At 45.9% G+C, this 57671-nt stretch carries 45 protein-coding genes and 4 pseudogenes (1 of these 49 running past the window's edge); 20 read left to right on the forward strand and 29 right to left on the reverse strand.

The features are described from left to right. Window positions 1-42: 42 nt before the first annotated feature. From QUA50_RS08610 to QUA50_RS08620, 3 genes and pseudogenes are all read right to left on the reverse strand, one after another. Window positions 43-939: an IS4 family transposase gene (locus QUA50_RS08610; RefSeq protein ID WP_333298633.1), complete on the reverse strand. Its 897-nt coding sequence runs from the start codon at window positions 937-939 to the stop codon at window positions 43-45. A gap of 281 nt (window positions 940-1220) precedes the next feature. Then, window positions 1221-2639 carry an IS5 family transposase gene (locus tag QUA50_RS08615; protein ID WP_333262701.1) on the reverse strand — a complete coding sequence of 473 codons (1419 nt, stop codon included), beginning with the start codon at window positions 2637-2639 and terminating at the stop codon, window positions 1221-1223. Window positions 2640-2891: 252 nt separating this feature from the next. Next, a pseudogene (locus QUA50_RS08620) lies at window positions 2892-3086 on the reverse strand (DUF4277 domain-containing protein); the annotation flags it as partial. A gap of 324 nt (window positions 3087-3410) precedes the next feature. On the opposite strand from QUA50_RS08620, the pseudogene tnpA reads away from it, so the two are divergent. Next, window positions 3411-3629, forward strand: a pseudogene (tnpA, locus tag QUA50_RS08625) (IS200/IS605 family transposase). Between the two features lie 40 nt (window positions 3630-3669). Here the strand turns inward: tnpA and QUA50_RS08630 are convergent. From QUA50_RS08630 to QUA50_RS08680, 11 genes and pseudogenes are all read right to left on the reverse strand, one after another. After that, window positions 3670-4881 (reverse strand): glycosyltransferase, encoded by a 1212-nt coding sequence (locus QUA50_RS08630; RefSeq protein ID WP_333262703.1) that lies wholly within the window; start codon window positions 4879-4881, stop codon window positions 3670-3672. A 423-nt stretch (window positions 4882-5304) separates the two neighbouring features. Continuing rightward, window positions 5305-5529, reverse strand: coding sequence for a hypothetical protein (locus QUA50_RS08635; RefSeq protein ID WP_333057837.1), 225 nt, complete (start codon window positions 5527-5529; stop codon window positions 5305-5307). 256 nt (window positions 5530-5785) lie between these two features. Continuing rightward, window positions 5786-6511 carry a low-complexity tail membrane protein gene (locus QUA50_RS08640; protein WP_333262706.1) on the reverse strand — a complete coding sequence of 242 codons (726 nt, stop codon included), beginning with the start codon at window positions 6509-6511 and terminating at the stop codon, window positions 5786-5788. Window positions 6512-6930: 419 nt separating this feature from the next. After that, complete coding sequence (gene infB / locus QUA50_RS08645; protein ID WP_333262709.1) at window positions 6931-10092, reverse strand: translation initiation factor IF-2; 3162 nt, start codon at window positions 10090-10092, stop codon at window positions 6931-6933. 401 nt (window positions 10093-10493) lie between these two features. Next, window positions 10494-10790 (reverse strand): YlxR family protein, encoded by a 297-nt coding sequence (locus QUA50_RS08650; RefSeq protein WP_333262712.1) that lies wholly within the window; start codon window positions 10788-10790, stop codon window positions 10494-10496. A gap of 259 nt (window positions 10791-11049) precedes the next feature. After that, window positions 11050-12339, reverse strand: coding sequence for a transcription termination factor NusA (nusA, locus tag QUA50_RS08655; RefSeq protein WP_333262714.1), 1290 nt, complete (start codon window positions 12337-12339; stop codon window positions 11050-11052). A gap of 293 nt (window positions 12340-12632) precedes the next feature. Next, on the reverse strand, window positions 12633-13100 hold the full coding sequence (gene rimP / locus QUA50_RS08660; protein WP_333262717.1) for a ribosome maturation factor RimP: 468 nt from the start codon (window positions 13098-13100) through the stop codon (window positions 12633-12635). A gap of 324 nt (window positions 13101-13424) precedes the next feature. Then, complete coding sequence (locus QUA50_RS08665; RefSeq protein ID WP_333262720.1) at window positions 13425-13739, reverse strand: MoaD/ThiS family protein; 315 nt, start codon at window positions 13737-13739, stop codon at window positions 13425-13427. Window positions 13740-13810: 71 nt separating this feature from the next. Beyond that, window positions 13811-15202, reverse strand: a complete 1392-nt coding sequence (locus QUA50_RS08670) for a response regulator (protein ID WP_333262722.1) — start codon at window positions 15200-15202, stop codon at window positions 13811-13813. Window positions 15203-15207: 5 nt separating this feature from the next. Further along, window positions 15208-15840, reverse strand: a complete 633-nt coding sequence (locus tag QUA50_RS08675) for a response regulator (protein ID WP_333262725.1) — start codon at window positions 15838-15840, stop codon at window positions 15208-15210. A gap of 101 nt (window positions 15841-15941) precedes the next feature. Then, window positions 15942-17023 (reverse strand): annotated as a pseudogene (locus QUA50_RS08680) (ISKra4 family transposase). Window positions 17024-17118: 95 nt separating this feature from the next. On the opposite strand from QUA50_RS08680, the pseudogene QUA50_RS08685 reads away from it, so the two are divergent. Next, window positions 17119-17859, forward strand: a pseudogene (locus tag QUA50_RS08685) (RNA-guided endonuclease InsQ/TnpB family protein); the annotation flags it as partial. 106 nt (window positions 17860-17965) lie between these two features. On the opposite strand, the gene QUA50_RS08690 reads toward QUA50_RS08685, so the two are convergent. Continuing rightward, window positions 17966-19417 (reverse strand): hypothetical protein, encoded by a 1452-nt coding sequence (locus tag QUA50_RS08690; protein WP_333262729.1) that lies wholly within the window; start codon window positions 19415-19417, stop codon window positions 17966-17968. Between the two features lie 610 nt (window positions 19418-20027). Here QUA50_RS08690 and QUA50_RS08695 point away from each other — a divergent pair. After that, window positions 20028-21527 (forward strand): GUN4 domain-containing protein, encoded by a 1500-nt coding sequence (locus tag QUA50_RS08695; protein ID WP_333262732.1) that lies wholly within the window; start codon window positions 20028-20030, stop codon window positions 21525-21527. Between the two features lie 431 nt (window positions 21528-21958). Then, the gene (locus tag QUA50_RS08700) at window positions 21959-22138 is read left to right on the forward strand and encodes a hypothetical protein (protein WP_333262735.1); all 180 of its coding nucleotides are present in this window, start codon (window positions 21959-21961) and stop codon (window positions 22136-22138) included. Between the two features lie 282 nt (window positions 22139-22420). Here QUA50_RS08700 and QUA50_RS08705 read toward each other — a convergent pair whose 3' ends face one another. Continuing rightward, a complete protein-coding gene (locus QUA50_RS08705) occupies window positions 22421-22948 on the reverse strand; it encodes a P-loop NTPase family protein (RefSeq protein ID WP_333050228.1) in 528 nt (175 codons plus the stop codon). Window positions 22949-23304: 356 nt separating this feature from the next. Between QUA50_RS08705 and QUA50_RS08710 the strand changes: the two genes are divergently transcribed. Both QUA50_RS08710 and rph read left to right on the forward strand, forming a co-directional pair. Then, the gene (locus QUA50_RS08710; protein WP_333262737.1) at window positions 23305-23871 is read left to right on the forward strand and encodes a nucleoside monophosphate kinase; all 567 of its coding nucleotides are present in this window, start codon (window positions 23305-23307) and stop codon (window positions 23869-23871) included. A 131-nt stretch (window positions 23872-24002) separates the two neighbouring features. Continuing rightward, complete coding sequence (gene rph, locus QUA50_RS08715; RefSeq protein WP_333262739.1) at window positions 24003-24722, forward strand: ribonuclease PH; 720 nt, start codon at window positions 24003-24005, stop codon at window positions 24720-24722. 22 nt (window positions 24723-24744) lie between these two features. On the opposite strand, the gene QUA50_RS08720 is transcribed toward rph, so the two are convergent. The 3 genes from QUA50_RS08720 to QUA50_RS08730 form a co-directional block, all read right to left on the reverse strand. Continuing rightward, window positions 24745-27354 carry a tetratricopeptide repeat protein gene (locus tag QUA50_RS08720; protein ID WP_333262742.1) on the reverse strand — a complete coding sequence of 870 codons (2610 nt, stop codon included), beginning with the start codon at window positions 27352-27354 and terminating at the stop codon, window positions 24745-24747. A 158-nt stretch (window positions 27355-27512) separates the two neighbouring features. Continuing rightward, window positions 27513-27698, reverse strand: a complete 186-nt coding sequence (locus tag QUA50_RS08725; RefSeq protein ID WP_333262745.1) for a hypothetical protein — start codon at window positions 27696-27698, stop codon at window positions 27513-27515. 171 nt (window positions 27699-27869) lie between these two features. Beyond that, window positions 27870-28820: a tetratricopeptide repeat protein gene (locus QUA50_RS08730; RefSeq protein ID WP_333262748.1), complete on the reverse strand. Its 951-nt coding sequence runs from the start codon at window positions 28818-28820 to the stop codon at window positions 27870-27872. Between the two features lie 168 nt (window positions 28821-28988). On the opposite strand from QUA50_RS08730, the gene QUA50_RS08735 reads away from it, so the two are divergent. The 5 genes from QUA50_RS08735 (at window position 28989) to QUA50_RS08755 (ending at window position 31609) form a co-directional block, all read left to right on the forward strand. Next, window positions 28989-29255 (forward strand): hypothetical protein, encoded by a 267-nt coding sequence (locus tag QUA50_RS08735; protein WP_333262752.1) that lies wholly within the window; start codon window positions 28989-28991, stop codon window positions 29253-29255. A gap of 203 nt (window positions 29256-29458) precedes the next feature. Beyond that, window positions 29459-30535: a peptidoglycan DD-metalloendopeptidase family protein gene (locus tag QUA50_RS08740; RefSeq protein ID WP_333262755.1), complete on the forward strand. Its 1077-nt coding sequence runs from the start codon at window positions 29459-29461 to the stop codon at window positions 30533-30535. A 166-nt stretch (window positions 30536-30701) separates the two neighbouring features. Beyond that, complete coding sequence (locus QUA50_RS08745; protein WP_333262758.1) at window positions 30702-30926, forward strand: CopG family transcriptional regulator; 225 nt, start codon at window positions 30702-30704, stop codon at window positions 30924-30926. Then, the gene (locus QUA50_RS08750) at window positions 30913-31251 is read left to right on the forward strand and encodes a type II toxin-antitoxin system PemK/MazF family toxin (protein WP_333262760.1); all 339 of its coding nucleotides are present in this window, start codon (window positions 30913-30915) and stop codon (window positions 31249-31251) included. The genes QUA50_RS08745 and QUA50_RS08750 overlap by 14 nt, the downstream gene beginning before the upstream one ends. Window positions 31252-31357: 106 nt before the next feature. Then, on the forward strand, window positions 31358-31609 hold the full coding sequence (locus QUA50_RS08755) for a hypothetical protein (protein ID WP_333262763.1): 252 nt from the start codon (window positions 31358-31360) through the stop codon (window positions 31607-31609). Here the strand turns inward: QUA50_RS08755 and QUA50_RS08760 are convergent. Together QUA50_RS08760 and QUA50_RS08765 are read right to left on the reverse strand one after the other, a co-directional pair. Further along, the gene (locus QUA50_RS08760; protein WP_333262766.1) at window positions 31578-32213 is read right to left on the reverse strand and encodes a Uma2 family endonuclease; all 636 of its coding nucleotides are present in this window, start codon (window positions 32211-32213) and stop codon (window positions 31578-31580) included. The genes QUA50_RS08755 and QUA50_RS08760 overlap by 32 nt on opposite strands. 263 nt (window positions 32214-32476) lie before the next feature. After that, complete coding sequence (locus tag QUA50_RS08765; RefSeq protein ID WP_333298628.1) at window positions 32477-37357, reverse strand: CHAT domain-containing protein; 4881 nt, start codon at window positions 37355-37357, stop codon at window positions 32477-32479. Window positions 37358-37438: 81 nt separating this feature from the next. On the opposite strand from QUA50_RS08765, the gene rnhA reads away from it, so the two are divergent. From rnhA to blaOXA, 5 genes are all read left to right on the forward strand, one after another. Next, entirely contained in the window at window positions 37439-38344 is a 906-nt protein-coding gene (gene rnhA / locus QUA50_RS08770; protein ID WP_333262771.1) for a ribonuclease HI, read from the forward strand. Between the two features lie 299 nt (window positions 38345-38643). Continuing rightward, window positions 38644-39429 (forward strand): HipA family kinase, encoded by a 786-nt coding sequence (locus QUA50_RS08775; RefSeq protein ID WP_333262774.1) that lies wholly within the window; start codon window positions 38644-38646, stop codon window positions 39427-39429. Between the two features lie 60 nt (window positions 39430-39489). After that, a complete protein-coding gene (locus QUA50_RS08780; protein ID WP_333262894.1) occupies window positions 39490-39804 on the forward strand; it encodes a DUF3037 domain-containing protein in 315 nt (104 codons plus the stop codon). A 245-nt stretch (window positions 39805-40049) separates the two neighbouring features. Then, window positions 40050-40463, forward strand: coding sequence for an MAPEG family protein (locus tag QUA50_RS08785; protein ID WP_333262776.1), 414 nt, complete (start codon window positions 40050-40052; stop codon window positions 40461-40463). Window positions 40464-40614: 151 nt separating this feature from the next. Then, complete coding sequence (gene blaOXA / locus QUA50_RS08790; protein WP_333262778.1) at window positions 40615-41487, forward strand: class D beta-lactamase; 873 nt, start codon at window positions 40615-40617, stop codon at window positions 41485-41487. 395 nt (window positions 41488-41882) lie between these two features. Here blaOXA and QUA50_RS08795 read toward each other — a convergent pair whose 3' ends face one another. After that, window positions 41883-42428 carry a phosphatase domain-containing putative toxin gene (locus QUA50_RS08795; protein WP_333262780.1) on the reverse strand — a complete coding sequence of 182 codons (546 nt, stop codon included), beginning with the start codon at window positions 42426-42428 and terminating at the stop codon, window positions 41883-41885. Between the two features lie 57 nt (window positions 42429-42485). On the opposite strand from QUA50_RS08795, the gene QUA50_RS08800 reads away from it, so the two are divergent. Continuing rightward, a complete protein-coding gene (locus tag QUA50_RS08800) occupies window positions 42486-43124 on the forward strand; it encodes a pentapeptide repeat-containing protein (RefSeq protein ID WP_333262782.1) in 639 nt (212 codons plus the stop codon). A gap of 97 nt (window positions 43125-43221) precedes the next feature. Here QUA50_RS08800 and QUA50_RS08805 read toward each other — a convergent pair whose 3' ends face one another. From QUA50_RS08805 to QUA50_RS08835, 7 genes are all read right to left on the reverse strand, one after another. Further along, window positions 43222-44124: a TIGR03032 family protein gene (locus tag QUA50_RS08805; RefSeq protein WP_333262897.1), complete on the reverse strand. Its 903-nt coding sequence runs from the start codon at window positions 44122-44124 to the stop codon at window positions 43222-43224. A 596-nt stretch (window positions 44125-44720) separates the two neighbouring features. Beyond that, the gene (gene cruG, locus QUA50_RS08810) at window positions 44721-45923 is read right to left on the reverse strand and encodes a 2'-O-glycosyltransferase CruG (protein WP_333262785.1); all 1203 of its coding nucleotides are present in this window, start codon (window positions 45921-45923) and stop codon (window positions 44721-44723) included. Window positions 45924-46155: 232 nt separating this feature from the next. After that, complete coding sequence (gene cruF, locus QUA50_RS08815) at window positions 46156-47097, reverse strand: gamma-carotene 1'-hydroxylase CruF (RefSeq protein ID WP_333262788.1); 942 nt, start codon at window positions 47095-47097, stop codon at window positions 46156-46158. A gap of 349 nt (window positions 47098-47446) precedes the next feature. Beyond that, the gene (locus tag QUA50_RS08820) at window positions 47447-50062 is read right to left on the reverse strand and encodes a CHAT domain-containing protein (protein WP_333262791.1); all 2616 of its coding nucleotides are present in this window, start codon (window positions 50060-50062) and stop codon (window positions 47447-47449) included. A 120-nt stretch (window positions 50063-50182) separates the two neighbouring features. Then, a complete protein-coding gene (locus QUA50_RS08825) occupies window positions 50183-53092 on the reverse strand; it encodes a two-partner secretion domain-containing protein (RefSeq protein WP_333262793.1) in 2910 nt (969 codons plus the stop codon). A gap of 65 nt (window positions 53093-53157) precedes the next feature. Further along, window positions 53158-56106 carry an S-layer family protein gene (locus tag QUA50_RS08830; protein WP_333262796.1) on the reverse strand — a complete coding sequence of 983 codons (2949 nt, stop codon included), beginning with the start codon at window positions 56104-56106 and terminating at the stop codon, window positions 53158-53160. A 106-nt stretch (window positions 56107-56212) separates the two neighbouring features. After that, window positions 56213-56830, reverse strand: a complete 618-nt coding sequence (locus tag QUA50_RS08835; protein ID WP_333262798.1) for a Uma2 family endonuclease — start codon at window positions 56828-56830, stop codon at window positions 56213-56215. Window positions 56831-57068: 238 nt separating this feature from the next. Between QUA50_RS08835 and QUA50_RS08840 the strand changes: the two genes are divergently transcribed. The 3 genes from QUA50_RS08840 to QUA50_RS08850 all read left to right on the forward strand — a co-directional run. After that, the gene (locus tag QUA50_RS08840; protein ID WP_006634608.1) at window positions 57069-57299 is read left to right on the forward strand and encodes a DUF433 domain-containing protein; all 231 of its coding nucleotides are present in this window, start codon (window positions 57069-57071) and stop codon (window positions 57297-57299) included. 135 nt (window positions 57300-57434) lie between these two features. After that, window positions 57435-57575: a hypothetical protein gene (locus QUA50_RS08845; RefSeq protein ID WP_333232804.1), complete on the forward strand. Its 141-nt coding sequence runs from the start codon at window positions 57435-57437 to the stop codon at window positions 57573-57575. Continuing rightward, on the forward strand, window positions 57572-57671 hold the beginning of the coding sequence (locus QUA50_RS08850) for a hypothetical protein (RefSeq protein WP_333232807.1). 179 nt of this gene lie beyond the right edge of the window; only the first 100 of its 279 coding nucleotides appear in the window; the start codon lies at window positions 57572-57574; the stop codon falls past the right edge of the window. Before QUA50_RS08845 ends, QUA50_RS08850 begins: the two co-directional genes overlap by 4 nt.

The raw sequence follows: 57671 nt of genomic DNA on the forward strand, positions 1-57671 counted from the left end.
AACGCATTAAATTGAGAGCCGACCGTCCTACTTAATGTTTTGTTACATACTTATAAATTTTCCCGCCGACCTACTTACATATTTTCTTACCTGCTTTTTCTGAATTTCAGTACCTTCAAATATTGCCAAACTATAGGCGAGTGTCATCAGCAGAATTATGTTAATCAGTCGGTTGCCTTTTAAGCTAGTTCCTTCCAGATCGTAGCCTCCTGTTTTACAATCTCGAAACATTTCTTCAATACCCATCCGCTGCTTATAAGCATTGATAGCTGCCGGCAATGACCCTAAATCTGTGAGTATAAACCACGCTTCATCAACCTTCCATCCCCCGTAGTTCTTTTTCCACTTACAAGCAAGATCAAATTCGGTCGCAGGTCGAGTTTTCCTCACTCTTTTACCTTGAAAATATAAAGAGGTTCCCGGCACTATTCCTAATTCATCTAATCGCTGCCAAACTAAATGCTCTGTTTCGATACAATGATTCTTCTTCAGTCTTAAGCAAAAAGATACACCCTTTTCCCTCAGCCAGTTTCCCAAATCGACCGAACAAAATTCACGGTCTCCTAAAAGGATGACTTTATATTCGGAAAATAATGGTAAAACTTGCTCTATATTTGTCGTTTGTTCCTCGAAGTTGCTGCTGCCCAATTTGGGTAACAATGACCAGTATAATGGAATTCCTCTGCGCTCCCAGATTAAGCTAACCATGAACAAATTAATACAGCCCCATTGGCTGCGAGCGATTGCAATTGATAATCTTTGACCGACAGAGCAATAAGTGGTTAACCAATAAGTAATTAATGGGAACCAAATTAATTCAATCGTTAAGTTAGGTAAATCTAAAAACCTTTGTAATTTACGTCGCCGACTTTCGGCTGTAATTAGACAGGGAAATACTCGGGACAGCCGCTCTAATCTCACTTGTTTTTCTGACTGCATCAATGATAGCAAAACTGTCATCACCAAAAACTGAGATGGCGTCAGGTATTTTTGTAAATGACTCTGGTAGAATCTTAGTATCATTATTTTTTGGATAGGCAAGCGTGTAATAATTCTGCTGCCTATCTTTTTTTACCACAAGTTGGCTCAATCCTTACTAACTATGGGTTTGGGGCGGGTCGTCACCCCCCCAGTTTAGAAAGATGAGTGAATTTGAGCTGGCCTCTGCAATATAAGTTTTGTCAATCTTGTGATGGCGAAACATAGCTTTTACAAATGATTTAAGCCAAAAAACATGACAAAAGGTTTTTGTTGTGAAATAGACAGAAAAAAAGCCAAAAAGCCTGCCGTAGCAGGGCAGAAAGATTCATCACCAGAAAAGTTATTGCGATGCTTGTTTCAGAAGTATTATCAAGTTTAGCCATCACTCTACCGAGGCTGAATCTTCTTTTGGCTTCTCCAAATTTCCCCTCGATTGAGTTACGAATTCTTTCGTCTAATTGAGCTTGTTTTTTTATTGATTTGCTCAGATTTTGGGAAGGTCTTCCTAGACGGACACCGCTCATTCTGATGCCGAGTTTTTTGCACCAAGCTCTATTTTCTTGTGTTCGATATATCCGATCTACATGAATTGATTCAGGGTAAAATCCGGTGAATCGTTTAAATGCTTCTACTTGTGTTTTTAAGTCTCCTGATTCGTTGAAATTATCCCAACTAATTCGGTCTAAAAATACGTACCCATTTCGACAACTCGCTGACAGTTTTGCCCCAAATTCAACGGATTTCCCAGCTTTCCCTCTCACTATAGGGCGGATATGTGGTTGCTTTAAACTTACGATTCTGTCGGGAATACTATGTTCTTTCTTTTCATACATTGATAACTGTTGACGGTAGACTTCGGTAACTACTAACAGCCTTCTATAATGAGATTTCTTTAGTAACTGTAGCTCACCCATTCGCTCTCTATTCGCCAAATTTCTTTGAATGTATTGCAGTTGTTTTTTAATTGCTTTTCTTCTTGCTTTTCTTCGTGGCTTTTTTTGTTTTGCTATGGTTAGGTATTCTTTTCTAGCTTTGTTTCGATAGGTTCTCGGCTTTTTTTTTACGGGTGATTTAGTTTGATTGTGTAGCGCATCTATGATTTTTTCAGTATGTTCTCGGGCTTGATTTAATAGTCCTAAGTCGGTCGGATATTTAATGTCTGCTGGCGCACAGGTTGCATCTAATATTAATTTTCCTTGATTTTTGGGTTCACTCCAGTCTGATGACTTTTTTTCTACTTCTTCTCCTTGTACTTGGGTTTGGTTCTTGACCATTTTTTCAGTGATTTTATTGACTAGGTTGATACCTATTCTTTGCCTAAAATAAACGAACATGGATGAGTCAAATGGTGCTTCATTACTATAACTACTCAGACCTAGGAAGTATTGTAGGTATGGGTTCTCTCTTATTTGTTCTACTGTTTCGGCATCGCTAGTTCCCAATCTTTCTTTGATTATTAATGCCCCTAATGCCATACGAAACGATTTGGCAGGTGCTCCTGTTGAACAGGTAAAATTTTTGGCATATTCTACTTCAAATTCTGACCAAGGAATTATTTTTGCCATGATTACCCAACGATTATTCTCTGATAATTGTCCCTGTCCGTTCAGGTCAAAGTTGGATGGTGCTTTTGGGCTTGGGTCAAGTTTTCGGTACATGAACGAAAGTGATACTGTGCATGGCTTTTGACTAATTTTAGCTCATAGTCTTACACTTGATCGGCGCCGAGGGCGAGTCAAAGTCTTTTCAGGTAAGGGTTTTAGGCTTATTCAGCAAGCCCTAATTAAGTCAAAAGCGGCGTTGCTTAATACAGGTATGAATTCAAGATTTACCAATTGCTATAAGCCCAGTATGGTGAGTTTTGTAACTTCAAGCGAAAAGTTGATTCATACGCCAGAATCAGCAACGCCGGGTAGTATTCCTTTTCCGATTAGATTTGATGTTGCTTGGACTACAAAAAAAACCTCGAATATGTATAATGAGGCGCTGATAAATCTTAGTCCATTCACAATCATTGCTTTCATGACTTGTCCTGGGCTGAGCATTTCTTGGGTTGTTATTCCTACTATTTTATTGACTTATTCTACTAATTCCATCTCGTCTAAGTAGGTAGGCGCAAATAAACCCGGCTGTGTAAAGGAATGTAAAGCTGTCAGAAGCTTTGGGATTGCTTCGTTTCACTGAGTGACCCTCGCTTTTGACTACTTGTGTATTTTCCGACTCATCTACTTATTATGCCTGCTACTATTCCGTTTAGGATCGAAATTTAGGACTTTTAGGGCTTCTTGATGCTCATTCATAGTTTTTTTCCTCTTGGAGCCTAATTCGTTCATTGTAACTCAAAAAAATCTGAAGTGATTACGGAGCAGTCACTTCATGCTTGAATTATAAAAATTTATAACCATCAATTCTATTTAAAGACCTGCGGAATGTGGGATGTACATTTATTGGTTAACGTTAAGCCGACTGATGCCGCTAGCTTTGTCCTGCAAAGAGTTAAAGGCAGGGCTTCCAGTTACTTAAGAAAAGAGTTTCCTGAATAGTGAAAATTGCCTACCTTGTGGACTCCTAGTTATTTTGTCGGTAGTGTTGGCAATGTCTCAACTGAAACCGTCAGAAAATATATTGAAGAACAGAGAAATAAATAATCCGCAACACTGGTAGCCTAAAAACTACAACTGCGTTTCATCAAGAGCTTGAAATACCGGGGTTCTCACGCGACGCGCTATAGGCTCCAGAAGCTAGTCGTTGTTCAAATAACCACTGTTTGCTTTCAGGAGAATCATCCAGCCAGCGATCGATCAAGTCCGCCCATTTGACAGGCAGGCGCAACTCCTGCCAGGTTGAGTGAGAAGCGACAGAAAGATTGTGGTAAAGCGCTGAATCCGAAATAACTTTTTCGATACATTCTGCTAAAGCCAGAGAGTTCCCCGCTTCAAAAATCATCGAATTAATACCGTGCTTTAAGTGGGTTTTAAACATTGGGTGATCCGAAGCTACTATCGGTGTTCTAGTCCGTAAAGCGTGCTGAATAGTCAGGGGAAAGCCTTCGGGATACTCGTGCCTGCTAGTAACTAACACGAGATCGGATTCTCTCATTAAAGGTTCTAAACTCTGAGTTGGCACGATTCCCAGAAAATCTACACAATCTTTAATTTGCAACTCTTCGACTCGCTGGGCAAAAAACTCCTCTTCACCTTTACCTGCCATTTTCAAGTGAACTGATATATTATTCCGTTCTCTTAACGTTGCTACGGCTCTCAATATATCACCCACTCCCTTACTTTGTACTAAGGAACCAGCGTAAAAAAGTTGAAGTTTTTTGATATCCGCAGGGATTTTTTTCGGGGACAAAGAGCCGGGATTGGTCTCTAAGAGAAAGTCCCAGGGAATTATTTTATCAGCTTTTACTCCTATTTGTTGGAACAATAAAGATGACGTAATGCCGTAAGTTCCCACCCATTCTATTTGCTCGTTATTCAACAATTGGGATAGGAAATAGTTGCGGTATTTATTGCGCCAAGTTTTTGTCGCAATAGATTCTGCAAATACAGCGATGGTTTTAATTTTATTTTTTATTATCCACCTAAAAATCTCTGGAAAAGTCGTCCGCATGACTAAATGAGTCGGCTTTTGCTGGGCAATTAACTCGATCAATTTTTGGGTATCAATTTTGTAATTAAATCCGCAACCGATCGCCCGCACGCCGTTTTCTAGAACCCGATCGTTAAATTCTGGTGTCATGCAGCAAATAACCGTTACTGACTCAGCTCGTTTTGCCATCTCGGTGACGGCATCAACAGAATATTTTTGAGCGTAGTATGTTTCGCTTCCACCTTTGGCTAAACGATCAAAGGCTTCTGCGTAATCGCCGGCATACTGAACTATGACTAAGCGCATTTTCCTCAACTCTGGTTGTAAAGTATTTAATAGGACTTACGATGCAAAAGATGTGTAAGTAGGTTGATGAGGACGGTTTGAGGTACCGCCACAACCGCACTATTAATTTTATTTTGCTTCAGTCTTATTATAAAGAGTTTCGGCAACAGCCATGTCAATAGATAGCGGCCGGAGTCGCTTTGTATTGGGGGTTTCAGGCTAATTTTCTCTTGATTTATCTGAGAGTGTGTTGCAAGTATAATGCGGGAATTAATCCCGACTAAGTAAGGAGAAATACTGTCCCCTGCAATTTGACCTCCGAAGTTGCGATCGACACTCACTCTCGACACTCACTATCGGCACTCAGTTAGCATATTGGAGGGGATGCCAGCAGAATTGGGCTATAAAGTTCACAAATCGTGACAATATTTGGTTTTACGGCGCTCAATAAGCCAAAGTTTCTAAAGTTTCTCGCAGATAGGAACGAACCTGCTGATCGAGGGTGGCATTTTGGTGCTGACGCTCAAAATTGAGTTCTAGCTGCCAGCGTTGAAATCCTGAACTTGCGCCGATCGCGGATTTGAGACTGCCCCAGATTTCAGAATCTTCGCACAGCTCGATCGGCTCGGCGGCTTGAGGTTCTTGTGCGATCGGTAGATAATTCGCCATATTGTTATACCTCTGTTTTAATCCCCTGTAAGGATTGAAAGCTGACCTTGACACTCTCTATTATAGATTCTTCTCTCCAAATAGCCAACCTAAAATATTCACAACCTGCGATTTAAAATTAAATATTAAGACTATTAATAATCTCTATCAGAAGAGGGGTGTTACCTATTTTGTTCAAAGCATACATCTGTACAAATTAAAGTAGCTTAAACTACAATTGTCCCCTTCTTAATTTTTTATTTCACTTTTTTTCGCTCTACTCTTCGGGTAGAGATGTAACGCCGTTGGAGTCTGCAGGTTTTGGGTTGACAATACTGCCGACTGACGAATTCTCTATGCCGGATGCTGGCCCAATTGACTCTGCGGGTGCAGCAGCAGCGGCAGTTGTCTCGACGGCTAAAGCCGGCAAAAGTCGATCGACTTGCCAAGGCGCGATCGTAAAATCCTGCCGAATTTTTTCTAAAACATGAGGCTTTGTCGCTGCAAATTCTGATTCCGGCGTCAGCAAAACCGCCATGACACTAGCAGACACCTGCAAAAACAAATTGCTAGCTAAAAAAGCAGCAACTGCCAACAACAATCCAGTCCACCGCCAGGAAGGAGGAAAGGGAGCAACCGTTGCCGCGAGGGGAGCCAATCGGTAGAGTTGCCACAAAATTATTGCCAGCAAAACAGCGACAAAAAAAGCGATTCCTTGATTTAACTTTGTTTTAAACCGAGTCAGAATCCGCTGTTGCAAAGAACTTAAATTCTGGGGTTTCACCGCCACAACTAAAATACTAAAAATGTAAAAAGGGCGGAACCACTGCATCCACAGCACAGGAACAATACCTGCTACAGCCACTAAAAATATTTCTAACCAGACAGGGAGTAGGGGAGAACCCACTGCGAGTCCCAGCAAGCACAGTCCCAGGAAAATCGGCAGTGTAGCCACCCCAGAAAGGTGAATCCACAAAAAAGGATCTGACCAAAAAGAACGCACTTTCAATAATTATGAGTTATGAGTTTTTAATTTTGAGTTTTGATAGTCGGGGACGCATTCTTAAGCAATAAACCTGGTGCAAAGAGTACATCTCTAGAGGTAACACCAAGCATTTTGGGAGGAAACTCGATTGCTGTGCGTAAGTCTTATTGGAGTTTTAAATTTTGAATTTTTAGCAACAGCCAAGACGATGAGGACGTTGTTAATTGTGGATATATTTGCTTTTCTTACTTCTTCCTTCTCTCCTCGATAACTAAAACCTTCTGCCTTCTGGATTCTTGCTTCTGCTATAAGTTAAAAACAAAAGTTGCGAGTGATGACTTTAGGAGTATTGAGTGAAGAGAAGAGTTGCGAGCGATCGGCAATTTAGTTGCGATCGCTCAAAAATTCTCTTCCCTCTCAACACTCACCACTCAAAACTATTGAGAGAGAGTCCGGCGCTTAGTAACCATCCGGTAGGCTTCAATAATATCGCCATCAGCCCAGTCGCTAAACCCGCTCAAGGAAATGCCGCATTCAAAGCCAGCATTGACTTCCTTGGCATCTTCCTTCATCCGTTTGAGGGAGTCGAGGACACCTTCGTAAACGACATTGTTGCCCCGGCGCACCCGCACCTTACAGTTACGGATGACTTTGCCAGAGAGTACCATACATCCAGCCACAGCCCCGCGACCGATCGCAAAGACAGCGCGCACTTCGACGCTTCCCAAAGGTTCTTCCACCAATTCGGGTTCCAGCAGGCCTTCCATCGCCCCTTGAATGTCATCCAAGAGGTTGTAGATGATGCTGTATTCCCGCACGTCTACCCCCGCTTGGTCAGCGGCGAGGCGAGCGTCGGTGGCGAGAGTAGTATTGAACCCGATAATTACAGCATTACTGGCTGCAGCGAGGTCAATATCCGTTTCTGTAATTTCCCCAGGAGCAGATAGCAGCAGTCGGAGTTGAACTTCTTTTTGAGGAAGTTGAGTCAGAGCGCCGACAATTGCTTCGAGGGAGCCTTGGACATCTGCCTTCAAGATCAAGTTTAGTTCCTTGAGAACGCCTTCCTTAGCTTGTTGAGAGAAGCCGCTGAGACTGATCCGGCCGCCTTGGAGCAGGCGTGAATCTCGTCGGGAGGTAGCTCTTCCGCTTGCGATCGCCGCAGCTTCTTTTTCGTTTGCGAAGACATCAAACTCGTCTCCGGCGCGAGGAACTTCCCGCAGCCCCAGCACTTCCACCGCGAAGGATGGAGTTGCTTGGTCTACGCGATCGCCCCGGTCGTCGATCATGGCGCGCACCTTGCCCAAAGCCGAGCCTGCGACCACAATATCGCCCACTCGCAGAGTGCCGTTCTGCACCAGCAGAGTTGCCACCGGCCCCCTTGCCTTGTCGAGGTGAGCTTCAATCACAGTACCCTTAGCCGGTCGGTGCGGGTTGGCGTTGAGGTCTTCCATTTCCGCCACTGTCAGAATCATTTCCAACAGAGTATCGAGGTTTTCGCCTCGGATCGCGCTGACTGGAACCATCGTGATATCGCCGCCCCAGTCATCTGCCACCAAGCCGTACTCAGTCAGCTCTTGCTTCACCCGTTCCGGCTGAGCACCCTCCTTGTCAACTTTATTGATAGCCACGACAATTGGCACTTTCGCCGCTTTCGCGTGGCTGATCGCTTCAATTGTCTGGGGTCGCACGCCGTCGTCCGCCGCCACCACCAAGATGGCGATGTCCGTAACCCGTGTTCCCCGAGCCCGCATCGCTGTAAAGGCTTCGTGGCCGGGCGTATCCAAAAATACCACCTGCTGGCTCTTGCCTTCGTGTTCCACATCTACGTGGTAAGCACCGATGTGCTGGGTAATGCCCCCAGCTTCTCCCTGAGCCACCTTGGTTTTGCGGATCGAGTCGAGCAAGGTAGTTTTACCGTGATCCACGTGACCCATAATCGTTACGACTGGGGGACGGCGTTCCAGGGATTCCAAATCCGCTTCGTCCAGCATCTCGATCACTTTGATAGCTGGGGCTACTTTTTCTGGGGTTTCCACCTCTACGCCCATTTCTTCGGCTACCATCCTCACCGCTGGAATGTCCAGGGTTTCGGTAATATTTACCGCAATTCCTTTAGAGAAAAGCCGCTTAATAATTTCGGTTTCGGGAACAGCCAGACTAACTGCTAGTTCTTGAACGGTCATCGGCCTGCTCAGCAGCAGCTTTTCTGGACGTTCTACCTTAGCTTCGGCTGTTTTGCCCCGGTTGCCGCGTCCCCCGCTCGAACCTGAAGAACTTTTATCGTGAGAAGGGCCTGGTCTCTTATTTTTTCCGCTGCTTCCGGGTGCGCCCGGAGTTGGTGTTGACTTGGGTGCTGCTTGTCCCTTCGCTTTCGCTGGGCGGGCTAGGGACAGGCTGACGGTGACTGGTGCTGGCAGATCCAAGCCGTTTTCTAAGTCATCGTCATCCTCGTCTATGGGTTTGAGGCGAGAACGTTTTGCCTTAACAGCTTTGGCAGCTTTGGCAGCATCTGAGTTTTCGTCATCATCTTCTTCCCAAATGACCGATGTCTTTTTGGCAGGACGAGGGAGGGAGGGCCTTTCGAGGAGAGGAATCTCCAGCAACGGCGTATTATCTTCTTCATTGTCATCAGTGTCATCCCCTAGCGCTCCGGTGCCACCGCCCCGGCTACGCAGCCCGGTAGCTGACGCTGCGGGGGCAAGGCTCCGGCGCGGCCCACCGGGCTGGGGTCGATCTGCCAGTGGAGTTTTGACTGGCCCACCAGGGCCTTCCCGGCGCGGTATGCGCGCGTCGCGAGATTCGGTACCTCCCGGTGCAGGTCTGCTGGGGCGGCTCGGTTTAGGCGGCGCTTCCAGAGTTTCTGACTGTCCTGATTGCTCTTGCTCGGTTTTTGCAAGTTTGAGTACCGGCTTGTTCCCCAGATTTTGTGGGGTACGGCTAGCCGACTCGGACGCCCCTCTGACGGGCGGCGACGTGAGTTTGGCCGAGGGCGCGACCGGCGCGACCGGCGGTTGCTGGGTGCGTTCTGGAGCCTTGGACGACGGCGGTTGAGGTGCCGCCGGTGCCTGAGCCTTGGCGGTGGTTTCCGGGGCGATCGCACCTACATTTTCCGAGACTTCGGACGGAGCCGCCGACACAGCGACATTTGGCTTCGACAGTACAGGTCGATTGATATTCGGTTTAGCTGGAGGCTGGAGTTGTTGAGCAGCAGGCGACTTGGGAGGAGTTGCCACGGTTGCCGCCGGCTGGTTTTTGTTCTCCTCGTTGCCTGCTGGCTGGGAGGAGGCACCAGCCGGCCGTACTTTTGGACTGCGTATTTCTAAAATTTGCTGCTTTTTTTGTTGGTCGTTAGGGTGAGGGCCAGATTCTCTCGATGGCGCGGCTGCTCTTTCGGGTGGAGCTGGCTTGCCGGGGGAAGAGTGGCTACTGGCTACGTATTTTTCCGCCGTTTTGCGAATGCGCTCTGCTTCGGATTCTGTAATTGTGCTGCTGTGGCTCTTGACTGAAATATTGAGCCGCTCGCAAACTGCCAAGATGTCTTTATTATCCAAATTTAGTTCCCGTGATAATTCGTAAATTCTTACTTTGCCGTTGTTCATCCACTCTGCCCTCTTTTGTGCCAACCAGTTTTTACATTGTGATTTTTTGTGCTAATGACGACATCATTCGGTGTGATTGATTCAGTGTCAGGAATCGGGGTTTTGGTACTCGCTCAGCAATTTTATCTAAAAGATGCAACTCGCTGAAGTCTGCGGTTGAAGAATTCTCAAGTCTGTTTGGGAACTTGGAACTCCGAAGTCTGAGTTTTGGCAAAACCCACTCTCTCAAGCTTCAAAGTTTGCCTTTCCACCTTGAGGATACCTCTGCTAGTACCCTACCCTTATCTAATCTGACACAAATCTTTCCAGACTGGTGGGCAGATCGGATTGGGGTTTTATAGCTGGCGCTACCGGTAATTACTGGTAGGGCTGCCAAGAGGGTTTATACAGTCGATGCCGAACTACTGTCGGTTTTTCGTCCGGCCGGCGCCAGAGCAAGATGTACAGTCAGATGTGGCTAAACGCTGCCAAAGTGTTTGGTAGAGTTCGTCAGACACAGGCGCTTTGAGCGCTCGCCCAAGTCGATTTTTTTTCTGAGCTGCTTTGAGGCATTCGGCTTCCCGACAAAGGTAAGCAGAACGGCCCATGCCACGATCTAATTGTACCTGATGAGAAGGATAGAGCCTGACTACTCGCCAAAAAGCTTCCTTATGAGCTATTTTTCGACAACTTGCACAGCACCGGTAGTTCGGTTTCATTTCTTGTGAGAGTGGGAGTTGGGGACAAGTCCTCCTTGTCTGGCGAAGAGAGAAAATTTGATGACAAGGAGTCAGAAGACAGAATTCAGAATTCAAAATACGCCATGCCCCAAGTCAGGGGTAAGGGTCACGGAAAGAATTTTTTCGGCTCCACGATTAAAATCGGAAGCTTTCAACCTCGATTCTCCATCCTGTCGCACATTACCCATTCTGGATTCTGGCTCCTGAATTCTGAATTCTTCGGTAAATGTCACAGTTTTCAGACTGCGGCTTCGGTTTCCTCCGTGGCGGCTGCCTCCTCTTGCTCAAATTCTGCGGTTTCCTCGTCGCCGTCGTAGTCGCCTGCTTCGTCTGCGTCGTAGTCGCCTGCTAGTTCTTCGAGCCTACTTGCTTCTGCTGCCAATTTGCTGTCTTCGGCGGCGCGATCGTACTTAGCAATATCTTTGATATCGATTTTCCAACCTGTCAGGCGGGCCGCGAGGCGGACATTCTGACCTTCTTTGCCAATGGCAAGACTCAGTTGGTCTTCAGCGACCAAAATGTGAGCTCTCCTGCCTTCTGGAGCAACTAAACGCACTTCATCTACTCTAGCGGGACTCAGAGCGTTAGCAATATAAGTTGCTGGGTCTGGAGACCAGCGGATCACGTCGATTTTTTCGCCCCGCAATTCGTTGACTACTACCTGAATCCGCGATCCCCGCGCTCCGATGCAGGCTCCTACAGGGTCTACGTCGCGATCGAGAGTATCAACTGCTATTTTAGTCCGGGGGCCGACGTGCCGGGAGGGCGGATTTGCCTCCCTGGCTACGGCGACAATCCTCACCACCCCGTCTTCTATTTCTGGTACTTCGTTAGCAAACAGGTAAACCACCAAACCTGCGTCGGCTCTAGAAACAAGTAACTGCGGCCCGCGAGTTGAGCCTTCGCCTACTTTTTTGAGATAAACCTTGAATGTAGCGTTTGCCCGGTAATTGTCGTTGGGCAACTGTTCGCGCTTAGGGAGTTCGGCATCTACTTCTGGCTGACCGAAGCTGCTGGTAACTGCTAAAATTACCGACTGCCTCTCAAACCTGAGCACTCTTGCTTGAAGAACTGTTTCTTCTAAATCCTTAAACTCTTCTTGAATCATTTTGCGCTGTTGGTCGCGCAGTTTTTGAGCGAGAACTTGTTTGGTCTGGATCGCCGCCATGCGACCAAATTCTTTTTGATTTGGGGTTACGTCTACGAGCACGATGCTCCCCGGCTGAGCTTCCGTGGCTACTTCTTGCACTTCTAAAAGTGAGATTTCGTGATCGGGATTGGCGACTTCTTCGACAATAGTTTTGTTGGCTAAAACGCGGAAACCTTCTTGTTCTGCGTCGAGTTCTACATCAAAGTTGTCGAAGTATTCTTCGCTGAAGTGGTCGAGTTTTTGGGTGCGGCGGTAGCGTTCGTATCCTTTGAGCAGGGCTTCTCGCAAGGCTGCTTGGACGGCGTGTTTGGGTAAATTGCGTTCTTTGCTAATACCTTCGACCATTTCTTTTAGTCCTGGAAGGGGAACCATTGACATATAAAACTCTCCTTTTTTGCGTTGGTAATAAGTAACCAGTGATCGGTAATTGGTACTTGGAATATTTCGAGAAATAGTGATGACAGAGGAGTGATGAGTTACTGGATAGGATTAGGGGAGCTGGGTGCTGTAACAATTTATTGGTTGTTCCCATTCAACCCGCTGCTACAGATGTGATTGTTAAAAATTAACTCGCAGCCAAGCGTTTTCAGCTTGCTGCGAGGCAATCTCAAAACTCAAATCGGGCGGGCACAGGGGCACCGCCCCTACAACTCAAAACTCAAAGTTTCCCTTTACATCTCCTTTCCTTCGTCTAGTTCAACTTTGACAATCTGAGGACGGGGAATTTTAACCTGTCGCCCTTTTTGATTGAGATAAACCGCTGTTTCATCCCGGCCCAGGAGTAGTCCTTTCCACTCTTTGATTCGCGAGTCGGGTTCGGTGGTTGTGGCTGTCACGGGGAAACCTTTAAAGGTAATAAATTCTCGATCGCTGCTGAGCAATCGGGATATTCCGGGACTGGAAATTTCTAGCACGTAGGCCTCGGGTATGATGTCGGCTGCATCTAACTCGGCATCGAGGGCTGTGCTCATGCGCTCGCAGTCGGCTAAACCAGTGTCTTGTTGGAGGTTGCGGATGTCTACCCGCAAGACGGGAGGATTTTGGTTGGTGTGAAACACTGCTCCCACTACTTCCAATCCCAGTGCTTCCGCAACGGGGGTAGCTAAGTCAATGATTTGTGGGATTAGGGGATGAGTCATATCGAATACTTAAGTTAAAACTCCTAAACTCGGACACGGGCAAGGAAACATTTGTTGTTGAGATTGCTTGGTTTTGAGGTGGTTTGATTAGGTGGCTGCGACTTTCGTCTTCAACTTTGGGACTTACCCAACATCCCAGCAGGGATCTCAAGCGGGGGGGTACCCCTACTAAATCCGTCCTCAACTTGCAAGTCAGACGCCCTGAGCTCTTTTCCTGCGACTAATGCAACAAAAAAAGTGGGCTTGACCCACTCCTAGGTAAAACAATTTCTTCCAAGAAGTTTGAGGACTTCTTCCGATCGAAGCGAGGCCTCAGTTCTCAGTTTAGCTCGATCGCCCGCCCGGTGACAAACTGATCGCCATCGGCGGACTGTCCGAGGGCAGAAGGGGAGAGCTGACAGGGGGAATAAGGACGACTTCATCACCGTTTTGGAGTGGGGTGGGGCGAGGGCAAATTCGTGGTTGATACCGAAGCAGGTGGGTCGCCCCTAGAACAGGGGGAGGAGTGGCACTCAGGCGTTCTAGGACTTGCGATACGGGAGTTTCTTTGGGAAATTCTAATTTCAGTTCGGACAAGCCCTCTGCTTCTTGATAGGGGGTGAAGAGCTTGACAGTGATGGTGATTGGTAGATTAGACATGGGCGATCGCAACATTAACGGTATATTGACAAAACAGCAAAACTAAAATTAACCCTAAAAAATCGCCCTTACTAATGCTGAATTGGAAGCTCAATAACAAACTCTACCCCCCATTCTGGCAAGGCAATGCAAATCAGCTTACCACCATGTTTTGCTTCTACAATCTCACGGCTAATAGACAAACCTAAACCTGTCCCTTTACCTACTGATTTAGTAGTAAACATCGGCGTGAATAAATGCTGCATTACTTCCTGAGTTATTCCAACTCCATTATCAGCAATCCGAATCACCACTCTGTCGCCCTGAAGCATTTCAGTGGAGATCCGAATCTGTGGAGTGTCATTGCTCTGTTGCTTTTCCCTGCAGAGCGGACAACTGATCGTAGACTCTTCTAAAGCATCAATTGCATGCGCTAATACATTCATAAACACCTGATTGATTGGCCCAGGATAGCACTCTACCAGCGGTAATTCGCCGTACTCTTTAATAACCTTAATAGCTGGGCGAGTGCCTTTACCTTTCAATCGATGACCTAAAATCAACAGGGTACTATCTAGCCCATCGTGAATATTCACTGGCGTTAGTGCCGATATATCCAACCGAGAGAAATTACGCAGTGACATAGAAAGATTGTAAAGTCGCTCTGTTCCCACCGCCATTGAATCAATAATTTTTGGCAAATCTTCAACAATAAAATCTAACTCAATCTCCTGGCACTTATCCTCAAATTCTGATGTCGAACTAACGTGGTGCTTGCAAAGCCGAGTTATCTCGATCAAATCGGCAATATATTCCTTGGCAATAGGGATATTATTGGAGATAAAACTAACTGGATTGTTAATTTCGTGAGCTACCCCAGCTACAAGTTGACCCAGACAAGCCATCTTTTCACTTTGAACGATTTGCACCTGAGCTTTTTTAAGATTATCCAAAGCTTGAGAAAGTTCAGCGGTTCGTTCTTCCACCCGTTTTTCTAACTCCTGCGCGAGCTGATGTAACGCTGCTTCGGCTGCGAGCCTGTCTTCAATTTCCCGTTTGAGAAGCAGATTTTGATCTGCGAGAGTTTTAGTCAAAGAACGCAGTTTTAAATGGAGATTGACGCGAGCTAATACCTCATTTTGTTCAAAAGGCTTAGTAATGTAATCCACAGCCCCTAGATTAAAGCCTTTGATCTTATCTCCTATGTCAGAAAGAGCCGTCATAAAAATTACCGAAATTTCGTTCGTCAACGGACTTTCCTTCAGGCGATGACAGGTTTCAAACCCGTCAATTCCTGGCATCATTACATCTAACAGAATCAAATCAGGCTGAGTATATTCAGCCTGTTCGATGGCAGTTTCGCCATCAGTTGCTACCAATATCTCCCATCCAAAACCCGCTAAAGCTTCAGAAAGCACGTCTAGATTGCTAGGATTATCATCGACGATTAAGATGCTACTTGTTTCAATATTTGCTGCCTTCATTGTTTTTATATTATGTGAGATGTAATAAACTCTTTGATTTTTTTGACTTGATACCCTTGGGCTAACTGGCGCAGCTCAACAGCAAAGGAAACAAATTTCCGATCTAATTTCTCTAGGTGTTCACTGCGCTTCACAATTCCTTTCACGTTGCCTCTCATCGCCAGTTCAAGTAGGAGTTCCATTTCTCCGGGCGGGGGAGCAACTACGGAGTTCGATTCAGAAAGTGATTGAGGATCAGAGGAAAAAGGCATAGTGCTAATTTTTTCATTCTTTTGTTCCTCATATATCCATTCAAGTTTTAAATACTTTTGCAATATCTCAAATAGCTCTTCTGCCTGCACAGGCTTACCGAGAAAATCGTTTGCTCCCCCCTCCAAACTTTTATGTTGGTCGGTAGCAAATACACTGGCAGATGAAGCAATGATTGCCACGTCTTTATAGTGTGACAAATTTCGGATGCGGCGCATCATCTCAAAGCCATCTAACACTGGCATCACTAAGTCAGTGATAATCAAATCGAACTTAAACTCTTCTACTTTTTCTAAACCTTCTTGACCGTTTTTAGCTTCGGTTACTTCAAAGCCGAGGGGTTCCAGGAGATTGACAATCACCGAGAGGTTTTCCCATTTGTCATCCACAACCAAAACTTTCTGTTTTCTACCTTGATACCCAACCAGCTTTCTTTGCTGGGCAATGGGAGCATAACAGTTATGCGCTCAGTATAAATACTGATGATAATTTAAGCTGCTGCTTTGAGATTGACACCAATCATTCCATTTAAGTAAGCTACTCGATGAGCCAAGACTTGCGGGACATTTTGCTCATTCCATTGTGCGCCAGAAATTTTGATACGACGACCAATTTGTTTGATTGCTGATTCCACAGCACCCGAGCCAATCGAACAAATCTTATTTGACTGATAATAGTGGTAATTAACGATGCGTGCAGGCGTGTTTGTTGAGATATACGCAGAAATTATGTGCGGCTTTTTTTTTCACATTTGCAAAAAGTTGTTTCGCTTTTTCTACCTGTCCCATCCATAAATAAGCTTGGGCTTCATTGATTCTTCGTTGTGAACCGCCAACCTTATTCAGATTTTCAATCAGATGATACCAGTCAAGGATTTCTCGGCGTTGTCGATTTGGCGCAACTAAAGCGATAATATTCCAAATTCCATCATGTCCATCTCAAGCGACAGGTTACAATCTTAGCGATGGGTTGACTGTTGACCCAATTAATCAGCCCAATGTTATCTTGATAAACCGCGATTAATCCGCTGTTTGTGTGCACTGCTTTATAGTCTTTGTAGATACATTCTAGTCCCTGTGCAGTTCTTAATCTAACTTTTCCTCCATCTACACATAATTCTTCAATTAGTTCTGTGACTATCGGCAACTGAAACTCTTGCCGATGGACTAATCGGGCGTTGTGACATGGCATTGGTTTGGACACCGGTGATGTATTCTAAATCTACTGCCGTTTGCTCGTATGACATATTGGCACTTAATCTCAGACAACATTGTTCCAAATGTGGACTAATTCTTGTGCAGGGCTTAACTCCGAGTATTTTAGCTTGTTTTTCGGTGATTTTTAGTATCCCTAATGTACTGGTAAGTTTTCTGGTTCTGCCGGAAGTTGTTCCCGTTGATTGCTTAAAAAAAAGCTGCAATTTCGGGACTGACATACGGCTGTTGCTGTGTCTGAATAGTTTTTTCTATACGACGCGAGCGTCAACTGTTGTTCAGATTCAGCTTCTGTATATAAAATCTCAGCAATTGCTCTGGTATATTCTTGCAGCTTTCTTTGTTTCTCTGGATTCATAATTTTGCGAGAGTGGTAAACATATTTAATTATGGACTAATGAGGGGTAGGGTATTCCTGAGTATTTGTACTCATCGCATAAGTGTTATGCTCCCCGCGTAGTTCGCCGAGCTGATGGATACTACGTGCAATTCTGTATTGATGCTGAACGAAATGAGAAGCGCGAACCTACTGGACGAACCATTGGTTTAGACTTCGGGCTAACGCACTTCTATACAGACTCTGACGGAAATACCGTAGAGAATCCACGCCATCTGAGAAAGTCCCAAAGGTCACTTAAAAAGCTTAATCGGAGACTCTCTAAAACTCAGAAAGGCTCTAAAAATAGAGTTAAGGCTCGGAATCGTTTAAGCAGAAAACACCTCAAGGTAAGTAGGCGACGTAAAGACTTTGTTGTGAAATTAGCAAGGTGCGTAATCGGGTCTAACGACTTGGTAGCCTACGAAGACTTGTCGGTGCGTAACATGGTTAAAAACAGAAAGTTGTCTAAGTCTATATCAGATGCAGCTTGGACAGCTTTTAGAAATTGGGTTGAATATTTTGGCCAAGTATTTGGGGTGGCGACTGTTGCAGTACCGCCACACTATACAAGCCAAAATTGTTCTAATTGCGGGAAAGTTGCGAAGAAATCTTTAAGTCAGAGAACACATATTTGTCCGCATTGTGGATTTGTTTTAGATCGAGATTGGAACGCCGCTGGCAACATATTAGAACTAGGATTGCGTACCGTGGGGCACACGGGAACCTCAAACGCCTCTGGAGACATCGACCTCTGTTTGAGTGAGGAAACTCCTTCAAATAAGTCGGGTCGCAGAAAGAGGAAGTCTAAACAGTGATGTTTAGAATCACTGCGGCTTTAGCGGGCGTGAGGATGTCAAAGCAGGGTAATTGCTAATTGCTAATTTGGTAATAAAAAAATAAGTAAAGCGGTGGAGACTTGCTCTAACGCGGGGCTATCCGTTGCAGTTCTTTGGCTTGTTCTAAAATTTTCTCGAAGTCTTCTTCGCTCAACCGCTGAATGTAGTTGATTTTGAACTCTTCTAGGAAGTCGCACAGCAGCATTTGTATTTCTTGCCAGGTTTGCTGCTGTTGCAGTTCGGTTCCTAAAGCTTGCCCGAAATGTTGGACTAGCTGGCTGGAGAGTTTGATGCTTATGGGGTCTTCGCTGGCGATTTTGAAGGCTTCGTAGGCATCTTGGGGGCCGAGGGTGGCTAATTTTGAGAGTTCTGCAACTAATTGCTGTGCTAGCTGTCCGGGCAGGTTTCCGAGGCCGGGTACTTGCTTCCATCCTTGATAGAGGGGGGATTGTTTGAGGAAGCTTTCAATATTGTACCGGAGGAGGGCTTCTAGGTCTGGCTGGAGTTGGGGGAGGACTTTGTAGACGGTTATTTGGACAAGATGGGTGGCGATCGCTTCTATTTCATTGATATTGTTGATGTCGAGATAGCGCTGTTTTGGGGATTTAAAGAGTTGACGAGCGAGTTCGCCTGTGGTGATTGATTGTTGCATCTGGTTGATGAGTTGAATTACTACAACTTCGGTCAATTCTTGGGCGAAGTTGGCGACGAAACCTCGGCTGATTTGGGTGCGTATGGGTTGGAGATCGGGCATTTTGGCTTGGTGGATGCGAATTGTGACGGGTAATATTCGCAACAGGCGCCAGAAGGGGAGCAGCAGGAAGATGTCGTACCATCGCCAGAGCATGGCCGATCGCCAAGTGACGCTGCGGTGGCGGCGGCTGATCGAGTAGGTACGGGCTAGAAATTCGATCGCGAATATGGCAATGAATGGCAGGTCAATTAGCCAGAAGTTATCGGTGAATTCGCCGTTTTCTCCGATCGCGCGGTAATAGTTGGTGGCGATTAATGGTTTGATTTTGGAGTCAAACCACTGGATTTCTTTTTGCCAGCCTTGTTTGTTTAAATAGTCAGGACTCCAGAATGTTTGGAATGATTGTTTAGCGGAGTCTTCTGGATTCGGGACGCGATCGCGCATCCGGTCTTTTATTTTTTCTAGGGTGCCGCTTTTTGATGCTACTCGAAAGGGATCTTCGTCGATCATTTTCGCGCTCAGATTGTTTATTTCCTGCAATTTGGCTGCTACTTGGGGAGAGGGCAATCCTGTTTGCACTACTTGAATTTTTAATTCTTCTAAGGTTTCTAGATATTGCTGGGTGTCTCGGTGGGGTTTAATTCCTTTAAATGGGTCGTATACTTGAGTTAGAACTGGCAGTTGCCGGAGGTATAAATCTCGTCCGGGGACGTAAGTTATGTCAAATAATACTAGGCTTAAATTTCCTAGGGCGATCAGTGCCATGAACCGCTCGAACCAAGGTACTTTTGGTGATTTTTTGCGGGAATTTGGAGTGGGAGAGGGCTGTAGTTTTGGTGTCACTGAGGGTTCCTAATTAAGTAGACCGAGGGAAATAGATGTAACTGGTAATAGCTGCCAGAAGGAAACAGGGAAAACTGGCTAATTGTCTGGTCGCGCTCGGATTGCGATCGCGGAAGCTAGTCTTTATTTTAACGTGCGTTTGTTGGGAATTTTTGGACTGTTGATTAGGCTTGGTTCAATAAAAAATTATACTTGTACAATATTAAGGTCGATCGAACTTGACGGAAGCTGTGGCTCCCGTTAGTGTGCTTCTCTCTGGCAATAAAATTATATCTCAGGCGGAATCCTCAGTTTTTTTGGCGTTGCAGAGCTCACGGGGCTGGTAATAAATGACTATTTCTGTTCGATATACGGGCTATTTGACCGCTAAATCAAATGTATTGCACGCAGCGGAGTCTAAGGTTAGAGGTGGACTTCGAGTTTGAGGTCAAACCCTCAAGAGAGTTATACTTGCTCAGGGGCAGTCTGGTGAGAGCGCCCCCTCTGATGGCGAGGGTGGCTGCCGCCTCCGTAAGGTTCGAGGTTTCGCCTCTACAAAAACCAGCTCGCGATCGGACTCTTGAATAATATAAAACCCTTCCTACTAATTTTGTTCGCATTTTTTTAATATATGACATACTGCCTTAATCTCGATTGCCCAAGAGACAAGCGTCAGAACCCACCAGGCACAAAGTATTGTCTTAATTGTGGTTCAAAGCTGCTGCTAAAAGACCTTTATGCAGCAACTGAACCGCTGCGCGATGGGGGATTTGGCAGGACTTTCCGAGCTGTTAATCATGGAAAATTTGAGGAATTGTGCGTGATTAAACAGTTGTCACCTCCTCAAGAGTTTCAGCGGAAGCCCGGTCATTTTAAAAAATATGTTCGACTGTTTGAACAAGAGGCAAGGCGGTTATACGAACTGAAGCACCCGCAAATTCCTCAGTTAATTTCTTATTTTGAGGAAGATGGGCGCTTGTATTTAGTGCAAGAGTTTATTGACGGCAATAATTTAAAGGATGAGTTAGATAAGTACGGTGCTTATAGCGAAATTAAAACTTGCGAACTGCTGTTAGATTTGTTGCCTTTATTGAAGTTTGTTCACGACCGCAATGTGATTCACCGCGATATTAAGCCTGAGAATGTGATCCGCCGATCGCGCGATCGTAAGTTAGTGCTGATAGATTTTGGGGTTTCCAAACAGGTAGTAGCTGCTGCTCCCACCAAAACAGGAACGAAGTTGGGAACTCCCGGCTACGCGGCTCTAGAACAGCGTCACGGTAGGGCTGTTCCGGCTAGCGACCTTTACAGTTTGGGGGTGACTTGCATTCGCTTGCTGACTTCTGTTATGCCTTATCTGGATATCTACGGGGACATTCACGATGACCTTTACGATCCGCTTGAAGGCCGGTGGCTGTGGAGGGAGGCTTTGCCAAAAGGAACACAAATTAGCGAGGATTTAGGTCAGGTTTTGGATAAGTTGATTCAGGAATATGTTAAAGATCGCTATAAATCGGCTGTGGAAGTTTTGGATGCTTTAAAACCTCCTGTTGTTGTTGTCCCAGTGCTGGAAAAGTCGCAGCAGGCAACGGTCATTAGTCCTTCGGTTCCGACTCAACCTGTGACTGATACTCAGCTAGTTTCTGTAAATTTAGAGTCGGAAAAAGGGATTGATTATTCTCACTTGGCAAGGCTGCTGGCTGCTAAAAATTGGCGTGGTGCTGATGAGGAAACTTCTGTGAAAATGTTGGAGGTGATGCAGCAAAATTCACGGGGTTATTTGAGTGAGGAAGATATTAGGAAGTTTCCAGCTAAGGATTTGCAGACTATCGATCGACTTTGGGTGCGGCACAGTCACCGCAGATTCGGTTTTTCTGTGCAAAAGGGTTTGTGGCTCAAGTTGGGGGGAAAGCCTGGTGTTTATGATGCTACAGTTTGGGAGAAGTTTGGCGATCGAGTGGGCTGGCGGGTTAACAGCCAGTGGGTATACTATTCGGAGCTGAATTTTTCTTCTAAGGCAAAGCCTGGACATTTGCCGGGGGGGACTGTTTTTGGGTGGGAAGGCGGGGTTTTGTGCGGTGTTTTGGGTTTGGGTGGGATCTGGTTTCTGCTGTCGCGGCGGGATTTGTAAAACTCACATCTTGCACTATTCTCGCTTAACAGGCTGGACGGCCTGTTCCACAAAAAAATTCACTCTTTGTGGAACAGGCCGTCCAGCCTGTTCATAAAAAACTTATTGAGAATGGTGCAATATCTCAGTAAAAGGAAGGTAGAAAGTAGAAGGCAGAATTTATTAGTCAGGCTGCACTCCAAGCGAAGTCGAAGTGTTAGTAATGAAAGAGTTTTGAGTTGGGAATTAAAGACTTAATAAGTGTGGAGTTTAATCATCTGTTATGTAAAAAGTAGCTCTAAAAAAAGCGAAAAATAAGATATAATCACAAACTATTTTTTTTGTGCTATGTTTTGAGAGAAGGGCAAGTTTACAAAGTCAAAAGCCAGTCCTTGGCCCTGGAAAAGAATGGTTGACTGGCTTTGGCTCCAACTTACCAAGGAGATATAATTATGTTGCCTGAAAAACGTCTCAAGCCGTGGACTGTAGTTCGCTCGCTTCCAAATGTTGAAAAGCTGGTTGTGGGTGAGTTTCGCAGTTGGTCTGATGCAGACGGTCATTTGAAACTTCTCAAGCGGATGGTGCCGGCGGATCGATTGAGTGTTGTGTTCGATCCGGTAGTTCAATCGTAATGTTGTTGCTAAATTGATAAGCGTGCGTGAAGCGAAGCTATCCCGAAGGGAATCGCTCTTTGAGCTAAGCGATCGCCTCTTTTTTTAGATACTGTTTTTTTACATAAAAAATGCGATCGCTAAGGATCGCGAATTAAATAACTTACAATTTTAATTGTTATTGTGGGATGGGCGTCCCGCCCGTCCTTAAAAGACGGGCTATAAGAGCCCATCCCACTTTCAAGAGTGGAAGTTATTTAATTCTCATTCCTAAAATGGCGATCGCAAATTGAATCATTGTCCTTAACTGCGGCGAATTTCAGTAATTTGGTCGGCAACATCCAAAATTCTTTGGGGCATGGATGGCCCGGTAAAAATCATATCCAAATGATGGGGCTTGTTGTCAATCAATGCCACCACTTCGGCTTCGGGAATCAATCCCAAATTAACCGCTAAACTCAATTCATCGAGAATAACTAAGGAATAACGGCCTTCGCGCACCGCATTTTGAACATACTGCCACAATTGTTCGATCGATCGCGTCTCCAGCTCATCTAAATCGGCATTCTCAATGCAGCGTGACAAATCGCAGCGCACCCAATCTAAATTTTGCCCCAGCCGCACCGGATGCTGGTGCCCTTGATTAATTCCCCCTTTGAGGAACTGCACCGCTAGCACGGGAGCTCCCTGTCCTGCAATTCTGAGGGCTTGAGCCATGACACTGGTAAAAAAGCAGCGGTGCGGGCCTGTAAAGACTTGCACCAGCCCTTGAACTGTGTAGGGCAAGCTGTGGGTTAAATTGAGTTTAGGGGTTTGTAACTGTGCAACCATAGGGCAATATTTAATCAGCAACTAAGTCTTGAGTGCAGCTCCGACCTTGACGCGGCCCAAGCCTGCTTGACAATATATAGTGTACGGGGCCGAGCGCACATCGGATCGAACACTAGATATACAATTTGTCAAAAGCTCGCGGCAGTGGCATTCGCAGTCGTTTGTTCGATTTTTGAACTCAATTAGCACTTAAGCAGAAACGGGATTTTTTACTAAAATACGGCGTGGAGCTTGACATTTATACAGTTATAGGGTGAAAAAGCAAGGCGATGAGAGTCGTGGGAAGTCCAGGGCTGTGAAGAAAAGGTACACACATCGCGTAGAATTTGAATGTCGCGGCACTAGGAGCAGGGACTGTGAGATTGGTGATTCTGGGAGGGCCAGGAGCGGGAAAGGGAACTCAGGCTGAACTACTGTGCAGCAATTTGAGCCTTCCTTTGCTGGCTGTGGGGGACATTCTACGGGAGGCGATCGCAGAAGACACAGATTTAGGCAAGCTGGCGGTGTCTTATGTCGAAAGAGGGGAATTAGTTCCCGACGCAACTATGATTGAATTTTTTCGCCGCCGGCTGCTGCTGTGGGATGTCTTTAATGGCTGGGTGTTGGAGGGCTATCCGCGAACGGCTTTTCAAGCTGAGGAGTTGGATTTTTTATTAGAGGATTTGGCCCAGGGGCTAGATTGGGCAGTTTGGCTGAAAGTGCCGATCGAGGTTTTGCTGAGCAGGTCGATCGAGCGCGATCGATCCGATGACCACCCTGAAATTTTACAGCGTCGGCTCGATTTGTTCCACGAACGCACTCTTCCTCTTTTAGAGTATTACGAATACCGCAACAAACTGTTAACTGTCGATGGCGACCAATCTCCACAACAAGTTCAGCAGGATATTCTCACATTAATCGAGGCTAAGGGCAAATCGGCATAAGATTTGAGATTTGAGATTTGAGATTTTAGATTGAATGACTGCATATTTACCGAATCAAAAAAAATCGGAAGATTAATAGCCAATTTTAATTTTTTAATGCCCAATTACCCATTACCAATCACCTAAATATTATGTCTTTCCAGCGTCCAGATGGCAGACAACCAAATCAAATTCGTCCGATTAGTTTCGATCGAGAGTTTACCAAATTTGCTAGCGGTTCCGTGCTCGCAAAAAGTGGCGATACTCAGGTACTTTGCAGCGTGACAATCAAGCCGGGAGTGCCGAGATTTCTGGAGAATACCGGACAAGGTTGGCTGACAGCGGAATACCGAATGTTGCCCGGATCTACACCGCAGCGACAAGAACGGGAATTTATGAAATTATCGGGACGCACTCAAGAGATTCAGCGGTTGATTGGGCGCAGTTTGCGATCGTGCTTGGATATGCAATTATTGGGCGAACGCACCATACTTGTGGATGCGGATGTTTTGCAAGCGGACGCTGGGACTCGCACGACTTCAATTACTGGCGGGTTTGTGGCTGTGGCTGATGCTTTGAACAAGTTGGTGCAAAAAGGTGATTTAGTGCGATCGCCCCTTATTCGTCAAGTGGCGGCAGTGTCTGTAGGACTTTTGGAAGGTGAGCCATTTTTAGATTTGAATTATGTGGAAGATGTGGCGGCTGAAATTGATTGTAATGTGGTAATGAATGGGGATTTGAACATCATCGAAATTCAGGGAACTGCGGAAGCAGGAAGTTTCAGTCGGAGTCAGTTAAATCAAATTTTGGATGTAGCAGAAACTGGAATTCAGGAATTGTTGGAGGCTCAGCGGCAGGCTTTGGTTGAGTAGGTCAGTCTAATTCCCGATCTATTTATTCGCGATTTTCCGGTAAATTTACTTTTAGTTTTTGTACTTCTGTTAATAGTGGCAGCTTGAGATCGAGACAAATCTTTTCGGCGCGATCGCAGTAATCTTGGATAGTTTCTAAAGGAACTGTCTTGATGAGCAAACTGGTTTTTGCTAAGGCGAATAATGCCTTTGCTTGATCGGCCTGACCGTCTTTTTGCTCAAACACTATCAACCCAGCTTGAAAATTCTCAAAAGATTCTTCAAACTTCCCTAATTTCCCATAAGTTATGCCTAACTCATACAAAGCATCTCCATCTCTCTGATTTTTAATTGCACGGCAAAGTTCTACACACTGCTGAAGTAAATGTATTGAACCCTCATCTTTCCCTAATCCTCTGTAGGCAATACCTAAATTTAGGATCGCGTGACTTTCGGCGTGTTTATCTTCAATCTCTCGACAAAGTTGTAGCCCTTTTACTTGGTAATCTATAGAACTTTGATAGTCCCCTATTTTATTATAAAGACTAGCCAACCCTCCTATAGCATAAGCCTTTCGTTTTGGGTCGCCACTCTTGATAGCAATTTCTAAGTATTGCTCCATATATTCTTTTGCCATCTCGTATTCTCCTAAAGCTTCAGATAAGCACCCTAAATTTCCCAGAGCAATTCCCACACTTGTTTCTAATTTAATTTGACGAGCTATCTCTAAAGCTTGCTGATGAGACTTAAGGGATGTCTGATAATCTCCCAGACCAAAAGAAGCAACACCTAAATATTCTAATGCTTTGCATTTAATATGATTTTCACCAATCTCAGTAGAAATTACTATAGACTTTTGTAGATATTTAGTAGCCAGTAAATTATTGCCACCCTCCAGGGCCAGTGCCATGTAACAAAGAGTTTCTGCCTCTATTTTTAGATAACTATTCTTTCGAGATAGATCCAAACATTTTTCGTAACATTGTCGTGCTAGTTTCCATTGACTTATAGCACTATAGGCATTTCCTAAACCCAATAAAATTTGGCAATGATCGGAACAAAATGTTACTAATTGCCCTGCAATTTTCCAATTTTTAGGTATTAAATTCGTGTAGCAGTCAATTATTTGATCGTAATAACCATTTTGGAATAGATAGTTTGCTGCACCTAAAATAACCTGTGCTGCTTCATCCCAATCTTTTGCCTGACAAGCATGATAGTGCGCTCTCAGCAAAGGCTTAACATCATTAAATTCCTTCCATTCAGCTTCCGGTTTAACAATTCTAAGAAAATGGCGGTAGGCTTTACGGTGAGCAATAAAGGCTAACTCCGGATTAAGTAGTTGAGAGGCTTTTTCTTCTACCAAGGGGTGCATTTGGTAAGATTCATAATTTTGGTTATAGTCCAACAGTTGCCGACGTTTTAATGCCTCAATGACGTTTTCTTTGACATCGCGTTTGCTCATTTCAGACATTTGAGCAGCAATTCCGTCAACTGACAGCGGATATTCAGGTGTTTCATAAACAGATATTTGGCTCAGACACATCAATTCTTCATCACTAAGACGCTGAATTACTTGGTCAATGAGTTCGTCTAAACTATTTACAAGTAACCAGTTGACATCTTGTAAAAATTTTCCAACACTTCCGTGGTATTCAGCCTCATTCAAAATTAAGGCAGCAACAATTTCTAGTGCTTTGGGATGTCCGTCATAGCGGTTTGCTAATTCTGCTAATTCTTCTGGGCTTGCAATCAAATTAAAAGATTCCAGTAATTGAATGGCAGCTTGTCGATCCAATCCACCTAAAGGTAGTGTTTTGGTTTCTCTTCCTGACAGTGCGGCTAAGGTTTCGCGACTGGTGAACATCACCTTACTTTGATGCTCTGTTTCTGCTATTTGTTGGAATAGCCAAGCATACTCTGTACACTCATCAGCAAAATATCCTGCTCGTTTTGCTTTACCAGTTTGTAATACTGTCTCAACGTTATCCAGAACTACGAGACAGGGTTTTTGTTTTAACAACTTTACCAAGCGATCTGTTTTTTGCTGATAGTCATCAAGGATAGTGACGGTAGGTGTAATTTCGCCATTGGAAATAGTGAGCAATAGGGAATCAATAATGTTATTAAATCGAGGGGATCTGCCAGTTGCAGATTTCAAAATTTCCCAAGCAGCAACGGCAAAAGGGGCGTTTTCCGTTTGTAGTTCGCGGATTAGCTTACTGGCGAGAGTAGTTTTGCCAATCCCCGCCAAACCAACGAGACAAACGGCGGTGATGTTAATAGCTCTAGTTTCTGGATCGAGTATCTGAGATTTCAGGGTGTCGATTTCACGCGATCGGCCTACCCAATTTCTGACAGGTGCGATTTTTTCTGGCAGTGCAAAGCTTTGCTTGTCAGGTATATCCTTGGGTTCCAGTAATTCTGTCTGACTATCATCAAAAATATCTTGCCAGTTTGCATCTATAACTGTACAAATTTTGACAAAATTTTCATGAGAAATTGGCTGTTTTTTCCAAAACCTCCTTAAGGTTGATTCTGAAGTATATGCCAACTCATACCAAGCCTTTTCTCTTCTTGACCAGCCTTTTCTAATCCTCAGCCGCTCAATTATTTTTAACCCCTTGTCAGAAGCTCTGAGAGTCACAGCCATAATTTTTTTATACTAATGTTTTTTCTTTATTCTGTTCTGGTTCACTTATCTAGTAGCCAAAATGACCAAATAATGACCGAGATGTGAGCCGGAAAGCCTTTATGTCTGCCTCATGCTGGAATTATGGAGACAGCAGTTAGCGCTAACTCGTTTGTTCCCTACTCAAAAACTTGACTGGGAGACACGAGAATGAATTGCCAAATTTTGATTTGCCCATTATTCATACTAATGTCGGCGATCGCGCCTTCGACTTTGGCATTGGCGGCAGTTGCGAGTACCTCAACTACCCCAACAGCTAAAACTGAGACTGTGTTGAAGAATAGCGTAGCCCAAAACACTTGCATAGACAAGAATGGCAACAAATATCACTGTCCTTAATTAATAGATCCCCCAACCCCCTTAAAAAGCGGGCTTTTAAGATTCCCCCCTGGTGTTTTGGGTCGCTAGGGGATGGAGGGTTGGGAAGATTTCTGCGTAAGTCCTAATTAATCCCGATTACCATTGGCGGGAAATGTTTAAGATGATTCCTTGAGGCGTTGTCGTGCCTTCCCCATCCAAACATCTTTGTCTCGGCAATTACACTTAGGATACTTGTTAATGTAATTTTTCCACGCTTCTAAAGCCTCTGTACCTTGTCCCAAATTGTCTAGGGCTTGTGCCATGAGAGCATGAGTCAAAGCACGATCGCCTTCTAATTCTATAGCTTCTTGTAGCCTTTCTAAAGCTTCTTCATCGCGTCCTCGATCTATCCAAGCCCAAGCGAGGTAAATAAACAAGGCCGCTTTTACAATTTTGTCAGTTTCAACGGTGTTTTCTTCTACCAATGTTAAACCTCGCTGACAGATATCAACAGCCAAGTCATAATTTTTCTCTTCAATGATGTGTAAGCGAGCCAAATTACAGTAAGCGGCAGCAAAACCATGCAACGCGGCCTGACGATATAATTCTATGGCGCGGTCAAAATCTCCTACTTGTTCATAACTCCATGCCTGATTGTAGTAACTGGCGGCATTATCTGGGTTGATTTTAATAGCTAACTCGAACTGTGTGTTTGCTTGAGTTAAGTCACCATTGATATAGCAGTCAAAGCCGTGATTGTTATTGGCTATCGCCTTTTCACTTTCCCTAAAATTCAGGTTTTGCACTGAAGGAGTTGCCTTTGCAGTGAACACCCCAGGTAACTCTGTTTCCTTAATTTCGCTGGGTTCAGCAATCTCTTCCCAGTTGAGTTCTAGAACTTTACAGTAGGCTTTGAAGAGAGCAGCATTAATCTTACGTGTTCCATATAAAAAAAATTTCCAGCTTTCATGAGATACCCCTGGATAGAAATAATCTTCTTTCCAATTTTGATCTAGAAGCTTACTCGCTCGACGAAGTGGTTCCTTGCTATCTACAGTCCACTTCTTTTGTTCTCTAGCTTTCTTAATTATGTTTTTGACTAACTGACGAGTTATGAAGTATTCCATATTACAGTTTATTGCGCTCTTGTCAATATCTATTTAGATCGGCTGGATTATCCTTCCCCTGATCTTAACTGATCTAGCGATCTTTCTGAGACATCGGTCATTGTGGAAATGTGGCGAATCTAAATCGGATTTGACACATCATACCAATGAATTTTGGACAATTGACTCGTGAAAAATCTTCTTTCCGTTGGCACATTTATTCTATTGGGTGTAGTAGGAAGTGCTTGTCCCGCTCTCGCTTGGGAGTCTCACGAGCATCCCTTCGAGCCAGCCACAGGCGTTGAGCTTCGCAAATTGGGTCAAGATAATGCGAATCAATATTGTCGCGGTCGCTTCAACGACTTGGTTAAGACAGGTGACTTGCCTTGGGACGCTCGCTTTGCTAATCATGTCTGGGCACATTTAGATGCCAACAAGTGTGTTTATAACAAGTAATAGCTCATTTGTTTCAATTTTAAGGTCAAGAACCTTCGCACTTGTCAGCATTTGACTACTCTCATAGAGTTCAGTTACAAGTTTTTCCAACCCATGAAGCTCACATTAAGTAAGTGAAACATGAGTTAGGTGAATCGCAATAACTTTGAATTCTATTTTCCAATGGAAATACAGCAGCAAACATTACAACAGAAACAACTCCAATGACTTTACCTACAAATGATAATGATTGGGACTTGCGAAGTGGCAGCAGAGATTATTTTGACAACAACCCTGCAACACCTAGCTGGTCAAGAAACCAGGATGCGTCACCCGCTTTGAGGGATGTTGCCAGTAAACTCAGCCAAGCACTTGGGGTTCCAACGAACAACGGTTTCTTAGGACTTTCTGGAGGCTACATTTATGAAAAGTCTTCTGCATACAAAGGTGCCCATGCAGGGATGGATTTCTCCGCAGGTATAGGAACTCGCATCAATGCTGTTGTTTCAGGTACGATTGAGAACGTCTCCAACCAAGCGGCTGGTTCCTTCATTGCTGTTCGTGGCACCGATGGGAAGCGCTGGATCTACGGTCATGTGAGTAACTCGCGGGGACTAGCTCCAGGGCAAAGCATTCAAGCTGGTCAAGAGGTTGGCAAGGTTTTCAATCTAGGCAACAACTCACACCTTCATCTAGAAGTTCACACCGATTTCTCTGCCCCAGTAACCGGCTTCTTCCAAAATAGCGGCAACCCTGCTAGCATTGCAGTCTTACAGCAAAAGACGATGAGTCCACTCCAGGCATTTGCCAGCATCGGCGTTGTGGCACCCCCGCCTTCAGGCGGCACAGTTTTCACGGGTGGGCCGGGCAATGACACCCTCTACGGGCGCAGCACCAACGACACTTTGATTGGTAATGCTGGCAACGACACCCTCTACGGTGAAGCAGGTAACGACTACCTGAACGGTGGTCTGGGCAATGACTACCTCGATGGCTATGCCAGCTTCAACAGAGCCGATTTCGACACATTAGAAGGAGGGACTGGGGCTGATACCTTCGTTCTAGGAAATACTCGTCAGGGGATGTTCTACCTAGGAAACGGTCAAGCCACGATTCTTGACTACAACTTCCGCGATGACTATATCCAGTTGCGCGGGAATGCCAGTCAGTATCGCCTCACCCGTCAGGGCAATGACACGCTCATACAAACTACGGGCGGAGACACGCTGGCTCTTGTCAAAAACGTGCCTGACCTGAGCTTTAATGTCACGTCTTCCCGTCGCGACTTTAATTTTGTTTAACTTGCTTCTGCGTAAGAAATAGTATCTTCGGCAAGATTAGAAACCTGTGACTGGGTGTAGCGCTAAATGCTTACACCCTTTTTTCTGATTACAGGATTTGAGACGAAAATTTACTACTTGTGCTATAATTGAGTAAAAATCTTTGTAATTACCAATTGCTAAGATAATGCAAGCTGAAAAAATAGCAATTTCCCTATCACCATCGCTACTACAGTTTATTGAGAGCTACAAAATTGCTAAAGGATGCAACTCCCCCTCCCAAGTAATAGAAGTCGCTTTAGAATTGCTGCGGAATCAAGAACTAGAATCTGCTTACCGACAAGCATCTAGTGAAGTAGACTCCGCTTGGGAGCTAACAGTTGCCGATGGATTGACAGATGAAACGTGGTGAAATTTACTACGCTAATCTCAGTCCTACGGTTGGTTCTGAGATAGATAAACGCCGTCCGGTATTGGTGGTGAGCAATGACGCTAATAACCGTGCCGCCAATACAGTTACAATTCTACCAATTACCTCTAATATAAGCCGTATCTACCCTTTCGAGGTCTTACTAAATCCAGAGGATAGCGGTTTATCCAAACCTTCTAAAGTACAAGCACAGCAAGTACGGACAATTTCTAAACAGCGAATTAGCAGCGATGCAGTGGGAAGTTTGAGTGAGGAAATCATGCAGTTGGTAAATGCTGCTCTCAAACTGCATTTAGATGTCGATTAACTGTGATATATAGGCGTTTTTTTCGTGGCACGGGCGTCCCGCCTGTGCGATCGCAAGCTTTTAAGCTATAATAGCTGCGTAACGTCGAGGTAAGTAAACAAGTAACATGGATCAAACTTCTACAGTTACAATTAGCAATACATCTTATAAAACCCTCGCAGAAATCTCTGCACTCTCAGGAAAACCAATCGAAACAGTTCTCGAACAAGCAATAGAACAATACCGAAGACAACAGTTTTTAGCAGCAGCCAACCAAGCTTATCTTGCCTTACGCGATCGCCCAGAAGCTTGGCAAGAAGAAGTTGAAGAACGGGAAGCTTGGGATATCACTGAATTTGACTCCTCACCCACTGCCTAAACCCTCGAATCATCGATGTTTCTCCCACATTCTTTTGCCTTTCCAAAAATCCCATAATCTCAGATGGCGACAAAAAAGGAAAGTGAGGAGAAACCTCGCGTTCTACATATTCCTGACCATCTAACTGATAGAATATTAAACGCGAACCGTCATAACGCCAAACCTCTGGCACGCCCAAACTCGCATACAATTCCATGCGGTTGATTGAACTGCTAGTGATGTCAACCTCGATTACTAAATCCGGTGGCGGATCTTGATTCAAGTTGATTTGATTGAGGCTGCGGACAATTTCCTCATTCTCGATGTAGTAGCACTGATCCGGTTCTAATCCCCGTTCTAAATCCTCGCGCCTGCAAGTCAGAGAACCTAAGCTGCGAATTTCTACATTTAACTCTTCTGTTACTGTTTCTACAAAGCGTCCTAAGATTTTTTTGTTCCCCTCATGGGGTGCTGATGGAGTCATAATTTCTAAAGTACCTCGATCGTAAGTCAAACGAATTCCCCGCTGTTGGGCTAACTCGTTTACCAGAGATTCGTAAGTCGGCCAACTAATATTTTTCAGCACAACTCCGGGTTGTGGGGTTTGAATCAGGGTGGCTGTCATGGCTACCTGCTTGCTTTTTAGCTTATTTATTACATCTTAGCAAAACTCAGCTTTACGAAACGCACTGAGGGGGTGAGAACGCCTCTGAAACTTTGATTATAAGAGCATTAAGGCTGCTGAACTACGAAAAATATAGGGGATTATTGACAGGTTTATTAACTCATAGAAAGGGCGATCGCACTCGGAACTTGCTTACTGGCGGGCGATCGACTTTTCCCTAAAAATCATTGATATCCCACCAATAACAAATCACCAATCACCAATCACCAAGGACTCCCAATCATTACAAAAGCCGACCAATAATAAGGATGCGACAACTTTAAATCCGCAAACCCTTGCAGCGAAGCCGGCAACTCCACCCCCTCACCCCGACTCAAACCCCGCAATCGGCCACCCTCCAAACGCACATCTCCCCGCAACATCGCAATTTGCGCTTGTCGCAGCGCCGCCCCCTTAATTCGCGCCGTCTTCAACTGCTGGTAAAACTCACTCATCAATCCCAAAGTACCTTCATCACTCACGTACCACAAACTTCCCAAAGCCGTTTGTACCCCTGCTTGCAGCGCCAAACCCCCAAAACCCAACTCCGCCTGTGCATCTCCCACCGCAGTCCGACAAGCACTTAAAACTAACATATTCACCTGCGGATCGTTCAATCTCAAATCCCGCAATTGATCCAGTCGCAGCCGACTATTCCACAACTGAATAAAAGAATTATTTGGTGCTCCAGGTCGAAATTCGCCGTGAGTAGCTAGGTGAATAACCCCAAAAGGTCGGCTTTGATGCTGTCGCTTCAAATTCTCCAAAGTGAAATCCTCATTCAGAAAACTAACTCCGGGCCACTCTCTAGAAATAGCGGCTATTTCTGCAGGAACTGCAGGCAAAGGATTCAACTCGGAAAATTCCGAGGCACCCATTGCTAAAACTTGAGAATTTCTGAGATCGACGTAGCGAGTATCTGTTAAATTAATGCTGGGCATCAGGCTGAGATTGTACTTTTCCACCAAAAATTGCTGTCCGTCGTGTAAAGCAGCAAAGGGCATACCTCTCAAACCCCGATCGACCACAAAGGAAATAGTATCGGTTTCGCACTTTTTCAAACTGTCCTCTAAAGGCGCAATCATCCACTTATAAAGCTGTTGGGAAGACGGTAGATAACTCGTAGTAGCCCGCACTCCCGGTTTGGTAATCTCACCCCTGAACTCATTTACAACTTTCAGCAGTTCTTGCCGGTTCGCGGCCGGCACGCTTTTGTGAACAACTTCACCGCAAGAAGTGATCAGCATTAAATTTAATTCTTCGGGCTGCGAGAACAGATAAATTAAGCTGGGTTTCGTGCCCGTTTCTGCGCCCACCGATCCTAACTTTTTTTTAATTTCCTCTGGGGATACCAACTCGTTGCTGATGTTGATGCCTAAATATTCCCCGAATTCTTGGCTGAAAGATTTGTCCAGCAGAGACAAAGCTGCCGATATTTGGCCTGTCTCCAAATTCCTGCCGATGTCGCCGCGAAATGCTGACTGAATAACTGAATCTAGGATATTTGAATTGATGAAATTTCTCACTTCTTTGGGAAATTGCATCCTTTCGCGCGGCATCCTGTCTCCGGGTTTTCCTATATCTCGCGATATTCTGTTTTGGTTCTGCCGCTGTTGGCGGCTAAAGGGTTGGTTGGGATCTGGAAAAAGCGATCGCCCTCTATCAAATCGCGCTCTATCCCTTGGTAATATTGGCGGCGAATTGGGATTATTGGGATTATTGGGATTATTAGGGCTATTGGGATTATTGGGATTATTGGGATTATTAGGGCTATTGGGATTATTGGGATTATTAGGGCTATTGGGATTATTAGGGCTATTGGGATTATTGGGATTATTGGGATTATTGGGATTATTAGGGCTATTGGGATTATTGGGATTATTGGGATTATTGGGATTATTGGGATTTGTTGGTTGATTGGTAGTGACGATCGCACTATTGCCTTGAGTGTAAGAATTTATGAAAGATTGTCCTTGAGTAATCGTACCTGAAGGATTGCTGGCGATCGCCCCAGCAGTACCGTTAGTCGTCGCATCTCCCACCGCAAAAGGTATCGGCGGAGTCACATCGCCGCCGCCGTGGCGGATCGTAACTGTACCCGGTTGAGTGCCACCAAGAGTCGAGAGGCTAACAGGAGTGCCGTTTTGGTCAAAAGTACCCGTCACTCGAACTAAACCCGGAGTTGCGATCTCAACATTACCGCCCGCAGCATCGATCGATGCAACACTGATATCATTTTGAGCGTTAAGATTTACTGTAGAAGTGCGATCGGCACTAACAACAGGATTAACATTTATTCGCCCAATTGCGATTTCGTTACCCGCTAAAATTCCCACACTTTCGGCAGCACTTATATTACCAGTGCTGACAGTTCCCCTGCTGCTAGTGACATCAACTGCAACTCCCTGCAAGTCTCGTGCATTTACATTGCCCGAAGAAGCTGTCAAATTGACATTTCCTGTTGTGGCGTCCGTATTGCCAATAATATTAATACTTCCCGAATTGCTATTGACATTAACTCCAACTCCCCGCAAATCTCCTGAATTTACATTGCCAGAAGCTGTCAAATTGACAGGATTTTGTGTTGCTGTAGCTCGTCCAATACCAATACTTCCCGAAGTGCTATTTACATTAACTCTTGTTCCCAGCAAATCTCCTGAACTTACATTTCCAGAACCTATTATATTAATATTCCCAAGAGATGTAGTATTGCCGATCGCAATATTTCCCCCATCGCTATTGACGGCAACTGCTCCCCCTTGCAAACTCCCTGCCTGTAAGTCGCTGGATGCTCTCAAAGCAATAGTGCCAGTGCCAGCGTCGATCGATGCAACATTAATATTAGTTTGGGCATCCAGATTGACTGTGGGAATTATGGGATTAACTGGATTTGCGGCGGCAGGATTAACAGTTATTGCCCCTGTGTTGATTTGCTGCCCTGCTAGAATTCTGACATCTCCGCTAGTAGCGATCGCACCCGTATTAACACTTTCATTGCTGCTAGCACTGACAGTCGCAGCGGTGAGATTGCCTACCGTTAAATCCCTAAAAGCTGTCAAATTGATATTCTCAGTTGCTGTGATATTGACAGGTGCAGTATTAGGCACAATGGTATTGGCATCCGTCAATACTCCCAATGCCCCGGAGTTACTGGCAATATCAACATTAGAACCCTGCAAAGTCCCAAAATTCACATTGCCAAAAGCTCTGAGTGCGATCGCCCCGGAAGTCCCAGTATCGATCGACCCTGTTACTATATTGCCTCGAACAGTATTCAGACTAATACTGCCGTTGATATCAGCACGAGAAATGTCACTTGTCAATATAATATTGTCAATAGCTTGAATATCAATTGTCGAACCAGACGTTAATCTGCCCCCAACTACCACTCCTGCTTCCCTGCTTTCGAGACTAATTTGACCCCCATTAATATCTCTAGTTGCGATAGTTCCCGGCGCTGACAAAATCACCGGCCCGCCGGCAGAAATATTTTCAACAGAAATCAAATTATTCGACAAAAGAGACGGAGGAGTAAATATTGCATCGTCACCTAAAGGATTAGGTTGTTCGTTATCACCCGGAGTATCCGCAGGAGAATTAGGAACATTAGGAGAATTTGCCAAATTTTGCACTCCCGCCCGCAGAATTAAGGCCGGACTGCTGGTTAAAATAGCAATATCTGGATCGCCACTCAGATTTTCCCTACCCAATGCAATATCGGGGCCGGTAATTGTAATCTCCTCGGCAACAATGCTCCCCCTCGCCTCGACTTTCAGCGAAACTCCGGTATAATCTCCAAAGAAAACATCTCCTTCCGAACTGATAATCGGGTCAAATAAACTGACAAAGTTTCCCGGCATTCCCGACAAATTGCGAATCGAAAAATTGCCACCAGAAACAAAGTGGGAATCCCCCGAAATAACGCCGTTGCTAACCAAACTCAAATTGCCGCCGCTTTGGAATTGCGGGGGAAGAGATAAGCCGCCGATCGCATTTTGAGTGAGAATGTCGATCGTGCGAGATCCCTGAATGTATAAATTCCCCCCAGCCTGCGCCAAAAAAGGATTCTGGGCGCTGTCCCTGACCCGCACCGCATCCCCACCCAGCAAACTCAAATCCCCCGTAGTTTGCAGCCTAGCGCCCGCTAACGAGAGATTTTCCGCAGCCCATAAATTCGCACTTCCCGCATTCAACTGCGGCAGCCCAGACACATTAGCAGCAATCGCCACATCCCCAGAATTCACCTGCAAACCAGAACCCACAAGCCGCACAGAACCGTCATCAGCAACCGCAACACCCGCCGCCTGATTTTGCCCAGTACCTGTCAGCAACTGCGGCAAAGAAACAGGATTCAAAGTCTGTGGAGAATTACCAAAATTTCCGCCCGTTGCTATTTCCAAACTCAACAAATGCCCCGGTTGACTAATGCGTAAAACCCGATCGCCCCCAACAGCAGCAACAGTAATTTGCCCCCCCGCAGCCGACAACTGCCCGGTACTAACAACCGTACCTGCCAGCAAAGCCAAATTTTGCCCCGGAGTCACCGCTAAATTGCCAGCATTAACAATACTTCCCGGTACACCCGCACTAAAATAAAAAGCATTTGGCGTACCAATTAATGTGCTAAAATTATTTGTACCCGCAGCATTAAACCAATTAGAACCAAAACCGACGCCAGTAGCAGTAGTTGCAGTAAAAGCCGCCGGCACATTCAAACTCGCGTTCGGCCCAAACACAATCCCCGCAGGATTAATTAGAAACAGATTAGAATTGCCGCCAGTGACAGTAATTAAACCGTTAATTAGCGAAGCGTCCCCGCCAGCAATTCGAGCTAATATATTTTGAATAGCCGAATTAGTCAGAAAATTAGCAATTTGACCTTGATTCAAGCCAAACTGCCCAAAACTGTGAAAAAGATTCGCGCCGTCTCCCGACAAACTGCCGCCGTTGATATCATAGCGGTTGCCGATCGGGGTGACAACAGTACCCGTACCGTCAGCAGCAGGCATTATGGGCTGTGCTTGCGCGAAAGTATTAAAAATTAACAAAGAAAAGGGACAAATAAATAACGCAACCTTTTTAATCTTTAAGTTGGCATTTTTCATAGCAGCACGTAAAACTATCCTAATTGCCTTAATTATCGCACTTGCAAACAACTTACCTCTAAATTACACATTAATTCGCTCATGACAACTCCCAAAATCAAAAGCTTGTACACAGACGGCGCTTGTTCCGGCAACCCAGGCCCAGGCGGCTGGGGTGCAGTAGTTTGTTTCGCCGACGGCAACTGTCACGAACTCGGAGGTGGAGACCCCCAAACCACTAACAACCGCATGGAAATGCAGGCGGCAGTCGCTGCGCTGGAATTTTTTGCCAATTCCGGTCAAACCGAACCAGTCACCGTTTACACCGACAGCGAATACGTTAAAAACGGCATCACCAAATGGATTCAAGGCTGGAAAAATAAAGGCTGGAAAACCTCAACGGGCAAAGATGTTGTCAACCAAGACCTGTGGCACCTGCTAGACAAGCTGAATTCCCGGCAAATCAAGTGGGAACACGTCCGCGGCCACTCCGGCGACTTCTACAACGACAGATGCGATGAAATCGCCCGCAGCTTCTCGCACAATCTCACTCCCGAACTGCAACAGCACAAACCAACGGGAGACGGGGCTGGGGCGGGCACGGGGGCACCGCCCCTACACTTTGACAAGACAATTGTTTTGGAAGAAACGGACGCAACTGGTAACAAAACGATAGAATCCTATGTCATAACTTCTGACCTTCCGATCTCCAACTCTACCATGATGGATTCAACTGCCGATACCCTGGAGAACTTGCCCCGCGAGGTGAGGGTTCAAGACCTCCGCAATCTGATCGAAACGTTGCACATCGCCGACGAGGTTGCTACGAAAGGCTACTTGATTACCAGTTCTGAACTGGCTGATTTGATGGATGTAAATGCCAGCGCTGTCACCAGTCGCGGAGATAACTGGGTTTGGCGAAATTGGGTAGTTTCTCGCGTGCGCCGCGAAGGCAACCAAATTCTCTGGCAATTAGAGAGAATCGACCACGTTAGTACAACTGATTAAGTTGTCGCGCATTTAAATTGTATATTCGGGGCGGGCGGGACGCCCACCCCACAAGACTGTGATTTTTTTTTGACATACAATTTAAAGGCCGCAACAACTTAGTGGTTAGTCATGAATTATTAGTTGATTAATAACTGATGACTAATTACTTTCTCAAAGCAAGATTTGGCAAAATTCCGTAGGGACACAACATTAGTTGTGTCCTTCTCAGTTAACAGAAAGAATCCAACTGTAAACTCGCGATCGCAACTCTCATAAAAGCAGTGATTTCCCATCGAAAATCTCAAATCGAAAATAGCATGAGTCCCAGCTTGCGAACAGTCACTGCTACCAGGTATGTCACTCCCTTGCGCGAGGGCGGCTCGCTACCGGCGATCGTCGAAGCAGATGATGATGGTATGTACGTGCTCAAATTTCGCGGTGCGGGCCAGGGAGCAAAATCTCTGATCGCGGAGCTCGTGGCGGGAGAGATTGCTCGCGCCTCCGGGCTTCCAATCCCCGAACTCGTCTTTGTTGAACTCGATCCCGAACTGGCCCGCACTCAGCCTGACCCGGAAATTCAAGATTTGATCCTAGCCAGTGCTGGTCTCAATCTCGCCCTCGACTATCTCCCGGGCTCGATCGCCTTTGACCCGATAGCGGGCAAGTCTGAGGCGGATTTGGCCTCAGAAATCGTCTGGTTCGATGCTTTTGCGACCAACATCGATCGCACGCCGCGCAATGCAAATATCCTGGTATGGCACCGCCGGCTTTGGCCGATCGATCGCGGTGCAGCCCTCTACTTCCACCACACCTGGAAAGATTATCTCTCGCGCAGCCGCGATCGTTTTCCCGCAATCAAAGACCACGTTCTGCTCCGTTTTGCCAGCACGCTGGAAGCGGCAAATTCAAAGATGACTCACAGGCTAACCCCGGACATCATTGGCAACATTGTTAAACTAATTCCTGATACTTGGCTGGTGGGAGATTCTCCTTTGAGCGATCGCAACAAACATCGGGATGCTTATATCGAGTACCTGCTAAATCGGCTAGAATCACCACATATTTTTTTGGAGGAAGCGATTAGTGCCCGATCGATTTCTTGATGATTATGCCATTGTCCGCGTTCCAAAGTCGAGCGCGAGGAGTTTATCAACGTCGGGGCGATCGTTTCCTGCGGTACGAAAAAATTCCTCGAAGCCCGTATCGAAATTGATGAACAGCGGTTGATGGCGATCGACTCAACGTTGGATCTGGAAATGATTCGCAATCACCTAGCAGTCATTCCGATCATTTGTGCGGGCGGCTCCGAATCTGGCGCGATCTGTCAATTTCCCCACAGAGAGCGCTTTCACTGGCTCGTAGCACCCCGCAGCACGATCGTTCAGACATCGCGGGTGCACACGGGTTTTTGCCAGAATCTACCGGGCGCGATCGAACATTTGCTCGATACAATGGTGCGATCTTCAAGTCGATTTTAGATTTTAGATTTTAGATTTTAGATTTACTCATTTTAGCTAAAGATGAGAACGCCAGAACTATTGTACTGACGGGAAACTTTTCTAAAGTGTTATATCGTCTCCGATCAATTAATCGCAATTAGATTCGAGCCCGCGTGTCCAGGAAAGTCCGCAGCCGGAGTGCGGACTTTCGCCGGCACAGATCCGTTTTTTATTACTGTAATTGACCGCACATAATATTAGCAGCAGTGGAGCAAAGTAGAAAGATGATGCAAATTGAACAGACAAATATGACCGTCCCCCTCTGGGGTTTAACAATTTTCATCCTGTGGACGATCGCGGTTGTTATCTTGCTGCTAGCAGTCAGGATTCAGCATCTATCTGCGGGCGGATCTGTAAGAGATTTCGGCACACAAAACGACGACAGCTTGCTGTGGCGACTATTTCGAGTACAATCCAACTTAATAGAAAACCTGCCTTTGTATTTGGGAGTTGTTTTCCTTCTAACAGTTAGGGGTGTTTCAGGAACAGCAGTAGATGTGCTGATTGTTGTGTACATTCTATTTCGGCTTGTACATTCAGCGGTTCACATCGCTGGCCTCGATCCAAAGTTTCGGTTGTTCAGCTTAGTAATTCAGTTAAGCTGTTTGGTCGCCTTAACTATTATGGCAGTTTTCTAGTTGAGGACTTAGCCAATTGGCACATATATATAGTAGGGTGCGTCAGGGGTAAATCCTAATTGTTTCGCAGACAGCGTAAGTCAGACGCACCTTACAAGTCGATCGCCCCTGTGACATTACTGCCTGCGATTTCGCTAATTTATCGAAGTTTATGAACAGAATATCTCGTGCGATCGCTGCTATTTTAATTGTATTTGGCTGCATTACTTCTGTTTTAGTTCAGACACCGCAATCAGCCTTAACCGTGCCACCTCCAGTGCAAGAATCTCCACGACGCGGAGGAGATGTTGCTGAGACAATTAATTTTGGACGGCACTTTCAAGAACTAGGAGTTGAAGGCTCGATCGCGATTTACGATTTGAATAGCGATCGGCTTTATCAACACAACCCGCAGCGCAACGCCACAGCTTTTTTACCTGCATCTACATTTAAGATTCTCAACTCTCTGATTTCCTTAGAAACAGGGGCGATTTCAAATGAGATTGCCGTTCTAACTTGGGATGGAATTCAAAGGCAAATTCCCGCATGGAATCGAGACTTGAATATGAGAGAAGCCATGAAACTTTCCGCCGTTTGGTTTTACCAAGTTCTCGCCCGCCGTGTCGGACACGAGCAAATGCAAAAATGGGTAGCTAAAGCCGATTATGGCAACCAAAAAATCGGTAACAAAGACGATATTGACAAATTCTGGTTAGAGGGAGAACTGCGAATCACACCCAACGAGCAAATTCAATTTCTCCGCCGTCTCTACAAAAACGACTTACCCTTTTCTGAGCGATCGCTATCTCTGGTGAAAGACATCATAATTGTCGAACAAACTTCCGATTACACAATTAGGGCTAAAACAGGCTGGGCAAATTTTGGAGAACAAACAAAGCCTCAAATTGGCTGGTATGTAGGTTATTTAGAAAAAAATAAAAATGCTTACTTTTTTGCTACAAACATTGACATCCGCAACAATAATGACGCACCTGCAAGAATCGAGTTGACGCGCCGTTGCTTCAAGGACTTGGCGCTGCTGTAAGTGCGTTATTTGTTCTGTAATATTCGCAAAAGCGCCAGCGGATCTGCTAACGGTGAGAGCGAAAACATCCATTTAGGAATGAGAATTAAATAACTTCCACAAGTTTGTGGGATGGGCCTAAGAGCCCGTCCAAAAAAGACGGGCTCTTAGGCCCATCCCACAATAACAATTAAAATGATAAGTTATTTAATTCGCGATCCTTATGCGATGCCTGAGTTCGATCGCAGGTAGCCGACTCTTTTAAATCTTTTAGGAATTACGCAATTGGCACATATAGCAATCCTTGCAGGAGTCGTAAACTTTTTACCCCACCCCGACCCTCCCCGCGAGTTCGGGGAGGGAGTAAGAAATTCACAAATGATGCGAGGATTGCTATATATATAGTTGCTATAGTGCTATATATCATTTCTCGCAGCAAGGCGACAATCATCTAAGAGAGCATTAAGTTCTTCAACGACTAGCCAGGGGTTTCGACCTTTCAAACAAGCTGCGATTGCTGCTTCATAGGGATTTCTGCCAGTTTTTTTTACTGCTGCGATCGCCTGTTTGTTAGACAATCCCCGCCCGCTGACCAACCAAGCAGCCAAAACCTGTCCTGTACGTCCGATCCCCCCAGAACAGTGAACTACCACCCGTTCGCCTTTGCTATTTGCAGATTCCAAGAACGGCAATATGCGATCGATTAAAATATCGCGATCGACCAATTCAAAGTCTGCAATCGGTGCCCAGCAAACTCGATCGCACCCAAAGATGTTCCGATATGTTCCCAGTAAATCAGTGTAGCGGATGAGTTGGGTCTGAGCAAGCAAGCAGCAAACTTGCTTGATATTATGCCCCTGCATAAATTCAATCCAGCGAGCAACTTCTGCATCGCCGTATCCTGGTCTGGCTGCACCAAACACAATTAATTCATTCTCTGAAGCCGCAGCGAATTTGTGCATACTGTTTTCAATATTTTTACCTATAATTAAGAAATACGCACAAACCCTGAATCAACAGTGAAAAACAAGAGCTCGATCGGTTTAATCAACTGGCTGCAACCCAAACCAGAAACCGTTTTGTTATGCGACTCAATTGCAGCAGCTTCTGACATGGCATTCATGCTCAACGGTGAGTGGGATGGATGCAATAGTTTGGTGCTCCCTAAATCCGACAAGGTAGCAATTGAAGCAGCCGCTAGTTTGCTGGAGACATCCTGGTGCTACCAAAATACTTGCGAACCAGTTTTAGTTCGGCTGGAAGTTGACGAATTGCTGCGCCGTTATGCGGTTGGAGACAGATTTTTTATTAATGCTAACTTGCGATGCGCGCAATTGAACGAACTTTGCTTGGAAAACATCGATCTGAGTTATGCTAAATTAAATTTGGCTAACCTCAGCGGCACTAATTTAAGCAAAGCAAACTTAATGGCAGCACAGATGCCAGCAGCAAATTTGAGTGGCAGCAATTTGAGTAAATCGCAACTTGTGAGGGCGAATTTATCAGGAGCAAATTTATCAGATGCTAATCTCAGAGGTGCAGATTTGAGTTATGCAGATTTAAGCAATACTTGCTTAACAGGTACTGATTTAAGAGGTGCAAATTTAGCGAGAACAGACTTAAGGAAAACCAGCTTAGATGGGGCGATAGTTGAGTAATATCAAATCCCGCATAAATACTTTCTCTCACACCCCGCAGGTAAATCCTGTAAACATTTATCTGCGTCCATCAGCGTACATCCGCCCCCATCTGCGGTTAAAGTTCCAAAGTAATTAACTGAGCAATTTCATCCGTTTGAAAACCTACAGCCATAGGCTTTTGCACGGCCGGAATCACCTGCACATCATAGAGTTCCGTGACAATTCCTTCAAACCGCAACCAGTGAACGATCGCCCCCGTAGTCAAATCGATCGCCATCATACCACAGCGAGCCTCAGCATCCTTGGCGAGCAACAACTCATCCAATTCTAAACCGCTAAAAGTATTGTCACCACCCCTCGGTTTCGACAGTCCAACAATTGCCCAATTTTGCCAAAATGCCAGTCCTCGCACATATCCCGGACAAAAGGTAATTGCCTCAAATTTCCCTGTGTCTAAATCCACATAACCGAATTCTCCTCTCCCCGAATTCAGCAACCACAATTTATCTTGATACCAGCGGGGTGAGTGTGGCATTGACAATCCTGTGACGATAATATCGTTAGATTCGATATCAATAACTATACCGCCATTTTTTCTGCGATCGCGCCAGCCATCCACCACATCCGACTGACTCGACGCTGTGACATATTTCGCCTCCCCATCCACCATCGCCAAACCGTTGAGGTGACAGCGGTCTTCGTTGATGTATTGTGAGATAAATTGCGGTTTCCAGAGAGGTTTGCAACTGTGGCGATCGCTCACTGTAGCGATACAATTAAATAAAGTGCTAATAAAAATGATTTGATTGTTTTTATCGACAGCGATATCGTGAATGTCGATATCTCCTGTAGTATAACCGATTCTTGGTATATATAATTTATCGTATTCTTGGTATAATTTCCCCGATTCTAAGACATTATCTAATTGCCAGAGTTGATATTTTGAACTTAAATAAAGGCGTTCCGGGGTGCAGAAAAGTCCCATTGCGCGATCGAATATTCGCCAAAAAGCCGAGATTCTGTTGGTTTATGGCACAGCACCGATTAACATTAACCTGCTGGTTTGATAGGTAGTGCAAGCGAGGCTGATTTGTTGTTGGGTTAACCAAGATGGCAAATCGCGATCGCCAAAAATCTCGTGTTCTTGGACTGTATTGAAATTTGTCCGTTATTCATAGAATCTAGAAAATCTTTATATTATAAATCAAAAATGTAGGGCGATCGTAATTCCCGTAGATACCGCACCGGTGCGTCGCCACCAACAATCTACAAATAAACTTGAAAATCTGGCAGCGACGCACCCTACAAGGGGCTACTTTTACCAACCATAATTGCCTAAAACCGACAATTTCGGAAACCCGCCCCAACCCAACAACTAGGTAAAACCCGCAGCAAGGGTTGAAACCCCTGCCTCAAAGCGAAAGTCCTCTCAAAGAGGACTCAAGAAGTTATCAGTCCTCTTTGAGAGGACTTGTGCTATGAGACAGGGAATTCATTCCCTGGCGGACTTGCCGGGTGGGCGAGAGGACTTGGCGGACTAAAAGCTTAAGTTGACACGACGAAAGGCAGTGCCTTGTCCTCATTTCAGCTAGTAATAATTCCGAATTTTAACGATTATTCATACTTTCGGCCGCGCCACTGAGTAGGCTGATTAAAAGCAGAAATGAGAATTCGCAAAAACGCCAGCGGATCGGCCAAAGGTGAAAGCCAAAACAGCCATTTACCCGATGCCTGACTTGTATCGTACGAAGGGGCGATCGCCAAACACAAAGCCGATCGCACTGCAACCAAAAATACATTCAATCCCAACAGCCAAAAGTGCGGAAATACACCAACCGGCGGCAGCGAACCAAACAGCAAATAGCACAGCACAATCGGTACCGGCAAACCTTGAACCGCCAGCAACAGCCACAAATCGCCCCAAATATGACCGCCAGAAGCAGCATCTTTCAAATCGAGCGATCGACCCCATTCATTCCAAGTCTCGATCGCCCCCTCATACATCCGCACCTTCAACACCTTAGCCCCATCCAAAAAGCCCACCTTAAAGCCCTTAGCAGCGGCATAGCGAGCCAAGGTCACATCATCGCAAAAAGAACCTTTTGCGACTTCATAGCCCCCTAAAGCCACCAAAACCTCGCGCTTGCACAAGAAACACTGACCGTTCGCCATCACCCGTTCCGGCACATCCCCGCCAGTCCCCGTCGGCCCGAACCGGTAAACCAAAGTCATTAACAAAGCAGGTTGCAGCCACAACTCCCCCGGATACTTGAGGATAAACTGCGGCGACAGCGAAATCAAATCGTAATTTCCAGCAGCAGCCGTCTTCAGCAAACTCGCAATCAAACCCGGATGGGGCACAGTATCCGCATCGATGCCCAAAATCCACTCGCACTTCTCGGAACTTGCCAAAAAACCCGCATTCAGCGCCCACGGACGCCCAACCCAGCCCGCCGGCAGCGGATCGTCGTTAATCAAGCGAAACCGGGGGTCTTTTTGTGCTGCTGCTTTGACTAAATCTCCGGTTCCGTCTACCGAATAGCTGTCAACCACGATCGCTTCTCGGAGTTCGTAACTTTGGCTGGTTAATCCCTCCAAACAAGGCGAAATGCGATCGGCTTCGTTCAAAGTCGGTACTACGGCAGTACAAACACCCAACAAATCCAGCGTCGGCGAATCCGGTTCCAGGGGCGGGATGCGCGATGGGCCTTTAATTAAGCGCGACATCAGAATGGCTGCGGCGGGCAATTGCAGCAGCAAGAGTGCGACAGGGATGATACTTGTCAGCGATTGGGGGAACAGGTGAGGGGCGATCATGGGATTTTAGATTTTAGATTTTAGATTTTAGATTTTCAATTGAAGAATTGAGAATTACGGTTGGTGTCAATTTAAAAATTTAATAAAATTTTGACCTCAAACATATTACAGGAATTGGGAATGAAAAAATCGCCGCTGAAAAACCCGGTTTCTTGTAGAAACCGGGTTTTTAAACTAGCTCAAAAATTAGTGTAAGTTTTTGCTAAATCAGCCGAGGTTGCTCGCTAGCAACTCACTTACGCAAAACCCCCACGGGCTCAGGTGGAATTTTGGCCGTGATAACAGATGTATCCAAAGACGGCATTGTTTCGGTTGCGTCACCTGCTGGGGGTTTAGCGATCCAGCTTAACGCGATCGCCGGGACTACACCCAGAAGCACCGCTAGCGATGTTGGGAACCAGAACCGAGAATCCAAGGAAACTACAGTGATAATTGCTCCGAAAGCAAAGTTTACCAAATAAACAATTAAGGGCAAACCCAATTCCGATCGCTCTAATTTAATCGGTGTTTTTCTCCACAAGAAAGCTGCGGAGGACATAAATAGCGCCCCCGTACCCATCCAGCCAGCCAAATTGCGGTAAGGCATTCCAAAGAAAGCCCCAAGTTCCTCAAACTCCCAAAAAGGCACAGCAGTTTGACTCATCGCCGGATCTAGTACAAAATCCCAAGCTGTTAGCAGCAAAGCACCAAGGGCGATCGCCCCTATTTGGCGCACCCAATTGAGTTCACCTTTACCGCCAGCTACTCCAGCGCGAGCAATTATGTATGAAACCAGTCCCAGATAAAACCACGAGAGGGGAATGGTAAACGGAACCAGCCCTGCAATTTTGTAGCCCAAACCGCTTAAATAGTGGTAGTGGCCGAAGGGAAAACCGGTACTCGTTCCCAACAACTCGCTACTCAAGGACAAAAACACAGAAGGCACTAAAAAAGCCAGAGTTGCACCCCAACCCAACGTCCGCAAGGAATACAGAGCAACTGCTGCTGCACCAAAGATGATATAAACTACTCCACCCCCAGCCATCCCCCACTGGAATAGCGTTTGCCCTGCTGGTGGCAAACTCATCACCAATTCGGGACGGGGTAAAATCAGCAGCAACCCTGCCAATCCAAAAGCCATTGACAAGACGTGGGCAATTAAGCAAAAGCGCTCAGCAATCAAAAGTTGCTTCATGGGACTCCTCGAAAAAATATTAGATGCAAAAAGCACTCTTAACAGTTTACAAACTTTAACAAAAAACCAACTGCATTTGAGTCAGTTGTCAGTTGTCAGTTGACTGTTGTCAGTTGACTGTTGACTGTTGCCCTGCGCGGGCCCATGCCCTGCGCGGGCCGATGCCCTGCGCGGGCCGATTCCCAATTTCCGATAATTACCTCTGTTTTGTCACTTCGGGCGAGAGTATAGCGGTAGGGTGCGTCGCTGATTGATAGTCGTCAACAATCAGAATTCTGGCGGCGGCGCACCCTACTTTAATGAGAATAGGAGTAGGATAATCATCTCTACCGAAAGTGACTCAAGAGGGTTACTGCCAATTCCCCACTAGCACGAAAGGCGCCCAGAAATAGGGATTTTGATAGTCTGGGTTTTTCAGCAGCGTTAATTGAGCGTTGCGGAGGGCTTCAGCTTTGCTGGTTTTAGAAGAAGCAAGCTGCTTGTAAAACTCAGCCATAAAGATAGCTGTAGATTCGTCGTTGACTTGCCAAAGAGTGGCGGCGGTGCTGCGCGCACCCGATCGAATTGCGGCGCCTGCCAAACCCAAAGCCGCCCGGTTATCGCCCGAAGCAGTTTCGCAAGCACTCAAAACCAAAAGTTCGATCGGCTGTTGTCTTTCCCCAGTGCGGGCTCGCAGCAGTCGATCGAACTCCTTAACATTCACTTTCCGATCCCAAGTCACAATAAAAGTATCCGCAGCATTCGAGCTAAACTGACCGTGAGTTGCCAAATGGACGATCGGGTAAGACAAAGCTTTAATTCGATCGTGCAACCGCCCGCTGACAAAATCTTGATTCAGCAGCGAAATCCCCGGCATCTCGGCTGCAATTTGTTCAACTTCCTGCTTCACCCCCGGCAAAGCCGAGAAGCCTTGACGCGCTTCGGAGAGGGCAGCGGCGAGCACTCTTAACTTGACTTTGTTCAGCGGTTTCGGTGCCAGCAATTGCAATCCCGGCGCCAAAGCAATGCTGTATTTTTCTACCAAAAACTTTTCGCCGTCGTGCAGCACCGCCATCGGCAGATTCCGCAAATAACCGTCGAGCACAAATACCAGGGTTTTAATCCCGGCCGCGGTCAAATCCGCCTCTGCTGGGCGGATTAACCAGTCATAAACCTGTTCGACAGGTTGCCTCCTGTTGCGGGGGAAAGCAGCAGGCCTGATGAGATTTTTGGCTTGTCTGAAGGCTGTTTCCAACTCAGCTTGAGACTTCTTCGTAGCGTAGCGGCGCAGGGGTTTGCCGGGAATTGACAAAATTACCTCCAAACGATCGCTCAAAATAATCGGATAAATCACCGCCGCCGTCGGATCGATTTCCTCGATAGACTTTGGTTTAGCATCAGCGCAAGCATCCCGAAAAAAGTTGTCCAATTCCGCCAACTGCAAAGATTCCACCGTTTGGCGCGCCAGTTTCAATTTAGCTTGAGTGGGAGATTCCTCTTGCAAAAGCAGCCCGACTAATTCCCGATAAACCGGTTCGGCACTTTCCCGAAACGAAAATTGCACTTCGGGATTGACTGTCACCAAATCGCCCCGCAGAGAAGACAATATATTGACAGCTTGAGTATATTGAACGATCGCCCCTTCTGTATTTCCCTGAGCTTTCCGAATCCGTCCCAGTTGCCAAAACAATTGGTAAGCAATATCGGGAGATTGAAAAGCCGGTGCTAAAGTCAAAGCTTCAGTTGTGAGATTTTCCGCTTTCTGATACTGCTGTTGGATTTCCGATAGTTTGCCTTTAGCTGCCAGAATATAAGCTTGTATGCGTTTGTCGCCCAAATTGTTTGCTGGTTCGACAGAGCGATCGAGCATTGTGTCAATATCGCTTAAACTCAAAGTTTCTGCAGGCGACTGAGCTAATTTCATCAAGCTTTGAGCTAGATTAATTTGAGCGTAAAGTCCGGTGCGGTTTGAGCCAAATTGAGCGGTTTGAGGTTCTAGAGAACGCCACAAAGCCTCTGCTTCAGACCAATCTTGGCGATCGACCAAAAGACTCAATTGATTTAACTTCGCTTGAATTTGTAGGATATATCGCTCCGGCATCGCCTGGATCGATCGAGCATAATACTCTAGGGCAAAGCGTTCCCAATCACCCCGCTGTTGTGGTGTCAAACCCGGTTTATTGCTTTTAGCCCGTACCGTATTGCCCAGATTGAGATAAATTGCAGCCTCCTCTGGCCGGGAACCTAATTTTTTGGCTGCTTCCAGTCCCGCCGACAGCACATCCTGCGATCGTTCCAGTTGTCCCAAAACCCGCAATACCCGTCCTAAAGCATGAATAGCCCGGACTTGTTCGAGGGAAACTGGCTGATTTTTCAAAGTTTCCAAACCCGCTGTCGAAACTTCGCAAGTTTGGTTTTCCAGCTTGAAAGAAGCTAACAAAATTTTGCAAGCTCTGGGGTAAAGTCCGAGAATTTCCCAACCCCGACTTAGATTAATTTGAACTTGAAAAAGTTGGTTTTTACTATCTATTTGCTCGAAAATTTTAGCACTTAAGTCAAACTTATCGATCGCATCTTGAGTCTGCCCCCGTTCGAGTTGCAACTGTCCTTGAATGTTGAGAGTTTCAGCCAAAATCCGCTGCTGTTCGGGAGTTTTTGCCTGTGTTCGCACAACCGACAAACTCGAATTCACAGCTTTTTCTGCTTCTTCCCAAAGCCCCAACTGCCCGTAGGTTGCAGCTAAATTGCTCAAAGCCGCGGCGCGATCGAGATTTTCGCCTTTTGCCTCAAACTGCGCCGCCGCTTGCTGCAACAAAGGTACAGCTTCCGAAAAACGTTCCTCTTGGTACAGAGTTCGAGCTTGTCGAACAAGCTGCACCGCTGGTGGTGGATTAACCTGAGCAATTCCAGGAGGAATCGCAATTGCTAGCAGACAGGAAATCACAAATAACAGAATTACTTGTCGGAGCGATCGGGTAAACTTCATATTTAGAAAATAAAATTACAACCGCAAACACACATACCAATTAACCCAAATACATCTTATTCTTTATCTGCGTTAATCCCCGTTAATCCGCCTACATCTGCGGTTAAAAAAAACCTAAATTCAACGCGGCACACAAACAGAACTCGGTAGAGGATTGCGAGAGTCAGCAGCATTACCCGGATTGTATCCAACAAGCATAACTTCTCCTTTCGCATTCACCACCCAACCTTGCGCCGGAACCACTTCCCGATCGGGGATTGGCCCTTCTTCCTTCTTCTTCCCTCGATCGGTTACATCGGTTAAATCCCCTACATTGCCCGTTGCCGAACTTCCTGCCTCTTCCACCCAAGGAAACGGCGCTGGAGCGCTGCTGAGGGCATCATTAGGACTCGATGGCACTCCTCCTTTCCCAGTAGCGGTAAACTCGCTATCGGCCCCTTTGATGCAGGGATTTGTCGCAATTAACGCAGCCGGATTGACCACATTTTGGGGCAGTTCCACTAAACCTTGAGCGGGATTCACCCCAGAAGCGCTAAATGTTACAGTACCTTGCAAAGCCGGGCCGCTACTTTGGGAAATTGCCGCAATATCGCTGGTAGGAATTAAAGATGTAGGAGTTACTTGCAACGCTGCAAATTGATCGTCTGTTAATCCCAAACTCGCTCGAACCTGTTCGCGAGTGACTGATGTAAACCCCAAAACATTCGGGACATTAATATTAACGCGACCACCTTGGGCCGATCGCGCATTAGCAGTAATATCGCTATTTTCCTTGGGGAGAGCAACCAGAATATCGCTTTTGATGTTGATATTGCCACCCTCAGAAATACCTGCATCCGTTGTAATTCTGCTCCCGCGGCGTAACTGGATATCTCCCGCTTCGAGGTTAATATTTGCCCCCGTACCCGATACAGTCGTACCGTCAATACTGGCTTTGTTGTTAAGGTCGATCGAATTTGCGACAACGTTAATGTTACCAGCACGCCCAGATCCTAAACTCCCGACTGTTACCGTGGCCCCATCCCGAACAGTTAACCTTGGGGTAGTAACGCTGATATTTCCTGCTGCGCCTGTGGGGGGGGGAAGCTGGAATACAGCCTGAAGCAAAGTATCTCCAGAAGCGGTTGCTATGCCGGAACTAGACAAATTATTATTAGTCCCCGTTAGTTCTACCGACTCCGAAGCGTTGATAATAATGTTTCCACCCTCTCCTTCACCTATAGTAGAGGCCCCTATTGCCGCTGTACCTTGAACAATCAATCGCTTAGTATTAATCCTCAATTCTCCAGAGTTACCACCCGCAACAGTCCCTGTAGCTAATTGACTGCGGGCAGCACGAGTAGCGGCGAGACTGTCATTTGTGCTGCTGCCAGTTATGGTCACGAAGTCGGTGGCATTGATGGTAAGGTTTCCACCCCGACCAGCAGAAGGAATCACCCTATCTGTTGCTGTGATACCGCTTGTAGAGGTGATAGATGTCCCCCCTTCTACGATTAGAGAGCGTGTATCGATCTCTATGTTTCCCGCGTTTCCCGTTCCGCCAATACTGTTAGTGGTAATCCCAGTACCAAAGGAACTATCTGGTCGGTACTCCGTAAGAACCACTGAGTCAGAAGCCCTCACGGTTAAGTTTCCGCCATTGCCTGCACCCACAGTTGCGGCTGATAGGGCTGACCCATTACGGACTGTTAGCTTTGCGGTATCAACTGTTAAATTGCCTCCACTGCCTTGATTTATAGCGGTGGTGAGCAGCCCAGATTCGCTGACTTCGACTGATTCAGAAGCTCTAACTGCCACATTCCCCCCAACTCCTGCACCGTCGCTGAGGTTGATAACGATCGCGCCTTCTCGGAGGTTTAGCTGCTTAGTATCAACTGTAATATTCCCCGCTGTGCCTGCGCCCACAGTCCCGACAAATAAGCCGCTTTGCCGACTTGAGAAGTTAGAGTTTCCACTTGTGCCTGCATCGAGGATAGTTTGTTTAAAGAAATCAAATCCAGTTCCTTTGATTTCTACAAAATCAGCAGCGCGGATTGCAACATTGCCTCCGTTTCCTGTGGCGGTCGTGCTAGTTGAGATCGAGGCTTGGTCTAAAAGCCTTAACTGTGCTGCATCTACGGTAATATCGCGGCCGTCAATATTTCCCAAGGTATCGGAAAGGAGGGAAGCTCGATCGCGCAATGTCACATTTCCTCCCCGGAGTGCGATCGCGCCTCCCCCAGGCCCGCTGGCTGTCACGGTGGATAAACCTGAAAATTCTATCTTGCCAAAATTGGCAATATTTGTATAATCCAAACCTAATCCTGTGGGCGTGATGTTGAAGCTTACCAAACCCGGACTCGCCACGCTCCCTAATTGAATGTTGCCGCTAAAAGCGCTAGCAAAACCATTATTAAATATTAAATCTCCTCCTACCAGTGCTAAGGTTTGACCGGGAGGAACTGCTAAACCGACGGGGATTGTTGTGTCTTGAATAACTTGGGTGACACTAGAAGCGTTGACAATTGCACCGGGAGTTTCTCTAAACCTTAAACCCACAGGAATATTAATCGCTAACAATGGTACTGCGTTGGGATTAGCTGCACTAAATTCAAAGCTATTATCAAAGAGAACTCCGCTACCAGTTGAACCGATAAATGAGCCGCGCAAATCTAACCGAGCATTGGGGCCAAAGACAATCCCTTTAGGATTGAGTAAAAATAAGTTAGCATTTCCTTGGACTCCCAACACACCTAAAATATTGGAAGGATTGCCGCCCGTAACGCGGGTGAAGATGTTGGCAATTCCGCTGGGATTGGCAAAATATGCTCCCCGCCCTTGACGGATGTTAAATTCGCGCAAGCTGTGAAAGAGGTTAACGCCGCGAGTTGCACCGCCTTCTATTCTGTCCGATGGTAAGTTATTAATCGTGTCGCCAACTGTGCGCGAACTTTCTGTTCCCAAGCTATTATCGGGGATGATTTGGGCGACGCCGGGGACAGGACACAGCAGTAAAAATGCAAACAATATGGCGCAAGATTGGCGGGGCATCTTTTAATTCCTGTTAATTTATTATTAGGAAAATAGCGACGGGTTAGCTAAAACCTGAAGATTACCTATTGAGGTACGCAAACACCCGTCGGTTTCGGACTGCGAAGAGATGCACCACCAGAATTATAGGCTAACAGCGTTACTTGTCCTCGATCGTCCATTACCCAACCTTGAGCGGGCATAATTTCTTTCGATCCAATTTCTATGGATGCTCTTTGACCTTCTACTTGCTGACTTCCATCTACCGCTGGTTCCACCCAATTAAACTCACTAGAATTGCTGCTGAGGGCATCGTGAGGACTCGGCGGCAACCCCCCCCGCCCAGTCACAGTAAACTCGTTCTCGGCACCTCGGATGCAGGGATTTGCAGCAATTAACGCAGCCGGATTCACCACATTTTGCGGCAGTTCTACTAAACCTTGAGCGGGATTCACCCCAGAAGTGCTAAATGTTACAGTACCTTGCAAAGCCGGGCCGCCACTTTGGGAAATCGCGGCGATGTCGCTGCTAGGAAGCAGAGATGTAGGACTTACTTGCAACGCTGCAAATTCGGCGTCACTGAGCCCCAACCTGCTTCTAACTTGTTCGCGACTCGCTGCTGTAAAGCCAAAAACATTGGGGACATTGATATTGACGCGGCCGCCGCCTGCTGTGCGGGCGTTGGCTGTGATGTCGCTGTTTTCTTGCGGGATGGCGACAAGAATGTCGCTGTTGATGTTGATATTGCCGCCGTCAGAAGTGCCTGCATCGGTGGTAATTTGGCTGTTGCGGCGCAATTGGATGTCTCCCGCTTGCAGGTTAATATTTGCTCCTGTACCGGATACAGTCGTACCGTCAATACTCGCTTTGTTGTCAAGAGCGATCGAATTTGCGACAATATTGATATTACCAGCGCGTCCGCTTCCCGTAGCCTGCACCGTGACTGTAGCTCCATCTCTGACAATTAGTCGATCGGCATTCAGATTCAACGAACCGGCATTTGCCGTAGCATCGGGATTAGAACCAAATATCTTGCCCACCGAAGCATCAATTGTACTGACAAACAGACCATTATTTCCGCTGCCGCTGACTGAGATGCGATCGGCATTAACAGTAATATTCCCCACATCTCCTACACCCAAAGAACTCGTAGAAACTATCCCCCCATCCCGCACGGTTAGGGTTGGCGTATCAATCCGAATATCCCCGCCCCGACTCGAACTCAAAGTTGCAGAAGTCAGCGCGCTAGCATTCTGAATTCCGCTGGTCAAAACTTGAGAAATACCAGAAATTTCTACTGATTCAGTCGCCCTAACTGTTAAATTTCCAGCAGGCCCCCCATCCTGAGAAAACAAAAACCTGCCAACTAAAACACCCGTTCCTAATGTAAAAGCAGAACCATCAGAGAGAGTCAACCGCTTCGTATCAACGTTAATATTCCCCGCCCTTCCGTTAGAACCGATACTCAGCGTGCTGATTCCAGTTGACACAACAGTTCTCGGGCCGGTGTTAGACAATTCTACTGATTCAGCAGCTTTAATGTTGATATTCCCCGACGGGCCACTGCTGTAGCTGGTGGTACCCAGAAGAGAACCGTCGCGCATAATTAATCGATTGACATCAACACTAATACTTCCTCCCGCACCGGTACTTTCTTTAGCTGTCCCGTTGTTAATTCCCGAACCCACCATCTCAAAAGTATTGGCGCGAATGATTAAATTTCCGCCATTTCCACCACCAAAAGCGATGCCGCTACCTACTACGCCATTGTTGAAGAGCAGGCGGCCAGTGTCGATCGTAATATTCCCCCCCGAACCAGCACCAGCACTAGCATTAAACAGCACAAATAGCGGGTCAAAGGGGTCTGCGGTTCCCGATACCAGATACTTAATTACAACTTGTTGATAGCCATCAACTCCCAGCCCGCTCATTTCTACAGAATCGGCAGCGCGCAAGTTGATATTACCTCCTGCACCATCTCCGAGAGTCAGGGTAGAAAATTGCGTTCCGTTTTGCACTCGCAAATTTTGCGCGCTGATATCGATACCTCTACCATCAATATTTCCCAAAGTCAGCGCATAAATTCGCGCACCGCTGATGGCAACATTTCCACCTTTTAACTCTATTATGCCACCACCGATTCCGCTGGTGTTAATAAGTGTTCCATCGGCTATTTGAATATTGCCCAAGTTTTGAATATTGTCATAATTTAAAGTTAAATTTCCCTTGTCCCCCGCTGTCATTGCAAAATTAACTAAACCTGGACTCGCTGCGCTACCGAGTAAAATTTGTCCGCCGCTGGCGGTTAAATTGCCGCCTTGGAGTTCGATGTCGCCACCAATGAGTGCTAAAGTTTGACCGGGTTCTACTGCTAAACCAACTCGATCGCTAATCGGGATTGGCACAGGAGAGGCTGGAAGATTTACCTTTCCTACAGCCGTCGATTGATTGACAATTGCACCGGGATTGTCTCTAAATCTTAAACCAACGGGAATATTAACTGTTAACAGCGGGGATATTTGCGGGTTGGTGCTGCTGAATTCAAAGCCGTTATTAAACACAATACCGTCAGCGGTTGAACCGATAAAAGAACCGCGCAAATCTAACCGAGCATTCGGGCCGAATATAATTCCTTTCGGGTTAATTAAAAATAAGTTACTGTTGCCTAAAACTCCCATAGTTCCTAAAATATTAGAAGGGTTGCCACCTGTAACGCGGGTGAAGATGTTGGCAATTCCGCTGGGATTGTCAAAATAAGCTCCCCGCCCTTCACGGATGTTAAATTCGCGCAAACTGTGAAAGAGGTTAACGCCACGAGTTGCGCCGCCCGTGATTCTATCTGAGGGTATGTTATTGATAGTATCGGAAACAGTCCGCGAACTTTCCGGGCCCTGGGTATTATCGGGGATGATTTGGGCGAAGGTTTTCGAGGGAAATAGCAACAGGAAAGCAAACAGTAGGGAGTAACTTACGGGCGGGCAAGATGCCCAACCCCTACTCCCCACAATAAAATCTAGTATTTGTGGAACAGGCATCTTGCCTGTTATTGAGAATAGTGCAAATAGTAACGAGTAATGAAAGGGAGGCATAAAAACACTCTTTCCATGATAAAGTTTATCAGTGTAATCTCATCTCGTGTCTCTAAATGTTTTGAATTTCGCTGCTGAGTACAAGTTGCTCGACTGTGATTTCTAGTTCGGGAAAAGTTTTAGAAATAATGCGCTCATTCCCTGTAAAACTTTGAACTAAATAGCTGCCATTTTCCAAACAGTAAACGAAAACTGTGGGAATTTTGGGATTTCCTAAATAAGTCCTAGAAGCGATCGCTAAATAATCCACAATCCAATACTCACAAATGCCGAGGCGTTGATACTCATCTAGATTATCCACATAGTCGTCTTCCCAGTTAGTTGAGGTAACTTCTACTGCTAATTGGATAGGTTCGGTAAGAGCTCCGTAGCCGCGTACATTGCTGTTCCATACTGATGCCTTAACCACGCCGACATCAGGATTTCTGCCTTGCTCTTGTCCGGAAGCTGTTACAGTTCTCAAAACTATATCTTTGTCAACGATATAGTCAAGCCCCAAGCGTTCGCTTTCTTTGTCGAAAGACTTAACAAGATATCGTGCCACATTTTTATGAGCCCTGGTTGCTTCCACTTTGACAATCTCTCCATTTACAAGTTCGTAGATGCCCGAACCCTCTGGGTACTTTTCGAGAAAATCTGCAAATGTTAGTTTAGTTTTTGTCTGAACCATAATACAAGCCCTCTTGTGTTAACTAGGTTAGGATTTATATCGTTTCCGGTTCCATCATAATTATATATTTGGATTATATCAGTGCGAGCGTCCCCGATCGCGACCCAAGTAGCGATCGAGACTCCCACTTAATAAAATTTGACCGTCAGCGCTAAAAATAACTGACAACCTTGTCAGATCCACAGCCACAGGCTAAGATTTTGCAAAGGTCGAGAACACAATCTTACCAAGCTTTTTTATGAACTACCGAAACCACATCACGATCGAAGCAAATAAACGCGGTGGTAAGCCTTGTGTACGCGGCTTGCGAATTACGGTTTATGAAGTGCTGGAGTACCTGGCTTCGGAGATGACCGAAGCAGAAATTCTGGACGATTTTCCCGATCTGACGCGAGAAGATTTAAAAGCCTGCATAGCTTATGCTGCTGACCGCGAGCGTCGGTTTATGACCGCGACCTTATCCGCATGAAATTACTTTTTGATGAAAACTTGTCGCCCAAGTTACCGAACCGTTTGAGCGATATTTTTTCAAATATAATAAAGATAGCTTTTTTCAGTGCGACGGCTGAAGAAATCTGTTGCTGTTTAAATATGTGTGTACAATATGCGTCCGAACGTTGATTATCAGAAGATAGAACGATTGATGCAAGTCTTGGGTGGAGAAGCTCAGGGTTCAGTGCTTAGAAGCAAAGTTGAGAACTTCATCGAACGTTTTGAAGGTAACTCAGAGGAGGAACAGTCATGAGCTTGAATGAGTTGCCGGGAGCGGAGCTAATTCTAACGGGATTGGACGATCTTCATCATGGTAAGACGAATACAGTTGGGTCATTGTTAGTCGCGA

The organism is Microcoleus sp. M2_D5, assembly GCF_036701935.1.
In the GTDB taxonomy this organism is placed as follows: domain Bacteria; phylum Cyanobacteriota; class Cyanobacteriia; order Cyanobacteriales; family Microcoleaceae; genus Microcoleus.

What these genes read in the sequence shown, in the direction of transcription:
- QUA50_RS08700 (WP_333262735.1), top strand. Translation starts at nt 21,959, where the DNA reads ATGTTGCCTGAAAAACGTCTCAAGCCGTGGACTGTAGTTCGCTCGCTT.
- QUA50_RS08795 (WP_333262780.1), bottom strand. Translation starts at nt 42,428, where the DNA reads ATGCACAAATTCGCTGCGGCTTCAGAGAATGAATTAATTGTGTTTGGT.
- QUA50_RS08845 (WP_333232804.1), top strand. Translation starts at nt 57,435, where the DNA reads ATGCGTCCGAACGTTGATTATCAGAAGATAGAACGATTGATGCAAGTC.
- QUA50_RS08785 (WP_333262776.1), top strand. Translation starts at nt 40,050, where the DNA reads ATGATGCAAATTGAACAGACAAATATGACCGTCCCCCTCTGGGGTTTA.
- QUA50_RS08760 (WP_333262766.1), bottom strand. Translation starts at nt 32,213, where the DNA reads ATGACAGCCACCCTGATTCAAACCCCACAACCCGGAGTTGTGCTGAAA.
- cruF (WP_333262788.1), bottom strand. Translation starts at nt 47,097, where the DNA reads ATGAAGCAACTTTTGATTGCTGAGCGCTTTTGCTTAATTGCCCACGTC.
- QUA50_RS08705 (WP_333050228.1), bottom strand. Translation starts at nt 22,948, where the DNA reads ATGGTTGCACAGTTACAAACCCCTAAACTCAATTTAACCCACAGCTTG.
- QUA50_RS08745 (WP_333262758.1), top strand. Translation starts at nt 30,702, where the DNA reads ATGCAAGCTGAAAAAATAGCAATTTCCCTATCACCATCGCTACTACAG.
- QUA50_RS08835 (WP_333262798.1), bottom strand. Translation starts at nt 56,830, where the DNA reads ATGGTTCAGACAAAAACTAAACTAACATTTGCAGATTTTCTCGAAAAG.
- QUA50_RS08830 (WP_333262796.1), bottom strand. Translation starts at nt 56,106, where the DNA reads ATGCCTGTTCCACAAATACTAGATTTTATTGTGGGGAGTAGGGGTTGG.
- QUA50_RS08635 (WP_333057837.1), bottom strand. Translation starts at nt 5,529, where the DNA reads ATGGCGAATTATCTACCGATCGCACAAGAACCTCAAGCCGCCGAGCCG.
- cruG (WP_333262785.1), bottom strand. Translation starts at nt 45,923, where the DNA reads ATGATCGCCCCTCACCTGTTCCCCCAATCGCTGACAAGTATCATCCCT.
- QUA50_RS08720 (WP_333262742.1), bottom strand. Translation starts at nt 27,354, where the DNA reads ATGGCTGTGACTCTCAGAGCTTCTGACAAGGGGTTAAAAATAATTGAG.
- QUA50_RS08740 (WP_333262755.1), top strand. Translation starts at nt 29,459, where the DNA reads ATGACTTTACCTACAAATGATAATGATTGGGACTTGCGAAGTGGCAGC.
- rimP (WP_333262717.1), bottom strand. Translation starts at nt 13,100, where the DNA reads ATGACTCATCCCCTAATCCCACAAATCATTGACTTAGCTACCCCCGTT.
- QUA50_RS08725 (WP_333262745.1), bottom strand. Translation starts at nt 27,698, where the DNA reads ATGCAAGTGTTTTGGGCTACGCTATTCTTCAACACAGTCTCAGTTTTA.
- rnhA (WP_333262771.1), top strand. Translation starts at nt 37,439, where the DNA reads ATGACAACTCCCAAAATCAAAAGCTTGTACACAGACGGCGCTTGTTCC.
- blaOXA (WP_333262778.1), top strand. Translation starts at nt 40,615, where the DNA reads ATGAACAGAATATCTCGTGCGATCGCTGCTATTTTAATTGTATTTGGC.
- QUA50_RS08755 (WP_333262763.1), top strand. Translation starts at nt 31,358, where the DNA reads ATGGATCAAACTTCTACAGTTACAATTAGCAATACATCTTATAAAACC.
- QUA50_RS08775 (WP_333262774.1), top strand. Translation starts at nt 38,644, where the DNA reads ATGAGTCCCAGCTTGCGAACAGTCACTGCTACCAGGTATGTCACTCCC.
- QUA50_RS08670 (WP_333262722.1), bottom strand. Translation starts at nt 15,202, where the DNA reads ATGAAGGCAGCAAATATTGAAACAAGTAGCATCTTAATCGTCGATGAT.
- infB (WP_333262709.1), bottom strand. Translation starts at nt 10,092, where the DNA reads ATGAACAACGGCAAAGTAAGAATTTACGAATTATCACGGGAACTAAAT.
- QUA50_RS08820 (WP_333262791.1), bottom strand. Translation starts at nt 50,062, where the DNA reads ATGAAGTTTACCCGATCGCTCCGACAAGTAATTCTGTTATTTGTGATT.
- QUA50_RS08750 (WP_333262760.1), top strand. Translation starts at nt 30,913, where the DNA reads ATGAAACGTGGTGAAATTTACTACGCTAATCTCAGTCCTACGGTTGGT.
- QUA50_RS08610 (WP_333298633.1), bottom strand. Translation starts at nt 939, where the DNA reads ATGCAGTCAGAAAAACAAGTGAGATTAGAGCGGCTGTCCCGAGTATTT.
- QUA50_RS08825 (WP_333262793.1), bottom strand. Translation starts at nt 53,092, where the DNA reads ATGCCCCGCCAATCTTGCGCCATATTGTTTGCATTTTTACTGCTGTGT.
- QUA50_RS08615 (WP_333262701.1), bottom strand. Translation starts at nt 2,639, where the DNA reads ATGTACCGAAAACTTGACCCAAGCCCAAAAGCACCATCCAACTTTGAC.
- QUA50_RS08665 (WP_333262720.1), bottom strand. Translation starts at nt 13,739, where the DNA reads ATGTCTAATCTACCAATCACCATCACTGTCAAGCTCTTCACCCCCTAT.
- QUA50_RS08730 (WP_333262748.1), bottom strand. Translation starts at nt 28,820, where the DNA reads ATGGAATACTTCATAACTCGTCAGTTAGTCAAAAACATAATTAAGAAA.
- rph (WP_333262739.1), top strand. Translation starts at nt 24,003, where the DNA reads ATGTCTTTCCAGCGTCCAGATGGCAGACAACCAAATCAAATTCGTCCG.
- nusA (WP_333262714.1), bottom strand. Translation starts at nt 12,339, where the DNA reads ATGTCAATGGTTCCCCTTCCAGGACTAAAAGAAATGGTCGAAGGTATT.
- QUA50_RS08650 (WP_333262712.1), bottom strand. Translation starts at nt 10,790, where the DNA reads ATGAAACCGAACTACCGGTGCTGTGCAAGTTGTCGAAAAATAGCTCAT.
- QUA50_RS08840 (WP_006634608.1), top strand. Translation starts at nt 57,069, where the DNA reads ATGAACTACCGAAACCACATCACGATCGAAGCAAATAAACGCGGTGGT.
- QUA50_RS08630 (WP_333262703.1), bottom strand. Translation starts at nt 4,881, where the DNA reads ATGCGCTTAGTCATAGTTCAGTATGCCGGCGATTACGCAGAAGCCTTT.
- QUA50_RS08765 (WP_333298628.1), bottom strand. Translation starts at nt 37,357, where the DNA reads ATGAAAAATGCCAACTTAAAGATTAAAAAGGTTGCGTTATTTATTTGT.
- QUA50_RS08695 (WP_333262732.1), top strand. Translation starts at nt 20,028, where the DNA reads ATGACATACTGCCTTAATCTCGATTGCCCAAGAGACAAGCGTCAGAAC.